General features: G+C 35.6%; 55 protein-coding genes and 1 other annotated feature (1 of these 56 running past the window's edge). Of the genes, 42 read left to right on the top strand and 13 right to left on the bottom strand.

Translation table 11 applies throughout. From position 1 onward, the window contains the following. Both ACVQ8P_RS06735 and ACVQ8P_RS06730 read right to left on the bottom strand, forming a co-directional pair. Nucleotides 1–256, bottom strand: partial view of an ABC transporter permease/substrate-binding protein gene (locus ACVQ8P_RS06735; protein WP_462298451.1) — the beginning only. It extends 1,268 nt beyond the left edge of the window; 256 of the gene's 1,524 nt are visible here — the first part of the coding sequence; it begins with the start codon at nucleotides 254–256; its stop codon lies off the left edge, out of view. Then, nucleotides 256–1,185, bottom strand: a complete 930-nt coding sequence (locus ACVQ8P_RS06730; RefSeq protein WP_462298450.1) for an ATP-binding cassette domain-containing protein — start codon at nucleotides 1,183–1,185, stop codon at nucleotides 256–258. Before ACVQ8P_RS06730 ends, ACVQ8P_RS06735 begins: the two co-directional genes overlap by 1 nt. A 149-nt stretch (nucleotides 1,186–1,334) precedes the next feature. On the opposite strand from ACVQ8P_RS06730, the gene ACVQ8P_RS06725 reads away from it, so the two are divergent. From ACVQ8P_RS06725 to ACVQ8P_RS06715, 3 genes are all read left to right on the top strand, one after another. Continuing rightward, nucleotides 1,335–1,778, top strand: coding sequence for an Rrf2 family transcriptional regulator (locus tag ACVQ8P_RS06725; protein WP_462298449.1), 444 nt, complete (start codon nucleotides 1,335–1,337; stop codon nucleotides 1,776–1,778). Between the two features lie 4 nt (nucleotides 1,779–1,782). After that, nucleotides 1,783–2,640 carry an SDR family oxidoreductase gene (locus ACVQ8P_RS06720; RefSeq protein ID WP_462298448.1) on the top strand — a complete coding sequence of 286 codons (858 nt, stop codon included), beginning with the start codon at nucleotides 1,783–1,785 and terminating at the stop codon, nucleotides 2,638–2,640. A 307-nt stretch (nucleotides 2,641–2,947) separates the two neighbouring features. After that, nucleotides 2,948–3,886 (top strand): AAA family ATPase, encoded by a 939-nt coding sequence (locus ACVQ8P_RS06715; RefSeq protein WP_462298447.1) that lies wholly within the window; start codon nucleotides 2,948–2,950, stop codon nucleotides 3,884–3,886. A gap of 46 nt (nucleotides 3,887–3,932) precedes the next feature. Here ACVQ8P_RS06715 and ACVQ8P_RS06710 read toward each other — a convergent pair whose 3' ends face one another. Then, nucleotides 3,933–4,409: a nucleoside 2-deoxyribosyltransferase gene (locus ACVQ8P_RS06710; protein ID WP_462298446.1), complete on the bottom strand. Its 477-nt coding sequence runs from the start codon at nucleotides 4,407–4,409 to the stop codon at nucleotides 3,933–3,935. 352 nt (nucleotides 4,410–4,761) lie between these two features. Between ACVQ8P_RS06710 and ACVQ8P_RS06705 the strand changes: the two genes are divergently transcribed. Next, complete coding sequence (locus ACVQ8P_RS06705; RefSeq protein WP_462298445.1) at nucleotides 4,762–5,700, top strand: hypothetical protein; 939 nt, start codon at nucleotides 4,762–4,764, stop codon at nucleotides 5,698–5,700. A gap of 101 nt (nucleotides 5,701–5,801) precedes the next feature. On the opposite strand, the gene srtB is transcribed toward ACVQ8P_RS06705, so the two are convergent. Next, nucleotides 5,802–6,635: a class B sortase gene (gene srtB, locus ACVQ8P_RS06700; protein ID WP_462298444.1), complete on the bottom strand. Its 834-nt coding sequence runs from the start codon at nucleotides 6,633–6,635 to the stop codon at nucleotides 5,802–5,804. 302 nt (nucleotides 6,636–6,937) lie between these two features. Between srtB and ACVQ8P_RS06695 the strand changes: the two genes are divergently transcribed. The 6 genes from ACVQ8P_RS06695 to ACVQ8P_RS06670 all read left to right on the top strand — a co-directional run bounded on the left by ACVQ8P_RS06695 (nucleotide 6,938) and on the right by ACVQ8P_RS06670 (nucleotide 13,594). Then, nucleotides 6,938–7,981: a BMP family lipoprotein gene (locus ACVQ8P_RS06695; protein WP_462298443.1), complete on the top strand. Its 1,044-nt coding sequence runs from the start codon at nucleotides 6,938–6,940 to the stop codon at nucleotides 7,979–7,981. A gap of 103 nt (nucleotides 7,982–8,084) precedes the next feature. After that, the gene (locus ACVQ8P_RS06690; RefSeq protein ID WP_462298442.1) at nucleotides 8,085–9,605 is read left to right on the top strand and encodes an ABC transporter ATP-binding protein; all 1,521 of its coding nucleotides are present in this window, start codon (nucleotides 8,085–8,087) and stop codon (nucleotides 9,603–9,605) included. A gap of 18 nt (nucleotides 9,606–9,623) precedes the next feature. Beyond that, on the top strand, nucleotides 9,624–10,703 hold the full coding sequence (locus ACVQ8P_RS06685) for an ABC transporter permease (protein WP_462298441.1): 1,080 nt from the start codon (nucleotides 9,624–9,626) through the stop codon (nucleotides 10,701–10,703). Continuing rightward, complete coding sequence (locus tag ACVQ8P_RS06680; RefSeq protein WP_462298440.1) at nucleotides 10,703–11,662, top strand: ABC transporter permease; 960 nt, start codon at nucleotides 10,703–10,705, stop codon at nucleotides 11,660–11,662. The genes ACVQ8P_RS06685 and ACVQ8P_RS06680 overlap by 1 nt, the downstream gene beginning before the upstream one ends. 134 nt (nucleotides 11,663–11,796) lie before the next feature. Then, nucleotides 11,797–12,825, top strand: coding sequence for a galactose-1-epimerase (locus tag ACVQ8P_RS06675; protein ID WP_462298439.1), 1,029 nt, complete (start codon nucleotides 11,797–11,799; stop codon nucleotides 12,823–12,825). A 133-nt stretch (nucleotides 12,826–12,958) separates the two neighbouring features. Beyond that, nucleotides 12,959–13,594, top strand: a complete 636-nt coding sequence (locus tag ACVQ8P_RS06670) for an SDR family oxidoreductase (RefSeq protein ID WP_462298438.1) — start codon at nucleotides 12,959–12,961, stop codon at nucleotides 13,592–13,594. A gap of 76 nt (nucleotides 13,595–13,670) precedes the next feature. Here ACVQ8P_RS06670 and ACVQ8P_RS06665 read toward each other — a convergent pair whose 3' ends face one another. Next, entirely contained in the window at nucleotides 13,671–16,274 is a 2,604-nt protein-coding gene (locus ACVQ8P_RS06665) for a hypothetical protein (protein WP_462298437.1), read from the bottom strand. A gap of 121 nt (nucleotides 16,275–16,395) precedes the next feature. Between ACVQ8P_RS06665 and ACVQ8P_RS06660 the strand changes: the two genes are divergently transcribed. After that, nucleotides 16,396–16,986 (top strand): hypothetical protein, encoded by a 591-nt coding sequence (locus tag ACVQ8P_RS06660; RefSeq protein ID WP_462298436.1) that lies wholly within the window; start codon nucleotides 16,396–16,398, stop codon nucleotides 16,984–16,986. Between the two features lie 65 nt (nucleotides 16,987–17,051). Further along, nucleotides 17,052–18,092, top strand: a complete 1,041-nt coding sequence (locus ACVQ8P_RS06655) for a DUF916 and DUF3324 domain-containing protein (protein ID WP_462298435.1) — start codon at nucleotides 17,052–17,054, stop codon at nucleotides 18,090–18,092. A gap of 68 nt (nucleotides 18,093–18,160) precedes the next feature. Here the strand turns inward: ACVQ8P_RS06655 and ACVQ8P_RS06650 are convergent, their stop codons facing one another. Then, nucleotides 18,161–20,773 (bottom strand): hypothetical protein, encoded by a 2,613-nt coding sequence (locus tag ACVQ8P_RS06650; RefSeq protein ID WP_462298434.1) that lies wholly within the window; start codon nucleotides 20,771–20,773, stop codon nucleotides 18,161–18,163. Nucleotides 20,774–20,962: 189 nt separating this feature from the next. On the opposite strand from ACVQ8P_RS06650, the gene efp reads away from it, so the two are divergent. From efp to ACVQ8P_RS06585, 13 genes are all read left to right on the top strand, one after another. Further along, entirely contained in the window at nucleotides 20,963–21,526 is a 564-nt protein-coding gene (gene efp / locus ACVQ8P_RS06645) for an elongation factor P (protein WP_462298433.1), read from the top strand. Nucleotides 21,527–21,609: 83 nt separating this feature from the next. Next, complete coding sequence (locus tag ACVQ8P_RS06640) at nucleotides 21,610–22,125, top strand: hypothetical protein (protein ID WP_462298432.1); 516 nt, start codon at nucleotides 21,610–21,612, stop codon at nucleotides 22,123–22,125. Between the two features lie 33 nt (nucleotides 22,126–22,158). Further along, nucleotides 22,159–22,899, top strand: a complete 741-nt coding sequence (locus ACVQ8P_RS06635) for a hypothetical protein (RefSeq protein WP_462298431.1) — start codon at nucleotides 22,159–22,161, stop codon at nucleotides 22,897–22,899. 125 nt (nucleotides 22,900–23,024) lie between these two features. Beyond that, on the top strand, nucleotides 23,025–23,468 hold the full coding sequence (locus tag ACVQ8P_RS06630) for a MerR family transcriptional regulator (protein WP_462298430.1): 444 nt from the start codon (nucleotides 23,025–23,027) through the stop codon (nucleotides 23,466–23,468). 60 nt (nucleotides 23,469–23,528) lie between these two features. Next, the gene (locus tag ACVQ8P_RS06625) at nucleotides 23,529–23,936 is read left to right on the top strand and encodes a cupin domain-containing protein (protein WP_462298429.1); all 408 of its coding nucleotides are present in this window, start codon (nucleotides 23,529–23,531) and stop codon (nucleotides 23,934–23,936) included. Between the two features lie 16 nt (nucleotides 23,937–23,952). After that, nucleotides 23,953–24,273 carry a carboxymuconolactone decarboxylase family protein gene (locus ACVQ8P_RS06620; RefSeq protein ID WP_462298428.1) on the top strand — a complete coding sequence of 107 codons (321 nt, stop codon included), beginning with the start codon at nucleotides 23,953–23,955 and terminating at the stop codon, nucleotides 24,271–24,273. A 174-nt stretch (nucleotides 24,274–24,447) separates the two neighbouring features. Next, nucleotides 24,448–25,653, top strand: coding sequence for a glycosyltransferase (locus tag ACVQ8P_RS06615; RefSeq protein WP_462298427.1), 1,206 nt, complete (start codon nucleotides 24,448–24,450; stop codon nucleotides 25,651–25,653). Next, nucleotides 25,650–25,940, top strand: coding sequence for a hypothetical protein (locus ACVQ8P_RS06610; RefSeq protein WP_462298426.1), 291 nt, complete (start codon nucleotides 25,650–25,652; stop codon nucleotides 25,938–25,940). The genes ACVQ8P_RS06615 and ACVQ8P_RS06610 overlap by 4 nt, the downstream gene beginning before the upstream one ends. Continuing rightward, complete coding sequence (locus tag ACVQ8P_RS06605; protein ID WP_462298425.1) at nucleotides 25,924–26,814, top strand: polysaccharide deacetylase family protein; 891 nt, start codon at nucleotides 25,924–25,926, stop codon at nucleotides 26,812–26,814. Before ACVQ8P_RS06610 ends, ACVQ8P_RS06605 begins: the two co-directional genes overlap by 17 nt. A 129-nt stretch (nucleotides 26,815–26,943) precedes the next feature. Continuing rightward, nucleotides 26,944–27,129, top strand: a complete 186-nt coding sequence (locus ACVQ8P_RS06600) for a hypothetical protein (protein ID WP_462298424.1) — start codon at nucleotides 26,944–26,946, stop codon at nucleotides 27,127–27,129. A gap of 9 nt (nucleotides 27,130–27,138) precedes the next feature. After that, nucleotides 27,139–28,479 carry a sensor histidine kinase gene (locus tag ACVQ8P_RS06595; protein ID WP_462298423.1) on the top strand — a complete coding sequence of 447 codons (1,341 nt, stop codon included), beginning with the start codon at nucleotides 27,139–27,141 and terminating at the stop codon, nucleotides 28,477–28,479. Then, on the top strand, nucleotides 28,479–29,243 hold the full coding sequence (locus tag ACVQ8P_RS06590; protein ID WP_462298422.1) for a LytR/AlgR family response regulator transcription factor: 765 nt from the start codon (nucleotides 28,479–28,481) through the stop codon (nucleotides 29,241–29,243). Before ACVQ8P_RS06595 ends, ACVQ8P_RS06590 begins: the two co-directional genes overlap by 1 nt. A 15-nt stretch (nucleotides 29,244–29,258) precedes the next feature. Beyond that, nucleotides 29,259–30,551, top strand: coding sequence for a collagen binding domain-containing protein (locus ACVQ8P_RS06585; protein WP_462298421.1), 1,293 nt, complete (start codon nucleotides 29,259–29,261; stop codon nucleotides 30,549–30,551). 133 nt (nucleotides 30,552–30,684) lie between these two features. On the opposite strand, the gene ACVQ8P_RS06580 is transcribed toward ACVQ8P_RS06585, so the two are convergent. Both ACVQ8P_RS06580 and ACVQ8P_RS06575 read right to left on the bottom strand, forming a co-directional pair. After that, complete coding sequence (locus tag ACVQ8P_RS06580; protein ID WP_462298550.1) at nucleotides 30,685–31,575, bottom strand: IS3 family transposase; 891 nt, start codon at nucleotides 31,573–31,575, stop codon at nucleotides 30,685–30,687. Then, entirely contained in the window at nucleotides 31,530–32,039 is a 510-nt protein-coding gene (locus ACVQ8P_RS06575; RefSeq protein WP_462298420.1) for a helix-turn-helix domain-containing protein, read from the bottom strand. Before ACVQ8P_RS06575 ends, ACVQ8P_RS06580 begins: the two co-directional genes overlap by 46 nt. Before the next feature lie 303 nt (nucleotides 32,040–32,342). On the opposite strand from ACVQ8P_RS06575, the gene ACVQ8P_RS06570 reads away from it, so the two are divergent. Together ACVQ8P_RS06570 and ACVQ8P_RS06565 are read left to right on the top strand one after the other, a co-directional pair. Continuing rightward, nucleotides 32,343–33,194, top strand: coding sequence for a DUF3737 family protein (locus tag ACVQ8P_RS06570; protein ID WP_462298419.1), 852 nt, complete (start codon nucleotides 32,343–32,345; stop codon nucleotides 33,192–33,194). Further along, nucleotides 33,194–34,357, top strand: a complete 1,164-nt coding sequence (locus ACVQ8P_RS06565; RefSeq protein WP_462298418.1) for a MalY/PatB family protein — start codon at nucleotides 33,194–33,196, stop codon at nucleotides 34,355–34,357. Before ACVQ8P_RS06570 ends, ACVQ8P_RS06565 begins: the two co-directional genes overlap by 1 nt. 49 nt (nucleotides 34,358–34,406) lie before the next feature. On the opposite strand, the gene ACVQ8P_RS06560 is transcribed toward ACVQ8P_RS06565, so the two are convergent. The 3 genes from ACVQ8P_RS06560 to ACVQ8P_RS06550 form a co-directional block, all read right to left on the bottom strand. Continuing rightward, nucleotides 34,407–34,604, bottom strand: a complete 198-nt coding sequence (locus ACVQ8P_RS06560) for a hypothetical protein (RefSeq protein ID WP_462298417.1) — start codon at nucleotides 34,602–34,604, stop codon at nucleotides 34,407–34,409. A 77-nt stretch (nucleotides 34,605–34,681) separates the two neighbouring features. Further along, nucleotides 34,682–35,101: a hypothetical protein gene (locus ACVQ8P_RS06555; protein ID WP_462298416.1), complete on the bottom strand. Its 420-nt coding sequence runs from the start codon at nucleotides 35,099–35,101 to the stop codon at nucleotides 34,682–34,684. Beyond that, nucleotides 35,082–36,575 carry a helix-turn-helix domain-containing protein gene (locus tag ACVQ8P_RS06550; RefSeq protein WP_462298415.1) on the bottom strand — a complete coding sequence of 498 codons (1,494 nt, stop codon included), beginning with the start codon at nucleotides 36,573–36,575 and terminating at the stop codon, nucleotides 35,082–35,084. The genes ACVQ8P_RS06555 and ACVQ8P_RS06550 overlap by 20 nt, the downstream gene beginning before the upstream one ends. A gap of 172 nt (nucleotides 36,576–36,747) precedes the next feature. Here ACVQ8P_RS06550 and ACVQ8P_RS06545 point away from each other — a divergent pair, with 172 nt between their 5' ends. From ACVQ8P_RS06545 to ACVQ8P_RS06480, 14 genes are all read left to right on the top strand, one after another. Continuing rightward, on the top strand, nucleotides 36,748–37,377 hold the full coding sequence (locus tag ACVQ8P_RS06545; RefSeq protein ID WP_462298414.1) for a WxL domain-containing protein: 630 nt from the start codon (nucleotides 36,748–36,750) through the stop codon (nucleotides 37,375–37,377). 20 nt (nucleotides 37,378–37,397) lie between these two features. Then, nucleotides 37,398–38,489, top strand: coding sequence for a DUF916 and DUF3324 domain-containing protein (locus tag ACVQ8P_RS06540; protein ID WP_462298413.1), 1,092 nt, complete (start codon nucleotides 37,398–37,400; stop codon nucleotides 38,487–38,489). A gap of 280 nt (nucleotides 38,490–38,769) precedes the next feature. After that, nucleotides 38,770–41,406: a hypothetical protein gene (locus tag ACVQ8P_RS06535; protein ID WP_462298412.1), complete on the top strand. Its 2,637-nt coding sequence runs from the start codon at nucleotides 38,770–38,772 to the stop codon at nucleotides 41,404–41,406. A gap of 68 nt (nucleotides 41,407–41,474) precedes the next feature. Next, a complete protein-coding gene (locus tag ACVQ8P_RS06530) occupies nucleotides 41,475–42,194 on the top strand; it encodes a WxL domain-containing protein (protein ID WP_462298411.1) in 720 nt (239 codons plus the stop codon). Between the two features lie 28 nt (nucleotides 42,195–42,222). After that, the gene (locus tag ACVQ8P_RS06525; protein WP_462298410.1) at nucleotides 42,223–42,999 is read left to right on the top strand and encodes a WxL domain-containing protein; all 777 of its coding nucleotides are present in this window, start codon (nucleotides 42,223–42,225) and stop codon (nucleotides 42,997–42,999) included. Between the two features lie 67 nt (nucleotides 43,000–43,066). Next, entirely contained in the window at nucleotides 43,067–43,843 is a 777-nt protein-coding gene (locus tag ACVQ8P_RS06520) for a WxL domain-containing protein (protein WP_462298409.1), read from the top strand. Between the two features lie 41 nt (nucleotides 43,844–43,884). Beyond that, nucleotides 43,885–44,484: a WxL domain-containing protein gene (locus ACVQ8P_RS06515; RefSeq protein ID WP_462298407.1), complete on the top strand. Its 600-nt coding sequence runs from the start codon at nucleotides 43,885–43,887 to the stop codon at nucleotides 44,482–44,484. Nucleotides 44,485–44,519: 35 nt separating this feature from the next. Then, nucleotides 44,520–45,299, top strand: a complete 780-nt coding sequence (locus ACVQ8P_RS06510; protein ID WP_462298405.1) for a WxL domain-containing protein — start codon at nucleotides 44,520–44,522, stop codon at nucleotides 45,297–45,299. 44 nt (nucleotides 45,300–45,343) lie between these two features. Further along, nucleotides 45,344–46,423, top strand: a complete 1,080-nt coding sequence (locus ACVQ8P_RS06505; RefSeq protein ID WP_462298403.1) for a DUF916 and DUF3324 domain-containing protein — start codon at nucleotides 45,344–45,346, stop codon at nucleotides 46,421–46,423. 32 nt (nucleotides 46,424–46,455) lie between these two features. Further along, nucleotides 46,456–46,827 (top strand): LPXTG cell wall anchor domain-containing protein, encoded by a 372-nt coding sequence (locus ACVQ8P_RS06500; RefSeq protein WP_462298401.1) that lies wholly within the window; start codon nucleotides 46,456–46,458, stop codon nucleotides 46,825–46,827. Nucleotides 46,828–47,007: 180 nt separating this feature from the next. Further along, a complete protein-coding gene (locus tag ACVQ8P_RS06495; RefSeq protein ID WP_462298399.1) occupies nucleotides 47,008–47,982 on the top strand; it encodes an aldo/keto reductase in 975 nt (324 codons plus the stop codon). A 71-nt stretch (nucleotides 47,983–48,053) separates the two neighbouring features. Then, the gene (locus tag ACVQ8P_RS06490) at nucleotides 48,054–48,944 is read left to right on the top strand and encodes a MurR/RpiR family transcriptional regulator (protein ID WP_462298397.1); all 891 of its coding nucleotides are present in this window, start codon (nucleotides 48,054–48,056) and stop codon (nucleotides 48,942–48,944) included. A 306-nt stretch (nucleotides 48,945–49,250) separates the two neighbouring features. Continuing rightward, entirely contained in the window at nucleotides 49,251–51,098 is a 1,848-nt protein-coding gene (locus ACVQ8P_RS06485; protein WP_462298395.1) for a beta-glucoside-specific PTS transporter subunit IIABC, read from the top strand. A gap of 11 nt (nucleotides 51,099–51,109) precedes the next feature. Beyond that, nucleotides 51,110–52,534 (top strand): 6-phospho-beta-glucosidase, encoded by a 1,425-nt coding sequence (locus ACVQ8P_RS06480; protein ID WP_462298394.1) that lies wholly within the window; start codon nucleotides 51,110–51,112, stop codon nucleotides 52,532–52,534. Between the two features lie 191 nt (nucleotides 52,535–52,725). On the opposite strand, the gene spxB is transcribed toward ACVQ8P_RS06480, so the two are convergent. Both spxB and ACVQ8P_RS06470 read right to left on the bottom strand, forming a co-directional pair. Continuing rightward, nucleotides 52,726–54,465 (bottom strand): pyruvate oxidase, encoded by a 1,740-nt coding sequence (gene spxB / locus ACVQ8P_RS06475; RefSeq protein WP_462298392.1) that lies wholly within the window; start codon nucleotides 54,463–54,465, stop codon nucleotides 52,726–52,728. A gap of 144 nt (nucleotides 54,466–54,609) precedes the next feature. Beyond that, complete coding sequence (locus tag ACVQ8P_RS06470; RefSeq protein WP_462298549.1) at nucleotides 54,610–55,557, bottom strand: NADP-dependent oxidoreductase; 948 nt, start codon at nucleotides 55,555–55,557, stop codon at nucleotides 54,610–54,612. Nucleotides 55,558–55,720: 163 nt separating this feature from the next. Next, nucleotides 55,721–55,919, top strand: a binding site (T-box leader). Nucleotides 55,920–55,976: 57 nt separating this feature from the next. Between ACVQ8P_RS06470 and tyrS the strand changes: the two genes are divergently transcribed. After that, a complete protein-coding gene (gene tyrS / locus ACVQ8P_RS06465; RefSeq protein ID WP_462298390.1) occupies nucleotides 55,977–57,233 on the top strand; it encodes a tyrosine--tRNA ligase in 1,257 nt (418 codons plus the stop codon). The last annotated feature ends 438 nt before the right edge of the window (nucleotides 57,234–57,671 follow it).

Below are 57,671 nucleotides of genomic sequence, written 5' to 3'. Positions count from 1 at the left end.
TAATTGTTGGCACCATCCCAATCCCAACCAACGGAATTAAAATTCCTAATAACGCTAAACTGGGAATTGTTTGTAAAACGCTGGTTACTTGTAAAATGATTTCAGCTATTTTAGGACGATTCATGAGTAAAATGCCTAATGGAACGGCAATAATTACCGCAATGACTAGGGCAATGATTGAAATTTCAATATGTTGTAATAAGGCTTTAACTATTTCTGCATGCTGTGTCGTTAAAACGTGCCATACGGATCTCATTAGTCATGCCCCCTTGCTAAATAGGCTAATAAATCGTCTGTTGTTATTTTTAGATTACCTTGTGTCGTTGTCACGATGACAGAAGGGTGTTGTTGTAATTTTTGAGCAATTTCAGCCAAAGTGGTTGTTTCTGTTAGTGGTTCAGTGGCTTTTTCTGAACTGGATTCGCCTAGACTTAGTGATAATAAGCTTGCGACGGTTGTTTCTTCTTGTTCATCACGGAAAAATTCAGCAACAAATTTATTATTCGGATGCGTTAAAATTTCATGTGGGGTGCCCACTTGTTGTAAGATGCCATCTTTCATGACCGCTAACTGAGTCCCTAATTTCAATGCTTCTCTCATATCGTGCGTGACAAAAATAAAAGTGACATCCAGTTGGGCATGTAATTGCGTAATAATTTGTTGTAACTGTTGACGGGACAAGGGATCTAAAGCACTGAAAGGTTCGTCCATTAAAACGAGCTTTGGTTTGGTTGCTAAAGCACGAACAATACCAACGCGTTGGGCTTCACCACCTGATAATTCGTGGGGCATGCGTTGTAAAAAGAGCGCTGGGTCAAGACCCACTTGTTGTAATAAGTCACTCACTCGTGCTAATTGATCAGCGCGGCTATAACCTAAGACTTCTAATTGTAAGGCCGCATTTTGTTCGACTGTCATGTTTGGAAACAAGGCGCCTGTCTGTAAAACATAGCCGATTGATCGGCGTAATTGTTCCAAATCCATTGTGCTTGCATCTTGGTTATCAATTAATATTTTACCGGTAGTTGGTGTAATCAGTTGGTTAATCATTTTCAATAAGGTTGTTTTGCCACTACCTGAAGGACCGACTAATACAAATAATTCGCCGTCATTAATCGTTAAACTTAAATCTTTGAGGGCTAATTCTGTATCATATTGTTTATTTACTTTGACAAATTCAATCATTTATAAGCTCCTATTTAATACTTTTGAAGTAACAACTATCTATGATAATAGTGTTTGTTCATTTATTTGTCAATTGATATACTTGACATTTTATTTATTTAATCTTATATTTGTAACTATATTAGTTACATGAGAAAGCAGGTGCATGATTGCGAATTTCTACCCGTTATAGTGATGCGATTCACATTTTGGCATTCATAGAGATTTATCAAGAGGCTAAATTAACTAGTGACCTTATTGCCAGTAGTGTTGAAACGTCCCCAGTTGTCGTGAGACGGCTAATGGGACAGTTAAGGGAGGCTAATTTGATTACGACAAAACAGGGCAGTGCCCAACCTCGTTTGACTAAATCTGCAGATGAGATAAGTTTGCTAGACGTTTATTTGGCTGTAGAATCTGACCAAACCTTATTTGAGGTTGATAAAAAAACAAATCCTGAATGTATTGTTGGTGGCAATATTCAAGCTATTTTAGAGGCACAATATCAACAAGCGACTCTCGCCGCTCAAGTTAGTCTTAATCATACAAGTTTACAAGAAATTATTGATCAAATTTTAGTTGCTCAAAAAAAGAAACTTATTATTGGAGGTTAGTGAAATGAACTATACAGTTACGGGGGCTACCGGTAATTTAGGGACTGCTATTACAGAACAATTGATGCAGCGCGTTGCTACTGACGAAATCCGGTTAGCTGTCCATACCTTAGCGAAGGCAGCCGTTTTTGAAAAACAAGGAATTGAAACGCTAGCAATAGATTACTTTGATCAGAATAGTTTGCTAACTGCGTTCGATAAAACTGACGTCTTAATCTATGTTGCTAGTAAGAGTCATGACAGTTTTAGCCGTGTTACTGAACTAGAAAATGTGATAAAAGCGGCTGAAAAGGCACATGTAGGCCACTTTATTTCGATGGGATTTATTGCCGATCAAGTTGATAATCCTTTTGATCTTAGTGCTTTTTATGGGTATTTACCTCGTCGATTGGCTAGTTCTAACTTAAATTTCACAATTTTGCGTAATGCATTATATGCTGATCCGTTAATTCCTTATTTACCTGAATTAATCGAACGAAAGAATGTGATTTATCCAATTAACGAGCAAGCATTATCATTTATCAGCTTAGAGGATAGCGCTGAGGCCTTCGCAACGGTTGCGACTAAGCCTGAATTACAGGTTAATAATAAAATTTACACTTTAACGCAATCACAAAATTATACGATGCCACAATTAGCTGCGCTATTATCTGAAGTTTCACATCATCATATTGGTTATCAACCAGTGACATTGACAACATTTGCTGATATGTATAATGATGGAGATGAAGGGCACATGTTATCGTCAATGTATGCCGGCGGTGCACTTGGGTTGCTTTCAGAAGTTTCCAACGATTTTGTGACAATTACTGGGCATGCTGCGACTGATTTAACTCATTTTTTAAATTCGAAATTTCATTAGAGGTATGATTTTATAGGAAAGGTGTTGTCTTTGTGACGATACCTTTTTTAATTTGTTTCACGTGAAACAAATGATTACGATGTATAATTTGCACTAAAGAGTAGGAAAGAGTAGGATTAATGATAGAAGAGTAGGAAAGAGTAGCGCTGAAAAAAGAGTAAGAAAAGGTAGGTGTCATTTTATGGATAATCCGTTTAATCCGTCGTTTGATTATAATAATACGAGTTTCATCAGTGATAATTCAGTTTTAAATAACGTGATGGAATCTGTCGAGAATAGTAACAGTCGGTGGAGAACCACATTCATAATGGGGATGCGGGGAGCCGGTAAAACTAGTTTACTTACTTTTTTATCTAAAAAATTAAATAACCAACCTAATGTGATTCAGTTAATGTTATCTTCAACCGAAGAGTTATTAGATAACGTGATTGCAGGAATTGAACGTGAATTACCTAGTAATTTAAAAATTAAAGGTGTTGGCGTTAATGTACCTGGAGTCAGTTTAAACAGTGACGCTAAAGAAAGAAAATCGACATTTCAGTACGATGTAGAGGACTTGCTGCGACTAACAGAACATTCAGGTAAGACAGTCGTTCTTTTACTGGATGAAGTTCAAAATATAACGCCACAATTAAGAACTTTGTTTTCGGCATATCGCTCGTATCGATCATTAGGGTTACCGATTATAATTATTGCAGCCGGATTACCTTCAACGGTTGATTCAGTCATTAACGACAAAGCACTAACGTTTTTATTACGTTCAAATCAGGTTGTGCTAAAGCCGTTAGATCTAGCGATTATTAGTTCATCGTATATTGAACTATTTAAAAATCGTGGACTCGGTGTCCAACAAGCGATTGACATGGCAGATGCTTCTGCAGGTTATCCTTATATGTATCAATTATTAGGTGATTATGTGTGGGAACATGCTGAAAATCCAGTTAATCAGAGTAATATTGCAGATGCCATCTTATGGGCTAAGGTAGCTTTGTATCGCAATGTTTATATGAAAGTGATGACAGATTTAGCGCCAAATGCTCGTGAATTAGTACTCGCAATCCATAATTATGGCGGTATCGATGTGACAACTAAAGATTTACGGGAATCGATGAATTGGACGTTAAATAAGGTGACTACTTATAAAGCTGTTTTAAACCATTGGGGAATTACCGAAAAAACAGGATATGGGTTAATTAGTTTTAAAATGCCGTATTTTAATGATTTTATTGATCAAAATTATGATTAAAGAAAAACACCTCAAAATTTTTTGAGGTGTTTTTTTGTCAATTAGACTAAAAAATTGATAAATTAACATATTTATTTTGTAAAATTTTAAAGTCGTATGTTGTTAAATTTTGAATATCGTCTAAACCGTCAAACATGGCTGTGTAACTTCCAGCAAGCATCAAGTTTAAAGGAATGCCTTTATTCTGGCGAACTAAAATGATGGGTTTATGGTGAGCATGAGCGTAGCCGCATTCCCAGACGGTACCAGAATCGGCTTCATCATTATTTTCTTCCAATTGGTAATCAAGAACGGCAACAACAATATCTGCTTGGTCAATTTGGCGAATATCATTTTGGAAAGTAGCGGTTTGCCATTCAAATGTGCCAAATTCTGCGTCAGGATATTGGACATTTCCTGGTAAATGAATAGATTCGGCATCAATTGTTGGATTTTTACTGAGAAGTTCAGCTACTAAATCTAATCGTTCTTTTTGTTCTGGACTGAAGAATGGTCCTGCAAGATAAACACGTTTTTTTGTCATAGTTAAACTCCTTTAATTTCTGGTTTATTGAAATTGTTATTGGCGAATGTATCAAAAGAATGGCAAAGATACGCATTCATTAATTTAAGTATACTAATTGTAAAATAATAAATCAACGAATAATTCGGATATTAATCTCTATATTTTATTGTTTTTTTAAAATTCATTTAAAATAGCTAAAAGTCGAATGATTAAATATTGGTTATGTTTATAATTCGTCTTTTAAGTTGTAGTAAATGATTATAGGATGTAATTCGATTACTTATATTTATTGAAAATAGATAGTATATCGTAATAAAATATGGGATAATAAATTTGTTAATTGGGAAAAAAGAAGCAGGGAAATTAACAAATGAAGAAAAGGGAGATTTACAATTATGAACAAGCAACAAGCAACAAGCAACAAGCAACAAGCAACAAGCAACAAGCAACAGCATTAAAGGCAACTGGTAAACGGGCATTGTTTACGTCAATGGTAGCCGTATCATTACTAGGCGGTGCTACATCAATCGTATCCGCTAATACGACGAATGCTAACGATAACCAAACAGCTACTGCCGTAAATGCAAGTAAAGATACTAAGAAAGTTGTATATTTGGATGCTAACATCCCTGTAACACTGGGCGATAAAGATACTACCGTCTTTACTAAGGGAGTAAAAGGCACGCCGGGTGAAACAATTTATCTTGCCTCACCTACTATCAAGGGTTATCATCTTGAAGATCCAGGGGCCATCGTTATAATGACAATGTCAAAAGACGGAAAATCATGGTCTTACGGCGGATGGCCCGTTTACGTGAAGGATGCAGCGGGTTCAGGTTCTGAATCAAATTCAAATTCGTCAAGCAGTTCAAATAACTCAAATTCATCAAGTAATACGAACTCAAGTAGTTCAAGTCATGGGACAGGAAACACTGGGTCAAATGGTAGTTCGAATGGCGGTTCAGCAAACAACGCAAACACGTCAACAAGTACTAACAAAGTAACGACATCTGGCACGCAAGCTGCTATTAATACTGCAAAAGCAAAAGCGACAAGCACAATTAATAAAGCTAAAGATGTAACTCCCACAGCAAAAGCGGCTGCTACGTCACAAGTTGACAAAGCAACCACAGCTGCTGGTACAAAAGCCGTTGCTGATGCTGTAACAAAACCAGAAAACACAAAAACTGGTGATGTTCAAACAGGGGAAACCGATGTAATCCGTAACCTTGTAATCGCAATGACTACTGCTATTTCAGCAACAGCATTAGGCACATTCATCATTAAAAAAGTCTCAAAACAAAAATAATCATCTAAAACTAAAATAAATAACAAAGGGAGCCCTCATTTAATTGAGAGCTCCCTTTTAAGTATTAAAATAATGATTACGAATTAACGGTAACGGCCATTTTAGCGATGTTCTTTTAATGAAACGCTCACAAAAGTTCGTGATTTATCCGCTGAAACGGGTTGCCCAGCATCGTCAACTGTTGCGACACCAGTACACGTCCACAGGGTTAGTAACTTTGTGATTGAAGAAGTTGGGACATCAGTGGCCTGTACATCACTTCTTGATTTCATGTAGTCAATGTAGTCAGTCATTTCGGCGCCATTTGAAAAAATCATAGTGTGTGCCTTCGATGTTCCGCTGTTCGATTGTGTTGCGAAGACAGTGCCATCGTAGCGTTTAGTTCTTGTGTATACATAGACTTTACGGTGGGCATTAAAGTAATTTTTGTCAGCATACTTAACCAAGTCCGTGAACCGTGAGCCATCAAACATATCATGTCCGTAGATGAATGAATTTTTTTCTGAGAAGTTAGGTTTTTGACGGTAATCAAAAAATAGTTGACCTGACGTTGATGCTTTATCTGTTTCGTCATGGTGTAAGTAGAAGGTATTATCAGCACCTTGTAAGACGACATAATTAATTCGCGTCTGTGGGATATAGATCCAAGCTTTAATATTTGGATTAACTCGTTTTAACTTTTCCCAATTGATGTCCATTGATCCTTCATCGGATGTTTCTAAATTGGTTGTGGTAGATTTCTTAGTTTTTTTCACGACTTGTTTCGTTAATTTCGTTTCTTGCTTAACTTCATGGTTTACTTGATAGACTTGGTAAGCGTAGTAGCCAACAAAATAAAGACAGATTCCAATTAGCACAATAAATAAACTACCAATAATCAGTAATTTTGTTTTTTTGTTCTTGGTTGCTGCATATTTATCTTTATGGCTCGCCATTTGCAGTCCCTACTCCCTATCCAATATAAGTGTCATTCTAGCACTAATCAGGGTAGATTTCCATGTATTGGACACTATGAAGAGATGGATAGCGTGCTAGTTTGATATAGACAGTCAAAAGCCGTTAATAGTTAATTAATCAACAACCAGTTAAGTCGGTTATTAGTTATTTATTTGTGTTTATATCTAAAAAATTAAATTTAATTATTAAAAAGACGAACAATAAATAATATAATTATGTTTACATTCGTCAAAAAAGTGATAAGATGAAATCAACAAAAAAAGTTTAAAGGGGTATTTAAATGAAAACTCGTAAAGTTATTTTTGGTTCACTTTTATCATTAGGGTTAGTTTTAACATTAGCAGGCTGTGGTTCACAAGCAAAATCTGCAGCTGGTAAAACAACTAAGCATTCTGTCGCATTGGTGACTGATGGTGGTGGTATTGACGATAAATCATTTAATCAATCAGCATGGGAAGGTTTGAAATCATGGGGGAAAGAAAATAAATTTGCTAAAGGTGTTGGCGGTTACGATTACGCACAATCAACATCAGCTTCAGATTTTACACCTAACATTAATAAATTAATCAAAGCTAAATATAAAACAATCTTTGGTATAGGTTACCAAGTTCAAAAGAATATTTCTGATTCTGCTAAACAAAACTCAGATGTCAACTTTGCAATTGTTGATTCTGTTATTCCAAATCAAAAAAATGTCGCATCAGTTATGTTTAAAGCTGAACAATCATCATTCTTGGCCGGTGTTGCAGCTGCTGAAACAACTAAAACAAATAAAGTTGGATTCGTTGGTGGTGTTAAGAGTGATATTATTGAAGGCTTCCAAGCTGGATTCGAACAAGGTGTTAAAGCAGTTAACAAAAACATCACTATTGATGTTAAATATGCAGGTTCATTCTCAAAAGCTGATTTAGGTAAATCATTAGCTGATGCAATGTACAATAACAAAGAAGATGTCATCTATCAAGCTGCCGGTGGAACTGGTAATGGTGTCTTCACTTCAGCTAAGAGTTTAGCTAAAGATGGTAAAAAAGTTTGGGTTATCGGTGTTGACCGTGATCAAAAATCAGATGGTAAATACAGTGGTGGTAATGTAACTTTAGCTTCATCTGTTAAAGAAGTTGGGACTGCCGTTCAAGATTTATCTGATAAAGCACTTAAAGGTAACTTCCCTGGTGGAAAAACAATTGAATATGACCTTAAAGATAAAGGTGTAACTTTAGTTAACGATAATATGCCAGCAAGTACTGTGAAAAAAGTTAATGCTTACAAAGCAAAAATTATCAACGGGGATATTTCAGTTAGTGCTAAAACAAAAGTAGATTAACTTAATAATTAAAATAGGTATCATTTAACAGAAATCTGGGGAGTTGCCGTCAAGGTGCTCTGCAGATTTCGTTTTGTAATCAGAAAGATGGGGTGAGATTAGTTTGACAGAGACAGTGGTAGAAATGAAACATATTACCAAACGTTTTGGACGCTTTGTTGCAAATGATGATATTTCATTATCCGTAAAAAAAGGCGAGATTGTTGCTCTTTTAGGTGAAAATGGTGCTGGTAAATCAACTTTAATGAGCCTATTATCAGGACTTAAAAAACCATCTTCAGGTGAAATTTTAATTAATAATAAGGTAGTAACTTTAGCCAGCCCACGACAGGCAACACAACACGGTATTGGTATGGTTCATCAACATTTTATGTTAATCGATGACTTTACCGTCCTTGAAAACATTATTTTAGGTGATGAAAAAACGAAACATGGCATGATTGATTATGCTAGTATCAGAAAAACAATTACGGAGCTAGCTGAGAAATACCACTTACAATTAGATTTAGATAAAAAAGTGGCTGATATTTCAGTTGGGATGCAACAACGTGTCGAAATTATGAAGACATTATATAGGGATGCAAAAATTCTTATATTTGATGAACCAACTGCGGCATTGACACCGCAAGAAATTGACAGTCTTTTAATCATTATTAAACGCCTCGCTTCAGAAGGAAAAGCTATTTTCTTAATTACACATAAATTAAGTGAAATTAAAGCAGTCGCGGATACTTGTGTCGTTGTTCGTGCAGGGAAAGTTATTGGAACAGTAACTGTTGCTGAAACGTCAACGGATATGATGGCAGAAATGATGGTTGGGCGCCAAGTGAACTTTACGGCTGAAAAAGTACCAACAAATCAAACAAAATTAGTGCTTGAACTTGATCATTTAACCGTCAAAGCTGATAAAGCAGTTGCCTCAGTTAATGATGTCAGCTTAAAGATTGCGACAGGTGAAATATTAGGAATTGCTGGGATTGATGGCAATGGACAATCTGAACTAATGGAAGCCATCACTGGCTTGCGCAAGGTTTCGAAGGGAACAATTAAGTTAAATGGTACTGATATTACGAAATTTAAGCCACGAAAGACAACACAAGCAGGGATTAGTAATATTCCTGAAGATCGTCAAAATGTCGGGCTTATTTTACCAATGTCAGTTTCGGATAACCTAATTCTTCAAGATTATTACCTACCAGGAAATCAGTCTAAAGGCTTATTAAACAAACATAAAATTAAGCAAGATGGACAAAAGTTGATGTCTGAATTTGATATTCGAGCAGAATCTATTGCAGAACCAGTAGGCTCATTATCGGGTGGAAATCAGCAGAAAGTTATTATTGCCCGGGAAATAAGTCGTAATCCCGATTTGTTAATCGCTGCTAATCCAACGCGTGGCTTGGATGTAGGGGCTATTGAATATGTCCATAAGCAGATTTTAAAGCAGCGAGAAAATGGCAAAGCTATTTTATTGGTTAGTTTTGAGCTAGATGAATTATTAAAATTATCTGATCGTATTGCAGTGATTCATCAAGGTAAGATTATGGGCACCGTTAAAACGGAAGGTGTTACAAAACAAGAATTAGGGTTCATGATGGCCGGACAAGCCATGCCAACTCATTAAAGGATAGAGGGATACAATATGCAAAATTCATCAAAATTATTTAAAATATTAGTTCCGTTGACCTCTGTCCTTGCTGGATTGGTCGTTGGCGCAATTATTATGATTATTTTTGGCTATGATCCAATTCTAAATTACACAAGTATGTTTACCGGGGCTCTAGGCGATGCAAATTCAATCGGTGAAACATTGCGTGAGCTAACGCCGTTAATCTTAACAGCACTTGGCTTTTCGATTGCAAGTACCGCTGGATTTTTCAATATTGGGGGTGCTGGACAAGCGTTGATGGGTTGGTTAGCATCAGTTAGTTTTGCGCTCAACTTCAGTAGTCTGCCACATTGGTTATTATTATTTGGTTCGATATTAGCGGGTGCTATTGCGGGTGGAATTTGGTCTGGGATTGCAGGTGTTTTAAAAGCGTATCTCGGTACAAGTGAAGTGATTACAACGATCATGCTGAATTATATTGCATTATATCTAAGTAGTTTTTTAGTTAAGAACTTCTTGGCACAGGATCAAAGTGATTTTTCAAAGACAATTCCAGTTGGTGCACGATTACGAACACCATTTTTGGAACATTTAACACAAAATTCAACCTTTAATTACGGGATTATTATTTCTTTAATAATGGTAATTGTTGTTTATTTCTTAATTCAACGGACTAAAGTTGGTTACGAATATCGTGCGGTTGGATTGAATGAAAAAGCAGCTAATTATGCTGGAATGAACGTTAAAAAAGTGATTATTAGTGCCATGGTTGTTTCTGGAATCCTTGCTGGACTTGGTGGTGCGGTTGAAGGGCTTGGAAATTATGAAAACATCTATATTATGACGACGTTACCTGATATTGGGTTCAATGGCATGGCCGTTTCACTATTAGCTAGTGGAAATCCAATTGGAATTATCTTTGCTGGCTTGTTATTTTCAATTTTAAAAATTGGTGGGTTGAGTATCTCAGTTATATCAACAACGCCACCCGAAATTGTTGATATTGTTATTGCGACAATTATCTTCTTTGTCGGGATTAATTACATTATTAAGTTAGGACTAGAAAAAGCGGCTAAGAAAAAGAATGATTCGAATCAGAAAGGGGAAAACTAATGTCAGTTATAACGATATTAATGACAATGGTTTCAACGGCCTTAATTTATTCGGCACCGTTAATTTTTACGGCGCTTGGTGGCACTTTCTCTGAACGAGGTGGAATCGTTAACGTTGGTTTAGAAGGAATTATGATTGTTGGTGCCTTTTCTGGCGCAGTTTTTAATTTAACTTATGGCTCAACCTTAGGTGCCGCGACGCCTTGGATAGGATTACTGGTTGCAGGTGTTTTCGGCCTTATTTTTTCAATTTTGCATGCTTTAGCAACGATTAATTTCCGTGCGGACCACATTGTTAGTGGCACAGTGCTAAATATGCTTGCGCCTGCACTATGTGTGTTTTTAACAAAGATTTTTTATGATGGTAAAGGGCAGACGCCTGTGCTTGAACAAAGTTTATCAACGTTCACGTTTCCTGGATTATCAAAAATTCCTTTCATTGGGAAAATCTTTTTTACGCGGACATCATTGTTAGCCTATATTGGTATTTTAATTGGGGTTATCAGCTGGTGGGTACTAACCAAGACTCGATTTGGCCTCAGACTCAGATCAGTTGGTGAAAATCCACAAGCGGCTGATACATTGGGGATTAATGTTTACTTAATGCGCTATTCAGGAGTCTTGATTTCAGGATTTTTAGGCGGTATTGGTGGTGGTATTATGTCACAATCAATTACACTGAATTTTAGTGTTTCGACAATTGCGGGACAAGGGTTCATGGCATTGGCCGCAATGATATTCGGTAAATGGCATCCATTAAAAGTGGTTGCTGCAGCGATTTTCTTTGGTATTTCTCAAAGTTTGGCAATTATTGGGGCTTATATTCCAGTTATTTCTAAAATTGATGATGTATGGTTCCAAATGGCACCCTATTTAATCACAATCGTTGTCCTAGCCCTCTTTATTGGTAAGTTTTATGCACCAGCAGCAGATGGTGAAACGTACGTTAAATCTAAATAAGTCATCAAAGTTAATGTCTCAGTTAGGAAGAGGCATTAATTTTTTGAAATAAAAGTAAACGCTTTCTTGAACATCTGGTTAAAATAGACTAATATTAATAGGAATAGATAAAAACAGTAAGCGGAGGAGATACAATGAAAACGACAACGAAAGATTTTGGTAATGACTATCAATTAATTACAATGACGAATGATAACGGGTTTGAATTATCACTGACAGATTTAGGTGCAAGAATTGTTAGTTTAAAAGTGCCAACAAGTACTGGTAAACGTGAAATTGTGCTGGGATTTGATTCAGCAAGCGAGTATTTAGAAAAAGATAGCTTCATTGGTGCATCAATTGGTCGCGTGGCTGGACGGATTAAAGATGGAAAGTTCAACATTGGTGATCAAAGTTACCAAGTTCAAATCAATGAAGGAACTAATACTTTACACGGTGGTACACCAGGATTTGATACAAAAAAATGGGCCTACAAAATAGTCGAAGGTCAAAATGAATCATCTGTTATTTTTCATTTAGAAAGCCCAGAAGGTGAACATGGATTCCCCGGAAATATGGCAATTGATGTCACATATACATTTGGTAACGACAACATCTGGCATCTAGAAACGACGGCTAAGACAGATAAGGATACGTTATATAACCCGACGAACCATGTTTACTTTAACGTCTCAGGAGATGTGACAGAGACAATTGATAATAACTTATTACAGGTGGACAGCGATTACTTTGCGCCATTAGAACCAGATTCAATTCCAACTGGTGAAAAAATGGCTGTTGCTGAAACAGCTTATGATTTCCGTCAACCTAAGTTGTTACATGACGTTTTCACAAGTGATTTTGCGCAAAAGAAACAGGTCGATGGGATTGATCATCCATTTTTCTTGAACAATCCTGCAGTTGGTAAGGAATCTGCCAAACTAGTAAGTTCAGATAAAGAAGTGTCTGTCTCAGTTTCAACTGATCAAACAAGTTTGGTTATTTTTACAGCTAATTTTGGTGAAGACACACCAATTATGCATGGTAAAAAGATTGCAAACCATGCCGCAATTACGTTTGAAACACAGGTGGCTCCTGGTTCAGAGAGATTCCCTGACTTTGGTGATATTGTATTGCGTGCTGGTGATACGTATAAAGCGGTCACAGAATTCAAATTAAATTAAATAGTTATTAAATGAACAGTCGTATTGAAAAAGACGGCTGTTTTTTTGTGGTTAATCTGTAAGTGTAAGTCGTACCATTTCATTCAAGAAAGAGGTAAACTTTACTTAAGAGTGAATAAAGGAGTGACTAATGATGACAGAATTAAAAAGAGTATTGGTTGTTGGATCGAATGGTCGAATTGGTAAAAAAGTGATAAGTAAATTAGCTGATAAGGGCTATCAAGTATTGGCTGGATCAAGGCATACAGATAATTTAGACCAAGAAAATATAACTTATGTTTACATCGATTTATTAGAAGGTGTGGCTAAGATGGTTAAAAATATGCAGGCCGTAGATGTTGTCTTATTCGTTGCTGGTTCTGGAGGCAAAGATTTAATGAAGATTGATTTAGATGGCGCAGTTAAAACAATGGAAGCAGCTGAATTAGCTCACGTAAAACGTTTTGTGATGTTGAGTAGTATTTACTCTTTAGATAGAGAAAAAATTGATCAATCTTCACTTAGAAATTATATGATAGCTAAATTTTATGCTGATAACTGGTTAATGAAGAATACACGTTTGGATTATACCATTCTTCAACCAGGTGCTTTAATAGAAAAAACAGGGACTGGAAAGGTCACACTCAATGATGGTCAAGCAGAGGAAAACTCACTTGATAATGTTGCTGATGTATTGGTTTCAGTTGTGTCGCATGACGATACAATTGGAAAAGTGATCACAATGCATGATGGTGATACAGCGATTGATGATGCGTTGGAAAATATTTAATTAGTAGCAGTTAAAAAAGAGTGTTCTAAAATGAGCTGAAAGTCTCATTTTAGAACACTCTTTTAAGTTTAAATAATTATTTTGAACGTTTTGTAGCATCTATGATGCCACTATCGGTAGTTGGTGCGATTTCCCAAAGAGAATTATAATGATAAGTTCCGGGTTTATCAAAATCTGATGTTGCAAAATCTAAAGTTAATTTTGCGTTATAATAAGATTTATTAATGACAGAACTCGAAGAACTATCAAGACCAGATGAGGGTAGCTCAAAGATTGGTTTTGAAGAACTAAAATCAATCTTATTTGATGTTGCTGGCTTCTCTTCAAAAGTCAGAGCATCACCATCTTTACTGGTTTGGACTTGTTTATACCATGATAATCGATCCTCTTTAAAGAGTGGATTAAGGGGGTCATTAGCCGCTGAGTCGTTCGTATTAACGGTTAAATCCCAGTTAACTTTAAATGGATTATCAATGGTTAAAGTACCTGATGCAGGTAATGATTTTTTGCCTGTAAGCTTGCTCTCACCTAATTTATAGGTGCCAAAATCAAAGTCTTTAGGGTAGGTAACTAAAAGATTACCTGTTACATTTAGTTGATATGAGATTGGTGTGTAATCGGGATCTTTTTCAGTTAAATTGGCATCTGAAATACTTTGATCTGATGAGTCTAATACTTTATTAATTGTATCGTCATCAGTTGCTGTGATTAAATACGAAATTTTATTTTTATGATAGAGATGATAGCCAATTAATTCATAATCTTCATCAATCTGATCACTGTCATTAGAATTCATGGAATAGGTTTTTTTATCAGAATAAGCCGTTCTATCATATTTATGAGCGGTATCTTGATATTGATCTTCTAGTGCAGTAATCGCATTTCCTGAATCAAAATCGATTGTATTAGTCTTGCTTGAAAATGTTTCATTTGCGTCAGTTAATGAACTAGCATCTGTATAATTTTTTGCATATTTTTGCCATTTACCATTATTTAAACGATACCATAAATAGTAAGTTTGATCATTTGGATTAATATTTAAAACAGTCTTATAATCTTTTTCTAGTGTTTGGAGCGTTGAAGCGTCAGCACCGAGGCTTGCATTATCCTGTTTAACAGTAGCTGAGGTCCGATTTACTGACCAATTCAATGTTTTAGTCGGTCCTGGAATAAAGGAATTATTTCCAGAGACTGTTGCAGATTGGATGGTTGGTTTAGTTGTATTCGTATCGCCATCTTTTAAGAATCCAGCGGGATCATCATCAGTACCAGCAACATCAAAATCACCGGAGTTAAAGCCGGCATCATTAGCAACTTCATCATTAATAGACATATTACCAACAATATTTTGTCCTGAAATGATGCTACCAACAAGAGGGCTACTGGTATTACTTGAGTAAGCATTAAGATCTATATCGGCATTAGGGGCTAATATTGATCCAGTAAAACCATTGCCTGTCGTAACTCCGAATGATAATTTTGTATTTTCTGTATTAAAATTATGCAGCAAGTGAGAAGAGGTATAATAAAGTGTTTTAATAGCACCTGAACCAGAATTTACAGTTGTGTCGGTAGCTGCAAGATTAACGCCTTTTGTAGCTATGCCAGAGGTGTTTTGGCCAGTAAAAGCAGTATCAGACTTATCAGTTGTGTAAGTTGCATCATCTTTTAAAGGTGCGTAGCCAGTAATGTGCATCCAAGCTGCATTTGTGAAATCAAATGAAGTGAAATTTTTATAGTTTAGAATGATGTATGGCATTTTGGTTGTACCAGAAGTAAAATTAAGTAAATTAATCGAAATGTCAGTAGCCGATTGGAAATGATCAATATCACCATTAATATCTACTACGATGACACCTTGTTTAGTTGATTTTTTATCCATATCAATATTGAGTTGAATAACATTACCATCGTTCCAATCACTTGGATTTTTGACAACATGGTCTGTATTTAGATCAATTGAGTTGATTGCATCATTGTATAGTGCATTTTTACCACTTACCTCACCAGTTTTTGAAACGGTTGTTGATGTGAAGTCAGCATAATAATCGCTAACTTTTCGGAGATTTGGCGCAGCATCTTTAAATGAAGTTACCTTATTTTTATTCATGCCAGGAAAGTCAGCAAGCGTATCGGCATTATCTTCAACTTCATGGAAACGAGCAACTGTGCTTGTTGTACTACTAGCAAATGCGTTTGAAAGTTCCTTGTCAGTAGGTGGATGTTCGATGAAAAATGTTAAATTTTTAGTCGCCGAGTAACGAAAACTCTTCACGTTGGCATACATTTGAAGAAGACCGTTACCAGATACGGTATCTGAAACCATTGAAGGATTCATTTTATCATAGGTATCCGTGTCAGAATCGCTTAGATTATCAGCAGAATAGTCTTGAATGGAATAGGAAGTATTATTATTAATTGATGATTTAAAGTCTTTTGCAAAATATTGGCCTTGTAAAGAGTGTATAGCATTAGTATCAAATGTGATAGACCCACCAGCAAATGCAGTCACACCGGTTGCGGCGCCTAATGGATATTGATCAGGTGGGGCATAGGCACCACTTGATTTTGAACTTGCTTGCACACTTGTGGTAATCGAAAAAAATAAAAGTAATCCCAAAAAAATACTTGTAGTAAACATGTAAACGCTATAAGTGTTGATATGTTTAGAATTAATCATGTCTTGTCTCCTCCGCCCAGGTCCCTATTGATTCTTATACAGATTATATGGTATTATTAGGTAAAGGTCAACGTCCCCTTTCTGAACATTGGCTCAAAAAAATAAACAAACTGGGAGGATTTTGAAAAAGAACTTATTTTTAATCGCAGCATTGGTACTTGGCTCAACAGCAGTTGTTAGCTCAAGTGTGTCAGCTGATGACGAAAAACCTGCATCTAACGCGGGTACTGCTACTTTAGACATCACACCAGGTACATTTAGTCAAACGGGTGCACCATCATTTAAATTTTCATCAGCATTAACTGAAAGTTTAATTAAAGGTAACGCTAATCTTACAGCTATTGGCGAGGATACGGATACGCAAAGTTTTAAAGTATCAGATTACTTAGGTACTGATGGTTGGAATGTTAACGTAAAATTAGGTAAATTTTCTGATCCTGATATTACTATTAATAACTTGAATATTGCCGCAGGTAAAGTAGAAGCTGATTCAATTGTCAAAGATGATGTCAAAGCAACTTCTGCTGATGTAGTGCCAGAAGGTGCTGCTGTATCTGTAGCAACAGCTGACAAAGGTGCTGGGGATACAACATTAACATATGTTGATAATGGTGCAACATTAAATCTTGGTGCAACGAAAACTGTTAAGGCAGATACAGCTCCTTTAACATGGACAGCTACTTCTGGAACAACTACAGAATCACTTAACTAAATTTAATATAATTCAGTAAAAAAGACCGCCTTAGGCAGTCTTTTTTTTTAAGGAGAAATGAGATAATGAAATTAAGAAAACTGTTTTTGAGTGTCTTAGCTATCCTAACGTTTACGATTGTTACCGTCTCGACGAATGTGTATGCTAAGTCTGAAGGTGCTGGATTTACAGTAACTAAAGTGACCCCAACGAATCAATATCGTGCAGCATCGCAATTTGATATTAAGGTAACGCCTAATTCAACACAAACGTTATCGTTAAATATTAAAAATTTGGAAAATGATACGAAAACAATTATTATCAGTCCAAATAATTCATACACAAATACAAATGGACTTATTGTGTATGATAAACCGACTGTAAAGAAACCAGCAATGGCTAAGTATCAATTTTCAGATCTTGTGTCAAAAAAACAAGAAGTTGTAGTCGGGCCTAAAAAAACGACCACGGCGACATTCACAGTTAAAACACCTGCGACTGCTTTTTCTGGGATTGTGCTAGGTGGGTTTAATGTACAAGAAAAAGTAATTAAAGAAAAAAGTGAAAAGAAGGGCTTAACGATTACAAATCGCTTTGCCTATGTTATTCAAGCAGTTATTAGAGAATCTAAAACGGCTGAGAACCCCGGCCCTAAACTAACAATTGGATTTTCTAAAGTAACGCTAAATGCTTTTAAGCATGTATCGCTACAAACAAATTTTCAAAATGATGTGCCGATTGTGATTGGTCCAACCACAATTAAAGCAACGATTACGGCAAAAGGTAGCTCTAAAGTTTTATATCGTAAAAATATTAAAAAAGTTGATTTTGCGCCATATGCTAATTTTAGTTACGCTTTGGATTTAACTAAATCTGACTTAAAAGCGGGTGACTATAATGTGCATTATGTGGCTACCGGAAATGGTAAATCATGGCAGACAACTAATCCATTTACGATTACTAAGGCAGATATCAAACGCATTAAGAAAGAAACAAAAACTCAAGTGAACTGGTTATTATGGTTAATTATTGGGATTATTGTGTTCTTGATTTTATTGGTCTTATTCTTGCTTTTCATTATTTTTAAAAGAAGAAAAAAAGATGAAGATGAAACGTTAGAAAAGTAACATAGCATTTAAAAAAGAAGGTCCGTTAAAAGGAATGTTGACATTCCTTTTAACGGACCTTCTTTTTATTATTCTTTTTCTGTTTTAATTTCATCAGGTGATGAAATTGACCAAGTTACAGTACTCTTAAAATCACCAGATTTTGCGATTTTTTTGGTTTGTAGTTCTAATAATAATTGTGATGAATAGTAATTTTTATTAATAATTGATGTCGTATCAGAACTGAAAATAGATGAATTTAAATCTAAAACGGGGTCTTTAGATTTAATTGTTGTTAGAGCTGATGGATTCCCATAAGTAAGGGGGTCGTCACCAATTGTGCTAGTTTGTAATTTTTCGGACCAACCAAGTTGTTCTGGTATGAAAAATGGATTACTTGGATTATTGGAATCATCAGCGTTAACAGTTAAATCCCAGTTGAGACCAAGCGGATTATCAACAGTTAGCACACCTGTTTTAGTTAGTGTAGAATGAATTTCGCCTAACTTAACTGTGCCAAAATCAAATGATTTCGGATAAGATGCTAAGAGATCGCCCGTGACATGTAAATTATATGAAATAGGTGTGTAGTCAGAATTTAATTTTGCAAGTTTTGAAGCAGAAATAGGATCACCAGTTGTACTACTTAATAGTTCATTAACTGTTTTACCACCATAGTCAGAGTAAGTGTCTGAATCAGTTGTTGATGTCACCAAATAAGAAATCTTATTTTTATGGAAAAGGTGGTAACCGATTAATTCATTATCACCAATTGCTTTCGAATAGGTTGTTCCATCAGTATAAGGTGTTTCATCATATTTATACTTAGCGTGCTTGTCATTATAGTATTTTTCAAGTGCATTGGTTTCTTTTGCAGTAATCTCTAATTTAGAACTTGTGAGTTCAGTGGTATCACCTTTTGAATATTTTTCCCAAGGACCATCATTGAAGCTATACCATAAAAAATAGTTATTCGTTTTATCTGCAGTCGATTTTGTATCCACGTTAATTGTGGTATTGAATGAATCCTTAGTTGTTTGAACAGTATCTTTTGGTATTTCGGCTGTAATATTATTTAACGAGTAATAAAAATCATAAGGCGTTACCTGTGGAATATAATGGGTCGTACCAGAACTAGTATCCGTAGACGTATATCCAGGTAGTGAAATTGATTTAATAGTGGGATGTGTCGAGTTACTTGAGTCCGGATTCTTTAAAAAATCTTGGACAGAATCATCGCCGAAATCATCAGACGCATTAAAAATACTTTGGTAAGCAAGGTCACTAGGAACAGTTAAATTACCAATGATATTTTGCCCAGTAATAATACTTCCATATAGGACACTTTGTTTTTGACCGTTAGCAGTTGCATCAATGTTAATGTCGGCACTAGGAGCTAATACAGAACCATACAAAGGACTCTTCCAACTTCCGACGAAAATTTGACCATTTTCAGTATTGAAGTTATTGACAATATGTGAAGAGGTATTATAGACGGATTTGACCTTTTTAGGATTTTTACCAGTCGTATCAATCGCAGTTGGATCATCTGTTAAAAGGCTTGTCGCTTTTGTGTCTGAACCGTTACTGTTTTGCCCAGTGAACAAGGTGCCCTTATTATTACCGTCTAACTTATAATTTAGAGAAGTACCGTCAGACGCGGGTGGATATGCGTTAAAAGTCATCCAACTACCTTCATTGAAATTAAAACTGATTCCGGCAGAGTTATTGGAATAATGTTTGTAATTTAAAATGAGAAAAGGCATTTTCATGGTCTTAACATCGAAATTTACTAAATTAACGAAGATGGCAGTAGCATCTTTAAAATAGGGGATATTACCATCAATATCAGCTAAAACAACACCTTGGTCTGTGGAAGTAGTATCCATATCAATTGTTAGTTGGATGACATGAGCAGCATCAGTATTGCTAGCATTAATAGCTTTATCTGTATTTAAATCGACACTTTTAATGGCATCGTTGTGTTTCGTAGTGCTGCCATTTGCCTTTGAATCTGCGTAATTAGTTGAGGTGAATCCCGCGTAATAATCACTGACATCTGTGATGTTTTGAGCAGCATCATCGAATGATTTAATATTATTGTTTGCCATATCAGGGAAATCAGCAAGGGTATCAGCAGTATCTTTTTTTGCATTAAATTGTTTAATATAACCATCGTAACCAGAATCTGTTGGTTTTATGCCCTGGTTGGTGGAAACCGCTCTAGCAATATCATTATCAGAGGGTGACTTTTCTAAGTAATAGGTTAAATTTTTTGTTTTTGAAAAAATAAAACTATTTTGATTGGCATACCATGCAATCATATCAAGACCTTCAAGATTTTCTGAAATCATTGAAGGATTGACTTGATCATAATCAGCATCGGTTAAGCCAGCTGAGTCATCATGAACGTAATTTTGGAGGTACTTATCAGTGCCACCTCCATTGCCACCTGATGAAGCAAATGTTTTGGCAAAGAATTGTCCCTGTAAATCATTAATTTGATTTGAGTTAAATGTAATTTTGCCACCAGCAAACCCAGTGACATTTGTAGCGGCACCCATTGGGTAACCTTTAGGAGGTGTATAAGATTGATCAGCTTGAGCGTTATGTACGGACAGCGTAAAAAAGAGTAAGCTAAAACAAAGGATTGTAATCGATTTGTAGATAGTAGATAATTTTGGATAAGTATTTTTTAACAAAAGACAACCTCCTTTGAAGTAATTAAAAATTAATCAGTATATTATATATACATTATAGTCTTGTGGGTAAAAAATGTGTAGGTCAATTGTTAGATGCGAGAGAATGTTTATTGATAGAAACCTAGATTAAGCCTTTTCAATTTGGTATACTCAGGAAGAAACGTTTTATAAAAAGGGAGATAATAAATTATGATTGAAGCAATCAATTTAAAAGCCGGAATGACTTTTGAACAAAATGGTAAATTAATTAGAGTTTTAGAAGCAAGTCACCACAAACCTGGTAAGGGTAACACGGTTATGCGTATGAAATTACGTGATATTCGTTCTGGTTCAACTGTTGAAACAACAATGCGTCCAGAAGTTAAGGTTGAACAAGCTAACATTGAAACAAAACCTGTTCAATTCTTATATAACCAAGATACTTTGGCTGTTTTCATGGATCTAGAAACATACGAACAATATGAAATTCCAAGAGAAATTATCGAACATGAAGCTAAATTCTTGTTGGAAAATATGGAAGTTAAAATCCAATTTTATGGGACAGAAGTGATTGGATTAACATTACCAACAGTTGTGACATTGCGTGTTGCGGAAACGCAACCCTCAATTAAAGGTGCTACAGCAACTGGTTCAGGTAAACCAGCAACAATGGAAACAGGACTTGTTGTCAGTGTTCCTGATTTTATTGCTGCAGATGATGTTTTAGAAATTAATACACAAGAAGGTACATACCTTAAACGTGCACCTAAATAAGAATTAAAAGACAGTCCTTTGGGGGCTGCCTTTTTTTAATCATTTAGGCTATACGCTAGTTAGGGATAATAGGGAGAAATAGGATGAATAACAATGAAAAACAAGTCATTTCAAAAAAACAAAAGTGGTTATTTGGGCTTTCGTTAGTTTGTTTACTAGTTGCTGTTGGAATATGGGGCTATTCAAGAACGTTGAAAACAATCAATGTTGATGCCGCCAAAACTGTTTTGAAACAGAAAAAAATGGTTAATAAGGAACTAGTAAAAAAATCAGAAAAATTAACCGGTGCTGCAACAGTTAAAGGATCAACCAAGTCTGTCGAAGCAGACACTAAAATTATAGCTAATAAAACGAAGGCGTTAACGTCGGCTGATCATAGCCAAATGACAAGTGCGATTAAGACTTTTGCAAAATTATATGCAAATAAGGTAACAACATCGAAAACAGTACTCGCTAATTATAAAACTGACAAAAAGTTATCAGAATCTGAAATTAAGGATTTGATAACGGTTTATAATTTGAATAGAGAAAATGAAAAATTGAATATCAAAAAAGGGGCAACTAAGTCAGACGTTAAGGAACAATTAAAGACTTATTAAACCGTTCTGAAAGTAAAATTAGGGGAATTTAAGATGAAAAAAAGGAACATAATTAATGGGTTGTCTGGTTTATTTATTTTATTAGCGGTTGTCTTTGGTGTGATTGCGTACTTAAAATTAAGTACCTATATAGCTGATAAAAATGAAGTTACGAAGATTAATTCAAAAGTAACTCAGTTAGATAAAAAACAGACAAGAAATAAAAAGAGTTATGATAAAGAAAAAATAAACTATGGTAAAGCTATTAGTTTAAATAAGAAAGCTAAAACGACTTATAATGAAAAATCGGGTCAAGAAGATAAAACAATTCAACAAATTACGGCGGATGCGGCTACATGGAATAAACTAAGACCACAACTTAAAACGGTCTTTGCTAAAGTTACGGATAAAGCAGGCGGTAAAGGGTCAGTAAAATCCGGACAGTTAACGTATCAAACGGCTAAAAAGGTGAAGGCAGCTAAGAAAGCAAAAACAGACTCCAAACAAATTTCTAAATATAAAAAAATGACGGTTGCAGAGGGTAATAAACAACTACTTAATTCTAAAAACGAAAAATCTGCTGTTTCACATAATGATATTCTGATTGAAGCGGCTATTACAGGAACCTATTACGCAAATTATGCTGATATAGATGCTAATATGTTGGCCATTTATAAATTAGATATCCAACAAAAAAGATATGTCACATCAATGACTGCTAAAGATCGTAAAAAATATAACGAAACAGCTGACACAAGTCCATTTGCAAAAGATAGACAAACCAATATTAAATAAGAAAACTGTAAATCAATTAATCAGCTACGAGATAGTTAGTGAATTAGTTAATTTATTTTTTGAAAATCCTTGACTTAGAGTTAACTTTAAGTGTTTTAATAGATAGTATTGAAGGAGGCGATTAGGTGGCAAGTCAAAAAGAATATAAAATTGGAGAATTCGCCAAATTGGTCGGACTATCAAGTTTTACGCTTAGGTATTATGAAAAAGAAGGATTAATTAAACCTCATCGAAACGTATCAGGACTACGTTATTATACGGAAGCTGATATTAAATGGGTTGGGTTTTTACTTCATCTTAAAGGAACTGGGATGCGAATTACGGAACTTATAAAGTATGTTCAGTTACGAGCAAAAGGGGACTCAACAATTGTGGAACGTCGTGAAATGCTTGAAAAAGTAAAAGAAAATGCATTGGCTGAGGTAGCAGAATTGCAACACAATGTAGAAATTGTGTCTCACAAGATTGATTGGTATGACGGAAAAGTTTCACGTGAAACAAATGAAGATGAAGAAACCGAAGATATTAGTTTTGAAAAATATTTACAACAATTTGCAATATACGATTGACTTAGAGCTTGCTCTAAGTGTTTTAATGAGAATAACAAAAAATAAAGTGAGGTAATCATAATGAATGAAGAACAAGTTAAGAACGGTCTTTTCCCAATTGGTGAAAAAAATGAAGCCTACAAGGATGTCTTTGTCGGTCAAAGTTATTTAGACATGTTAGTGGCAGATCCAGATATTAACGTGGGTGTTGGTAACGTTACTTTCGAACCTGGCACACGTAACAACTGGCACATCCATCACGACGGTTTCCAATTATTATTGGTGACTGCCGGCGAAGGTTGGTACCAAGAAGAAGGCCAAGCAGCTCGTCGTTTAAAAGCAGGTGACGTGGTTGTGACAAAAGATGGCGTTAAACATTGGCATGGTGCAACAAAAGATAGCTGGTTCTCACATGTTGCAATCACAGCTGGAACACCAGAATGGTTAGAAGCAGTTGATGACGAAGCATACGGTAAATTAGAAGACTAATAGGAGGTCGATAATTATGGCAGAGAAACAAACAGCAGGACGCGATAACTTGGGTGAATTTGCACCTAAGTTTGCAGAATTGAATGATGATGTTTTATTCGGTGAAGTTTGGTCACGCGAAAGTGAATTACCAGCACACCAACGCAGCCTAATTACCATTTCAGCTTTGATTTCAGGTGGGAATCTTGAACAATTACCAGCACATATGGCAATCGGTAAAGCAAATGGGATTACAAAAGAAGAAATTGCTGAAGTCATTACACATTTAGCCTTTTACGTGGGTTGGCCTAAAGCTTGGTCAGCATTTAACATTGCTAAAGACGTTTTTGACAATTAATTAGAAAAGAAAATTAATCTCTAAAGTGATGTTTGACAAAATTGTCGGACATCACTTTTTTTGCGTTCAAGAAAATAAAGGGGACGTTTGATGGACTATGGCTAGTTTGTAAGTGATTTAACGTACAATTAGGTTGTAAAAGTTCTAGTAATGAAGGAAGTTTAAGGTGGAAAGATGCTGATATATTTTAATTCATTTGTGACCTACTATCCGTTGATAATGTCAGTCGTTTGGATTACAGGCAGCTTATTGAACCGGTATCTCGCAAAACAGACGATTGAAAAAGTAACAGAAAAACCGATGATTTCAATTTTTGTACCAGCATATAATGAATCAGATACAATTGCTGAAACAGTCGCTGGGTTGGTGGAACTAACCTATGAAAATTATGAAATTATTTTAATTAATGATAAGAGTCAGGATGATACGGTATCTAAAATGTACCAATTGAAGCGTCAGTATACGCAAGAAAAAATTAGGATTTTAAATTTAAAAGTTAATGGTGGCAAAGCTAGGGCGCTGAATACTGCATTAAAAAAAACAAATAGTAACTACATATTGGTTATTGACTCAGATTCATATATTCAGTCAGATGCACTTGAATATTTAGTAAAGACCATTTTATCTGATAAAAAAATAGGAGCAGTAACTGGTCGACCAATCGTTCGTAATCGAACGACTTTATTGGGTCGTGTTCAAACGTTAGAATATACCAGTATAATTGCGAACATTAAAGAGGCACAATCATTTTTTATGAATCAAATTATGACCCTTTCTGGAGTCATCTCATTTTACCGAACTGAAGCTGTAGAATCATCTGGTGGTTGGGACGAAGCAGCCATGACTGAGGACATTGATGCAACTTGGAAGTTATACCAACAGGGATGGAAAATTAAATATGAACCTAAAGCTATTTGTTGGATCTTGGTTCCTGAAACTATTAGAGGATTAATCAAGCAACGAACAAGGTGGTCTGTAGGTGGACTTGAAGTTTTAGTGAAAAATCGCAAAATATTGTGGAACGGGGATATTGGTGAACGATTACTATTAACGGAGATGATTATTAGCCACCTGTGGTCATGGTGTTTTCTGATTGCTAGTGCTGAATATTTTTTTATGACATTCAGAACGGGTGCAATTAAAATGAATGGGTTGATTTTGTGTATCTATATGGTTATTGGTTTAATTCAATTTCTGATAGGTATTATTAGTAATCGAAAATCAGCAGGCCTTATAATGAGTGATAATTTATTGATTCCAATATATCTTATTTTTTATTGGTTATTGAATTTATATACAGCAATTGCAGCAGAGCTAACGTACTTGTTTTCAAAACAGACTGATGGGCGTTGGGAAAGCCCTGATAGGGGGATTAAATGACAGTGAACCAATTAATTATTCGTAAAAAACGGGTTGGGGTCATGAGAATTGTTGAACCATTATTATTAATAGTTGCATGGAGTAGTGTGGGTTTTTCACTGGGTTTATTTATATTTTTTATAACAGGAATATATTCGGATGGGTTGGTAACACTTTATTTATTAATGAACTTCACATTGAGACAATTTGTGATTTATAATGTCATTATTTTAGGGACATTTATCATTCTATTAATCGTCGGTAGTCAGAGGATGCCACGAGGAGGGCATAATGGGACACAACCGTAAAATTATGATTGGCATTATTCTTATTGTAATGATTGGTGCTATTTTTATGCGAGTTGATCATGCTGGGATGACGATGTCAAAAGAAGAAGCACATGAACAGTTAGAAACGGATAAAAAAATTACGTTAAATCAATCAAAAAAAGGTATCGTTGTTCTTTGCTACCATCGAATTTTGAAAGATGATAAATTGGTGAGTTTGGGACAAAAAATGAGTACCAATTCACAACTACATCAGTTTAACGTCAATATTTCAAAGTTTAAACAACAAATGTCATATCTTAAGCAACATCATATTCCGGTTATTTCTACTGAAGAGATGGTGTGGCGGATTCAACATAAACAGGTGATTAAAAAATATATTGTCATTACGTTTGATGATGTTGATAGAACAGTGATTGAAAATGCTTTACCGGTATTAAAAAAAACCCAATTGCCGTTCACATCATTTGTGATTTCTGGGAAAACAGGTGATTACATGGATGGCTCACAGATGGCAAATGTTTCTGAATTGAAACAGGTTGCGAAGATGTCAAGAGCAACTATTGGCTACCATACGGATAATATGCATCGTCAAATAAATGGTATCCCAATTTTAGCAAGTAATAAAAATTATGAAGCATTTAAAATAGATTTCAAACAAAATAAAAGTCATTTGAAGGAAGAAATACCAAGTTCAAGTACACGATATTTTGCATCGCCATATGGTGTACTGACTAGAAAAATGGCTAATTATTTAATGACACAAGGTATTTCAGCAATATTTTCTTTAAAGCCAGGAGTTGTGACACAACATACTGATTTAAAAGATATACCGCGAGTTATTGTATCAGATGACAATTGGCAAAGTGTTACAGAATGGTTGTCAAATAATTAAAATTATTAACGCTTGGGGTCAATAATGTAACGTTTGGTGTTTTTTGTAGATAAACTATCTTATGAATAGTAAGCTTAGTAACGAACATACAGGATGATATAAATGATAAAGTTTAGGGGGGAACAACTAATGAAATTAAAGAAAATTTTAGCTGTATCAGCACTCTTCATATTGATGATGCAAGCAGGCAGTGCCGTGAGCGCATCAACACATTATAAAGGGTTCCAACGACCTAATAATATAAGTAGCCGTGCGATGGGGTATGCAACTAGTGGAAGTTTATGGTCTTCTATTAAACATGCATTTGGTTGGTAGAAACCGCGGATGTTAAATGTAACGCCACTACAAATGTTACTTTTTGATTTTGAAGCTATTATCTTATTAAGTCTTTTTCAGTATTTATTGAGCCAAGATGTACAGAAAACACCAAAAGTAAAAGTTAAAATGATAATCGATATACTGATATTTCCAATAATTTGCGGAGTTATTGGAAATATCGGTTATTTTATTTATATCATAGGAACACTTACTTTTTATAGTTGTATGAATTCAAAACCATTGCCGATGTATCATGCGCTTAACACATCATTAATAGCGTTTGTAGTTTACATGATTATTGCTAACTTCGAAACATTCCTTTTTAAAATTTTGTACGAATTTAGATTTAAGACAAACATTAAAGAATTAACAGATACGGATCCAGGAATACATTTTTTCTTAGTCATAGGATTAGGGGTAGCTGCTTGGGGGGGATTGCGCTTAATTAAGCAAAGACTATCAAAGAAAAGAAATTTAGATAGTATTTATCTAGAAAAATTATCATTTTATGATTTCATTGGTATTATTTCATTAATTTCATTGATTATTTTTAGTGCCAGATATTTAAAAATTCAATTTGAATTTATTGGCGTTATTATTTTGGTACTAGTGATCGTGATTGGTGCAATTTTGCTCATGACCTATTTTGTATTCGACAGTTATACAAAACGGATGACACTTGAAAATAAGTTACAAGTACAACAGATTCATCAAACATATATTGATCAAATTGAACAGCGTAATAAAGAACTTCGACGTTTCAAACATGATTATCAAAATATTTTACTTACATTAGAGCATTATATTCAAAATGACGACCGAGAAGAGCTACGTCGATACTTTCATGAAGTTGTAAAAGAATCGGGAAATCAAATCAAAATGGATAGTACCGGATTTGAAACAATTGCGCGGGTTCAGAATGAACAAATTAAGTTAATGATGTATAACAAAATTATTGCTGCGCAGAACCAAGCTATTAAAGTCCATTTGGAAGTTGACACCGAATTTGAATTTACAATGGCTGGTGTAGATGCCATTCGAGTACTAGGTATTCTGTTTGATAATGCCATTGAAGCTTTGATTGATTTACCAGAAGAACACCGCTTTTTGAATATCGCGTTAGTTCGCTACCAAGATTTTGATGAGGTGATTATGCAAAATGAATTCGATCAAATACTCACAGAGAGAATAAATTTCTTTGATTCAAGTAGTAAAGGTGAAGGCCGTGGTCAGGGATTGAAAATTATTCGGGAGACGATGGCAAAATATGAAGGTAGTCAATTTGTGGTTCGAATTAATGGCAATCAATTTGAAGCAAATGTGATTTTGAAGAGAGGCGTAGATTAATGTTATCCATTTTTATTTATGAAGATGATGAACGACAATTATTAGCTGAAAAAGAAGTTTTAAACAACCAAATGATTATGAATGATTTTGATGTTGTTTGGGGTGTCGTGTCTAAAAGTTCAGCTGATATTCTGGCTAAATTGGAGCAAATCCCTGATATTACGGGACTTTATATTTTGGATGTTGAGGTTGATAATGACATGAGCGGGATTGAACTCGCAACTGAAATTCGTAAACGTGATACATTTGCAAAAATTGTCTTTGTGACATCACATGCTGAGATGGCAATGATGACGTTTGAACGTAAAGTTGAACCTTTGGATTATATTGATAAAGGGCTGGGTATTGAAAAAGTTAAAGAAAAATTAATTGATGATTTTCGTATTGCGAATGAACGTTACCTAGCTAGTAAAGAGGAAAAAGGACGTTTATTTTCTTACAAAGTGGGGGCGCATGTTTACCAAACGGCCATTAGTGAAGTGATTTTTTTAGAAACAGCAACGAATTCACATAAAATCATTTTACATAAACAGAATGAAAGTATTGAGTTGAATGTCAAAATGAATGATATGGAAGAGGACTACCCCATATTATTTAGAAGCCATAAAAGTTATTTAGTTAACTTTGACTGGATAAAAGAAATTGATCTTAAGAAAAAAACGATTATTTTTAAAAATGATGCAGTTGCGTATGTTTCTTATCGCAAATTATCAGAATTAAAACGGCTGTTGAGAGATAAAAAAGGGATTATTAAACATAAATAAAAGGAGATTAGCCAAATGGGAAAAAGAATGAAGCGTATCGGAGTTATTTTAATGGCCATTTTTATAGTGACAGTTGTAGCTGGGAAGCAAGCTCAAGCGGCTGATAAAGGAGATAGCTACGTTACAAAAGCAGAATTACAGGATGAAAACGGTCAGGTAAAAACTGATTTTAAGCAATATGATAATATGCAAGCTCATTATAACTTCACGATTCCAGCTAATAGTGGTTTGAAGTCTGGCAATCAGATGACGATTAATTTACCGAAACAACTTATTCTAAATCAAACGGTCTCATTCAAAATTGAGAATCCTGATGGGGAAGTCATTGGGAATGCAACAGCTGATAAAACAACAGGGAAACTGATTGTGACAGTTACAAAGTATGTTGAAACCCACAATCAAGCAGCAATCACAGGCGAACTATCTGTTTGGGTTAGCTGGAATCATGAATTGGTTTCCAGTGGCTCTAGTGTATCAGTTGATTGGGGCGTAACAGGAGAAACAACGATTAACGTTGATGAGGGTGAGGGGTTGCCTGATCAAGTTGAAACTTTATATAAATGGGGGTCGGTTGATGCTAAAGATCCAACCTTGATTCATTGGACGGTTCGATTAAATTATGCACAAAAAGAGATTAAAAAGGCAATTTATAAGGATACAATTGGCGCAAATCAAATTTTGATTTCAGGTTCAATTGATGCTGCGCATGGATATTATACGAATAATACTTTTAATAAAACGTCAGCAATAACTAAGGACCAAATTGTTGAAAATGGGCAAACCGGGTTCATACTGACTCTTGGAGATTTAGCTGATACAGTTGTGATGAATTACGATACACGAGCAACTGATGAGGGTGTTTCAACCACATATGCTAACTCAGGAGAATTAACTGGGGAAGACTTTACGACTTCTACGGTTGCAGTTTATACACCTAAAAATGGTGGGAATGGAACGGGTAACGGAACAGAAGATGTGACACCAAGTAAACCAGTAGTTCCCAAACCAGATGTACCAGGTACGGATAAATCGGTAGTAAATAAACCAGATACATCAGGGGCAGATAAACCAATACTCGGGCATACATCTGAAAAAATACCACAAAAATATGTAACCAAGAAAAAACAACAAACTAAAGTTATTATGAAAAAAGGCAATAAAGTGAAACAACCAGTAAGTAAAAAAGAAGTTAAGCGACGAACATTACCAAAAACAGGTGAGAAAATTAATTTCCAATCAATGTGGGCAGGATTAGGATTAATTCTATTGAGCGGTGTATTAGCATTCGTGCGTAAGCAATGTCAGTAAAATAAAAACGGAGTCTATATAAAGAGATGGATGTCATTTATAGGATTAGTTCTCGTCATTGTAAAATTAGGACAAAAAAATAACCATCTCTTAATGAAGTGCCCCAATAAAGTTAGACAAAAATATTAATATGTTAGTTCAAAGTGTGACACCTGTAAGATTCTCTATATTCTACAGGTGTCATTCCTTTTTTATTTAAAGAAATTCTTTCATTATTATACCAGTTAATATAATCTGCCATTTTTTCTTTTAAATCTGTAATGGAAACGATAGTTTCTCTATTCAAACATTCTCTTTTTAGTAAACTAAAAAAACTTTCAATTGGTGCGTTATCTAAACAATTTCCTTTACGTGACATACTTTGAATGATTCCCATACCACATAGCTTTTTTTGGAAATTTTTGTTCTGGTACATAAACCCTTGGTCCGAATGTAGTATCGAATTGTCATTATAATTTTTTAATCCATTTAGCGTATCGTTGATTAATTTCAAATCTGGATGAACACTAACTTGATAGGACACAATTTCTTTACTACCCTGATCGATAATCGCGGAGATGTATCCCCAGCCCTGTTCAGTTTTAATTTGTGTAACATCGGTATGAAATATCTCTAATGGTTTTGTGGCTTTAAACGTTTGCTTGAGTAAATTACGAGCTACGTGACCGACGGTCCCTTTATATGAATTATATCTGGAATTATGCTTGTTGTACAAAGTTACCTTTAATCCTAATTGCGTCATTAGTGATCTGATAGTTTCTTTACAGTAATTAAACCCATTTTTAAGAGATAAGAACCAAATTCTTCTATAACCGTAGGTTAGCTTACTCTTGTTAAATATTTCACGAATAAAGTGCTTAATATCAGTATATTTATCAAGCTTAGATAGGTGCTTTAAATGATAGTAATAAGTTGACCGTCTTAAATCGCACATGGACAATAAGCTATCTAATGGATAATCATGCCGTAGTTCGTAAACTACTTGGAACTTTTGTTTTCCACTTTTCGAACTACGGCATTGAATTTTTTTAAGATATCACGTTCCATTTTTACTAACTGAAGTTCGTTTTCAAGTTCTTCTATTTTTTTATTTTTATTATTGTCTTTAATTTTATACTTCTTTTTTTTATTTATCATGATGGTCTGTCTCTTTTCTAATGCTTTTAAGCCAACTATACCGTGTTTTTGATAAATACTGAACCATCTTTGGAAAGTTGAAGGAGATATTAAAAAATGAGAAGCAATTTTATTAGGTCCTAATCCTGTATTTAATGCATATTTAATGACTTCTAATTTAAATTTAATAGGTTGATGCTGTCGTGATACATGGTGCAACCCAATATACCCATGTTCTTCAACCAAGCAAACCCAATATTTAATATTTTGTGCCGAAACATTAAATTCATCCGATAGAGTTTTGTAACTATAAGATGAACTTAAGTATAAGCTCACCATTTTAGATTTAAAATCTATTTCATATTTTGTCATAAAAAACACCCCAATAAAGTTAGATTTTTAAGTCCAACTTTATTGGGGCACTTCATTATCTTTGGCAAGATAACGGTTATTTCTTAACTTAAGTCTAGTCACCGTCTTAAACGGTTCTACAAGAGAAGTCCTGTTGAAGCAGGGCTTCTTTTTATATACTTAGTATAACATAGGCAGAAATATAATAACAATTGCGAGACTTTTTAGCCTTAACAAGGACACAATAGATTGCGATAATTGCTTGACTTAGAGTTAACTTTAAGTTGTATGATTAGACTATGGAATAGAAAGAAGGACTTAATAATGAAATTTATCGATCAACAAGTATTAACCGGAGAACGTGCGCTTTTTAATGCCAAGGAAATGACGATTACAGATTCAGTTTTTGAAAATGGGGAATCACCATTAAAAGAAAGCCGAGATATAACATTAAAAAATGATATTTTTAAATGGAAATACCCAGTTTGGTACAGCGAAAACGTGCAAATTGACGATTCTATTTTAACAGAATCAGCTCGTTCAGGTATTTGGTACACAAATCATATTAAAATTAACAACACAGTTATTCAAGCACCTAAAACATTTAGACGTGGTCAAGATATTGAATTAAATCATGTTCAATTGCCTAACGCAGAAGAAACTTTTTGGAATTGTAGCCAAATCGAACTCAATGATGTAGTGGCTAACGGCAATTATTTTGCGATGAATAGTTCAGATATAACCATCAAAAATTTCACCTTAACAGGTAATTACGCATTTGATGGTGCAAAAAATATTGAAATTCACAATGCTAAAATTGTCACAAAAGATGCTTTCTGGAATTGTGAGAATGTCACAGTTTACGATTCAGAAATTACAGGTGAATATTTAGGCTGGAATTCAAAAAATGTCACGTTTATTAATTGTACAATCGCCAGTGAACAAGGTTTCTGTTACATGGAAGATGTGACGGTTAAAGGCGATAGCAAGATTATTCATACGGATCTTGCTTTTGAATACTCAACAGTTGATATTGACGTAACATCTCACTTAGAGAGCGTTAAAAATCCAATTTCAGGTAAAATTATTTCTGCTGGCATTGACGAACTGATTATTGATGATGACAGTATTGATGAAGCTAAAACAACCTATCAAGTTAAATCGGAGCAAGTCTAATGAGTCAATTTGATAAAATGACGAACCGTTTTGATACGGATTCAATGAAGTGGGATGTCCAAGAAGGTGAGTTACCGATGTGGGTAGCGGATATGGATTTTGAAGTGGCGCCTGAAATTCAACAAGCCATCACGGATCGACTGGCTAAACCAGCCTTAGGTTATACGGATGTGCCAGAACGCTATTATGAAGCTGTTGCTAACTGGTGGGAAACGAAGCATCAATTTAAAATGGAAACGGATTGGATCCTATTTTCAACCGGAGTTGTGCCAGCAATTTCGTCAATTGTCCGCAAAATGACACAGGTTAATGATAATGTGGTGGTACTATCACCGGTTTATAATATTTTTTATAATTCAATTATCAATAACCAGCGTCATGTGTTGGTGAGTGAATTCATTTTTGAAAATGAAAATTACCGCATTGACTATCAAGATTTGGAAGAAAAATTAGCTCGTCCAGAGACAACACTTTTCATTTTTTGCAATCCCCATAATCCGATTGGGAAAGTCTGGGATCGTGAAACGTTGTTAAAAGTGGGTAACCTTTGTTTGAAGTATGATGTCTTGTTACTTTCAGATGAGATTCATTGTGATTTAACTCATCCGGGGTATGCTTATACGCCATTTGCGTCAGTTTCTGCTGAAATTGCGCAAAATGTGATTATGTGCGCAGCGCCAACGAAGACTTTCAATATTGCGGGGATGCAGACGGCAAGTATTATTGTGCCAAATCCTAAAATTAGAGCGTTAGTGAATCGCGGTATCAACACCGATGAAGTCGCAGAACCCAATGTGTTCGCGATTGAAGTTGCGATTGCGGCTTTTACCAAAGGGGATGCGTGGTTACGTGAGCTACTTGATTATTTAATGCTTAACAAGGCTTATCTTGAATCATTTATGCGCAAAAATGTGCCTCAAGTAAAAGTCATTCATGCTGAAGCAACCTATCTGGCTTGGCTTGATTGTACTGAAGTCACCGAAGATACGACTGAATTATGTGATTTTATCCGAAAAGAAACCGGCTTGTACTTATCGGCGGGTGACATATTTGGTAAAAATGGACGTCAATTCATTCGTCTGAACTATGCTTGCCCTAAAGCAAGACTTGAAGACGGCTTAGCTCGGTTTGAACGTGGCATTACCAGTTACTTACAAAAATAAAAAGTCTGCCCTAACTTACTTCATTAAAAAGTAGGTTAGGGCAGATTTTTTATTTTTTTTTAAAATCGAACCCAATTAAAACCGCAACGACAACAGTGACCACAGCGGCTGCAAGGCAGTCAATCATTAAAAAATGACCATTCACAAAAAATTCAATTGCAACGCGAAGTAAGGTTGCAACGGCTAACGCCAACACGAACGTTTTAATATAATGGTTATTTATATAATCATTTATCTTTTTAAACATGGTATCAACTCCCTTATCTATGAGACTAATAGTGGCACAAATAAGACGAATTAGCGAGCTTTTAAAAATCAGTTAGATTATGTGTTAGCACCTTTTACACCGTGAATCAGTCTCCCTGAAATATGGTAGGCCATATTTCCTGATGCGGTATGTGAAAATAATTGATCTGGCGGTGTCACAGGGTGTTGTTCTTTGTCAGATAGAAAGGTGATTGGAGAAGCGGCAAGGTTTTTTTCTTTATCGGCCTTTAATTTCTTTTTTTCTGTGATTGTTTTTGATTTGGTAACTGGTTTAGGAGCTGTTTTATCCTGGCTTTCTTTGTGTCCTTTTGGGTTAATGGGTGTTGCATCTTGACTTGGGTTAATGGGATCAACCGGATGGACAAGAGTTGAGTCGGCCAATACGGGACCACCTATGAGTAATGAAGAAATCAGGGTTATTCCGCCATAATATAAAGATGTTTTATGATAATGATCATTAGTGTTCTTTTTCGTCATTTGGATCCCCGCTTCCTGAATTACTACGAACAGCAACTAGAACATTGGCGAAGGTTTCCCAGTCAGTTGCTAAAGGTGGTGCACCCCAGATTAAATAATGTGAATCGACATCTGCTAATAAGAAGTCAGAAAGATAAATATCCGTGTCTTTAGATAAACGAAAATTCACATTGATATTGAAGAAGGGTAAAGCTTTTAAACTCTTATAGATTAATTCGTTGTAGTTACGACCCGCAGAAAAATCAATGGTAACAGTGACTGGTTTGACGACTGAGGCTGTCTCAAGGAATCTAATCAAAAGGAAGATATAGTTGGACTTGAGATTCGTTGATTCATTTGATTTTGTTAAATCAATTAAATGTGCGATAGTATCTGTATCTTTTTTGATGAAATCATCGACAAATAGATAGAACCAGTTATAATTTTCGTTTAGGATGGTATCATTTACTACTGTATTCCAGCTGAAATACAGTGGTACTTTGTAAAAATGTTGGAAATTAATGGCAGATAATCCTGAAAAGATCTGACTTTTAATTTTTTCAGACAACTCAGTATTAAAAAAGCTGTTAAGCTCGGTTAAAAATGAATTATTTAATGTTGTAATTTTCTGTTTAAGAGCGGGCTCACAAATCTCAGCAGAAATAAGCTCTTCCGAATAAAGGAAGTTGATAATGAATTCTGCTTCAGCATGTTGGTCACACGCCGATAAATGTGCGGTGAGATCGTGGTCTTTTAAAACAGCTTCAATTTCTTTTGCTAAATCTGGATTAGCTAGTGGTTGTAAGAAGACATCTGAAGTTTTAATCGAATGATTAAAAGATAGACGTTGCAACAAGATAGCAAACATAAATTTTAACTTGAGAATTTGGGTATGTGTTGGAATCGTTTTGATTAAGGGCATAATCTGGTTGAATAATTTATTTGATTCAGCATCAATGGCGTCACTGAATGGAAATTCGTAATTTTTATAGACTTCCAAGTATATTTGGTAGTAAAACATTCTGATTTTTTCTTCTGGTCCAGCCATTTTAAAATCAGAATCAATACTTAACCCTAAATCAGTTAATGCATCATCCAACGCATACTTAATCCGATACGTTTTTGAGGTACTCAAAAAGATAGACTCTGCGAACGCATCTATGTCAAAATGATTAGCATCAGTCATTAAAATATTGTTTAATAGTTTAAAGTTAGCCGAATTAGTTGCGTAGACATAAATAAGATGGTTAATAGAATCTCGACCTGATTTTTGTAAACTAATTGCTTTATTTTCAAATATGATTGTATAATACGATTCTAAGTCGTATTCAGCGATGTCTTTTTCTAATTCTGTAGCCGCAGTTGTTGTAATGAATGTTGACCATTCAAGTGCCGTTTTGATTTCTTTAATCGTGGCTGTCTGCGCATAGCTACTTTCGAGAAACGAAAATAATTGTAATTTTCGAATATCGTCTTTGTTAAAGATAAAATTCATAAAATAACCTCCAAGGTAATACATACCGTTTTAATTATGATAGGGAAACGTTTAACAGTCATTTCTATTAATTTAAAAAATTTAAAAAAATAGATAAATTGCTTGTGAAAAAAAGGGTCGCAATGTGCTATAGTAAAATATATATGCCATGAACAATTGGAAGGGGACAAACATGCGATTGATAAAACTATTGATTTCCATTACAGCACTATTAGGGCTACTGATCATGGGGACAAGTAAGCCTGCATCTGCAAAAGAAATATCTCAACATTCAAAAGCGTCAATGGTTTATCAGAGTGGGGACACAACGATTGATTATGCGTCTTCTTTGGATTTCGGAACTAATCAGATTAACACAAAAGACAATGTCTACTATGCTAAGGCACAAGAAATGAAAAATAGGGCTTCACGTCCTAACTATATTCAAGTGTCCAATCTAACTGGGAAACTCGGTGGTTGGACTTTAAATGTTAAACAAAGCCAACAGTTTAAGTCGAATAAGACGAACAAAGAATTGACTGGTGCGGTCTTGCATTATGGTCATGCGGAATTGGCATCAGTGTCTAGTGATAAAAAGCCTAGCTACTACCAAAAAGATTTTGATTTATCCGTGGGTGCTGATAAGACGGTTGTCAGTGCAACTGGTGATCAAGGATACGGGACCTGGATCTATCGTTTTGGCAATATGGAAACGAAAGATAAAAGTGTGAGCCTCGCAATTCCTAAAGCAACAACTAAGATGGCTGAAGTTTATCAAACAGAAGTGACTTGGTCATTGAATAATGCACCGACGAATAAGTAAAAGCTGAATAGGTGGGTATAATGAATAGACAAAAGAGAAATATCATTTTCAGTTTCTACTATATAATAGGCGCATTATTTTTTCTAATAAGTAGTAACCAAACGGTGCAGGCGGATCAGATTAATTTTAAAGTTACGACTGAGACGAATGCGTATCAATTAGATAAAGACGTCACCTATTTTGATTTGAAGTTAAATGAGAATCAAAAAACCACACTATATGTTGATGTCACGAACGTCTCAAATAAACCAATTACGGTGGAACCAACAGTGAGAGTAGCGACGACTAATTATAATGGCGTGGTCGAGTATCAGGCAGCAACTAAAACAAATTTAACGCAATCAGCGATACCGTTAACCAACTTAGTCAAGTCACGAGTAGCGCGTTACCAAATTCCCGCGAAAACGACTGAAAAGATACCTTTTAATCTTACCATGCCTGCAACAACATTTGAAGGTGTCGTTGCAGGGAGTGTGCAAGTTAGTGAAAAAGAAACTAAGAAGGCTATGAATGGACAAGAGGGTGATACGCTTGTTAATAATCGTTTTGTCTTCAATGAAGCCATTGTCTTGCATGGTCAACCGAATACGTCAAAAAGAACTTTGAAGATGGCTGGTGTTGAAGCAGGACAGATTAATGCCCGCAATGTGATTTCATTAAAACTAGATAATCAAATTCCTGAGTTTCTTAATCAAGCGGAGATTGAGGCAACTATCACAAGTCACGGCAGCAAGAAGGTGTTGTATCAGTCAAAAACAGCGGGGATGCAGATTGCGCCTAGTTCATTGTTTGCTTATCCGATTCCGTTAGACGGAAAAGCCTTGGAACCTGGAACGTATACGCTACACGCGACTGTTAAATCTAAAAATCAAAAATGGCATCTTGTCGAAGATTTCAGAATAGATGGCCAAAAAGCCAAAAAGTTAAATAAAAAAGATGTCACTATTAAACATGATTATACTTGGCTGTATCTATTAATTGCTGTCTTGTTAATTGTTTTATTACTGATTGCCTTGATTACGAAGTTGGTTAGAGATAACCATAAGAAACAGGCTGAAGTAACCAAGTATCAACAAATGCTAAAAATGGCGCGTGAGAAGAATAAAAAATAAATGGTTAAGTTAATTGAATGAACAAGCTGATGGTTACGGAATATTTACTTCTGTAGCCATCAATTTTTTGTAAAAAGCGTCCATTTCAATTATTTTAAAAAAAATAAAATAAAAGATTTAACATTGAAATAAATTATGTAGTAGAATGACTGTAGCGTAAAAATAGAAGTTAAGTACGAGTTTCATTCTATGAGTAGGGTAGCAAATAAAATATTGGTGGGGCTAATATTTTATTCGGGCAAGAAAACAGAGTATTGATTAAATTTAGGGGGAACCGAATATGGAACGACACAATAGTGGTAAACAAGGATGGCTTTCATTAACGTTAATGACAAGTGCTATTTTTGCTGGGTTATTGGCTGGTGGAGCTATGACTAACAGAAATAATAGTAGCCATGTTTATGCCCAAACAACGATTGAAAAAGCAGCAACGATAAAAAAGACAGTAATAAACAAAACCATAGATAAACCGACAACAAACGAAAAAACTAAAACCTCAGACAAACAAACGACATCTAAAACAACAAATAAACAAAAAAATGAAGAAAAAACAAAGTCTAAAGCAACAAAGGCTGATGAGAATTATATGGCACCTACAGATGCTGATCCAATGCATACAACGTGGGTGGATAAAGATTATGTAGCCACCTCAGCAACAGAATTTGTTACACAATCAGGTGCCACAGATAATCTAGATGAACCTGCTATCTATTTTGGAAATGTATTTTTAAAGTTTCAGCCTAATGAATTGAGTAACAGGCGACCATATGAAAGTAAGCAGCAAACTAATTTATCTAGTTGGTTGTTTCCAAGCCAGACAAACCAAGGTACTAACGCTAACGTAAATAATGCCCCAAGGATTGATGACGGAATTATTATTAATGGTGCCGTTCCAGATGATCGTGGGTATTATGATGGGAAAGCCGTGGCCTCAATATTTTCTGCTATGCGGGAAGGAACAAATGTTGGAGAGTATCATCTCTATAAGAATACGACTAATACTGGTTTTAAAGCAACAATGTATGATAAAGAATACAATCTAAGTTATACTTTTGAAGAAATGTACGACAATAGCGGCGGTATTTATCGATATTTCAGGATTACTAATAATGCGGCTGAGACTAGAGATATTGGAGCTGTTGAAGGGGCACAACCTTTTGTTGACAAGCAAAATACCCCAGTAGTTAGTTCGGCCCCTAATCAGGGGTTCAAGATGACAGGTAGAAACCATGCGCTAAGTTTATCGCTGATTGATCCTAGTACACATGCTCCCTTTAAGAAGGGTTGGACGAATTATTCAGGCGGAAACTACGTTCAAACCGCTGCATCTAACTATCATAGTATTATGGGGAAGGGTGATATTGGTACCTATTTTAAAAATGGCGCACTTGGAACTGGAATGGAAGACTCAGCAGCTGAGACGAATATTACTATTTATGATATTGCACACCCATTGAGTATAGTTAAGGATGCTCAGACTGCATATTTACTAAAAGCTAATCCAGTTTCCTTGAAACAAGGGGAGACACTTACAAATGGGTCTTATCTAACGTATGGGGCTACATCGGCATCGGCAGCACCACCTGTTGCGACAGCTACACCGGCAACAATCAATGCTTATGCGGACCAAACAGATGCGCTTGAGATTACAGGGGAGGTTTCAGATCCTGATAGCACTAAAGGACACATCCAAGTGACGTATCCAGATAAAACTTCAGCAACAACGGCTTATGATACTGGGAAAATAGATACTTCTGTAGATTATACAGTAAACCTTGATGCTACTAAGTTAAAATCAGGTGCCAATGAAGTAACAATTACGGCTATCGATACCGATAATAATATACAAAAGGTACCTGTTAAAGTTACCGTTAACCTATTTAAATTAGGTGCAACAGGATTACCCCAGGTTATTAAATTAGGCGGAACTGTTTCAACTGATGAAGATACGTTAATTAAAGACTTAACAATTATGAATTTACCAGATCCAAAAGATCCTAAGAAGACAGTTGATAATAAACATACGTTAACAATCGATACGACGAATCCATCGAAAAAACCGATTGATAATAAAACGGTCGGTTTCTATATTCAAGATATGCTCTTAACAGATACGGATGTGACACCTAAAGAAACGGCTAAAGTTCCCGTACCAGTTAATGTCTTGGATGATGCCTCAAACCATGATAAGCTCGCAGCCATTGAAGCTAATGATTTTACGGTTATTAAGACTGACAAATTAGCGACTTTATCAACAGATGCTATTAATGCGTTGATTCTTAAAAAATCAGCTGCTAAGGCTTGGTACTTGGCGGATGGTAAGTCACTGACTGTTAAAGTTTCATATACAAACTTAACAAAAGATTCAACGAGATTCAGTACAGGTGTGAAAGCGATTGTGACGGCTAGTTATGAAGATGCTGGTAAAACAGTTACGCTAAACAAACATGTCAAAATAACTGTCACTGGGGGTCCAGCGGCCTTAACACATGTGCCAACATCAATTCATTTTGGTAACAAGGATGGTGTGGTTTTACCTTATGCGGCTGAGACGTTAAAGCTTAGAGGGAAGGATGATACTCCTGATGATTATAACGTGACATTTGATAATCCAGGTAAAGAAGATTATTCACTTTACGTTTCATCGAGTGACCTAACAAGTACTGTTGATAAAAGTAAGACCTTATCAGGAGTTGTTTATTTTATTAATGCAATTGGTGGAAGGGATCCAATTGATGGTAAGCAAAGTACACTTGTATTTAATGATACAACAGATTTGGCTAAACCAGATCCAATTAATTTAGGTGGGACAAAGAACACCGTTAGAGTTGAGTTAGCTGGTAAGGACAAAAACTTAATGAATGCTGAAGGCTCATATACAGGTCAGATTAACTGGTCAATGGTTACTGCACCATAAAAATAGGTAATAAACTTTAAAAACTTTTATTATGTACCATATTTCCATCGGGGGAAGGGGGGAAATCAATGGCAAAAAAATTGATTCTAAGTGTTTTATTAGGAGCTAGTTCATTGCTAGGGGTTGCGCAGGTCGTTCATGCAGATGCCACAACAGTGAATTATACTTCTCACGGTTACATTGAATATTACAAAAATACAGATGTAATACCGCCAGTAGATCCAACGCATCCAACAGATCCGCTAGATCCAATAGATCCAACGGAACCAGGAACTGCTGGCCCATTATCAATTGATTACGCGTCAAATATCAATTTTGATAAGCAAAAAATTTCAGGGAAAGATGAAGTTTACTATGCAGAACTTAATCATATGACGGACAAGAATGGGAAAGAAATTGAAACACCAGACTACATTCAAGTGACAGATGATCGAGGAACAGATAGTGGATGGAAACTAACCGCTTCAGAAGCAACACCTATGATGAGTGGCAAGAATGAATTAAAGGGAACTGTTATTACTTTAACGCATGGAACTGCTACGGGTGAGAACAATGTATCAATGAAACCAACTGCGGCTAAAACGGTGGCAATCGCAGCTGGTGGGGATGAATCAACCGTCTTAACGGCGACAGAAAACCATGGTATGGGTACCTGGGAAGATTCGTTCGGTACAAGTAATGAAGATGCAAAAACAAGTATCTCAATTGCTGTACCAGCTGCCACTAAAAAGGTTGCAGGGTTTTACAAAACAGATTTAACGTGGACATTAACAGATAGTGCTTTATAAAAAAAGATAAAACAAGGGGAAATTGATTATGAAATTAGCAAACGTCGTACTTTTAGGTACATTAGGTCTTATGGGAGTAACTGCATCAACATCAGCTGTATCAGCTGATACAACAACGGTAGATTACAAATCACATGGTATCATTTCTTATACAAAAAATAGTGGTTCAACTGACCCTGGTATTGTTGATCCTGGACAACCCGGAACAGTTGATCCAACAGATCCTTCAGTCGACCCTGGAACAGGTGGTCCATTATCAATTGATTACGTTTCTAACTTTAACTTTGGTAGCCAAAAGATTTCTGGTAACAAAGCAACTTATGATGCACATCTTGTTGAAGTAACAGCAGCTGCTGATTCAGATGCTCATAAGGTTAACGATGTCTACAAAGTGCCTAACTACTTACAAGTTTCTGATAACCGTGGATCTGTTTCAGGTTGGAAGTTAACAGTTGCTCAAACAAAAGCATTTACAAGTGAAGATGGCTCATCAGCTATTAAGGGTGCTCAAATGACATTAACAAACCAAAACACACGTAATGCTGATGATGACGCTTCAAAAAAAGGTCCAACTGATTTAAACAAAACAGTTGTCATTGGTGATGGGACTAAAGATGAAGCTGTTATGACAGCAGCTGACGGTGAAGGTGCCGGAACATGGACTGATGCTTTTGGTAATGTTCAAAAACAATCAGACCAAGATGTACATGATTCAGTTAAATTAGAAGTTCCAGGTGGCCAAAAACTTGTTGACCAAAAATACTCATCAGATATTACTTGGACTTTAACGGATGCGGGAATCTAAATAGTCACTTGATTTAACTTGTTTAAAAAAAATAAAAAAACTTAGATTACAAAAGGGGAAATAAATTATGAAAATGTCAAAAATTTTACTTAGCTCAGCAGCAGTATTAGGTATGGTAGCAGCATCAAGTTCAGTATCAGCAGCAACAAAAGCAGATGGCGTAGATGGATCAAAGGGTGGCGTATATCATTCAACTGGTAGTGTAAGCTTTAAGGATGACGATAGCCAAACAGATCCCGTTGATCCAACAGACCCAACAGACCCAGTTACACCCGTTGATCCAACAGATCCAACAAAACCCGTTCACCCCGGAACAGCTGGTCCTTTATCAATTGATTTCGCATCAAGTCTTGCATTTGGTGAACAAATCATCTCTGGTGATAACCAAGTTTACAAAGCTAAAGTACAAAGTGTTACAGATAAAGATGGAACAAGAGATGTTCCTAACTACGTCCAAGTGACAGATAAACGTGGGACAAATGCTGGATGGACTTTAACAGTTAACGAAGGTGCACAATTTGCTTCTAACGGTGAAAAATTAACAGGTGCTGAATTAGCAATTGCTGCTGGCAAACAAACAGTTGCTGGTAAAAATGCTGTAGATCCTACTGTAGACCCAACTGCAACACAAACTGCTCAAGTTATTGGAACAGATGCTTCAACAGTAATGGGAGCTAAAGCTGACCAAGGAATGGGTACATGGACTGATGCTTTTGGTAAAGACGCAGCAGACGCTGCAGATGCCGTAACATTAACAGTTCCTGGTACATCTAAAAAGAATGCTGGCGACACATATACAACTGACTTAGTATGGACATTAACAAATGACGTTTTCGCCGGTTAATTACTGGTTAAACAAAAGGGATAACACAAAGGGGAAACATAATGAAATTATCAAGAATTTTAGTGAGCTCAATGGCTCTTATGAGTCTTTCAGCACTAGCAACTCCAGCATTTGCTGCTGATGTTAATAGTAAAGACAGTAAAGCAGATGCAACATTTACAGAAAATACAACGGATCCTGAGGGTGATTTAACACTAACGCATGTTAGTGATATCAGCTTTGGTTCAAAAGAAATTAGTGGTAGTGATATTACTTATCCTGTTGATACTGTAACAGCCAATGCAAAAGTTACAGATAATCGTGGAAGCAATGCTGGTTGGACTGTTAAGGTTGCGAACACAGAATTTGCAACTGACGCTAAAGATGCATTGACTGCTGCAACATTTGAATTAACAAATAGTTCATCAACGAATGATAACGGCGATAAATATATAGCAACACCTGCAAAATCAGTTAAATTAGATGGTTCTGGAAATGCAGTTGATTATTCTGCAGCTAAAGCTAATACTGGTATGGGTGTTACAGAAAGTAATTTTGCTGATGGTGCTTTAACAGTTCCTGGTACAACTAAAAAAGTTAAAGATACATTATACACATCAACATTAACTTGGACATTAACAGATGACGCTTTAGGTGCATAATTTCTAACGGGTAACAGAAAGGTGGGGGCCTATTTATGAAAATGACAACTAAATTAATTAGTTCAATAGCATTAACGACCTTCCTCATACCGTTAGGAATTAGTAGTGCTAATGTTCTTGCTGCCGGTGGCGATATTGCTATTGACGGACAAACAGGCACAACAGATACTAGTTTGAAATTACTTGAACAAACAAGTCCGGTTGATCCAACCGACCCAACAAAACCAGTTAAGCCAACTGACCCAACTAATCCATTCGTTCCTGGAACCGGAGACCTGAGAATTGATTATATTTCACCCATTCATTTTGGGGAAATTCAGGTTTCGGGTTCTGATAAGAAGTATGGTGCAACGTTCGATAATGTGACTCAGTACCAAGATGATCGTGATGCCGATGATAAGTTAGTTCTTGATGAAGGTAATACTAAGGACGTTGGTCAGTATGTTCAAGTGACTAATAAACTTGCAGGTCACTGGTCACTGAGTGTTTCTAATACGCCATTTGTATCAAAAACATCAAAAACTGAATTAACGGGTGCAACGTTAAACCTTAGCACAACAACCGCTAAGACAACGGCTGATGCTAATGATGCAGTGACTCAAGATGTGACACTTTCAGGTGATCAAAAGAGTCGAGCTGTCTTTTCATCAAGTAATGTTGGTGTGACAACTGACATGTTTGGAGATGCTGCTAACGCTGATTCTGATGGAAAAAATAGCGGTGTTCAATTGGTGGTACCGGGTAGCACAGCTAAAGTAATTGGAGACCAATACTCTTCAGATTTAACATGGACTTTAACTAATGCTGGCGTGTAAATTTAATTAATTTTGTATGAAGAAGAAAAGGGAGATATTTAGTGATGAAGAAGAGAGTAACAGCGGGCATTTTTGCCGCATTCGCAACCGTTTTATTTTTTGCAGGTAGTCAGGTAGCCAAGGTGCAAGCTGCGGCAATGAGCTTCTCAGTTGAAGCTCAAATACCATCAAATCAGATTGATAAGAATCAAACTTATTTTGACTTGAAGATGAAGCCTAACCAGAAACAAACTTTAGTTGTTGATATGAAAAATGCAACGAACAAAGCTGTGACGGTTGAGGTCCATCCGAATGCTGCGATGACAAATGATAATGGGGTTGTTGAATATAAAGCTGTTAATCCGACACTAGATAAATCTATGACACAGCCATTTTCAAAATTAGCAACAACAGATACGCTAGTGACGATTCCTGCTAAATCAGCTATTAAACAAAAAATCGATGTGACAATGCCTGCTAAACCATATACTGGTTTAATCGCTGGTGGTATTTACTTCACAGAAAAAATTGATAAAGCGAAAGAAAAAGCAGATAAGTCAGGGGTTCAAATTAAGAATCGTTATGCTTATGTTGTGGGCGTTTCGCTTCGTGAAAACACAACTTCAGTTAAACCAAATATGGAATTGTTATCAATTAAACCTGGACAAGCAAATTACCGTAATACGTTGAAGGTTAAGTTACAAGATAATAAAATGACTGCAATTAAAAATCTTAAAGTACACGGTAAAGTGTATGCAAGAAATGGTAAAAAAGTTTTGTTTGAATCTAAAACGTCAAACATGACGATGGCACCAAATACTAACTTTAATTACGGAATTAGCTGGGATAATCAGGAATTCAAAGCGGGTAAATACCGTCTTGAAATGACTGCTGACTCTGGTAAAAACCATTGGGAATGGAAACAAAACTTCACAATCAATGGTGCTGATGCTAAGAAACTTAATAAGAAAGCTGTAGATTTGGAAAAGGATTACACAATGTGGTATATTCTTGCCGGTTTCTTAATCTTACTATTACTCTTTTTGATTCTCTTCCTGATCTTACGTCGTAAGAATAAGAAAGATAAAGAAGAAGCAGTTGAAGAAGCAAAACGTCAATTACTTGAAGAATTAGACAAAAAGTAAGCTCAAAACACTGACGGGGAAGTAGGTGTAGAATGATTAACACGATGTTTAAAAGGGTATTATTGTTTAGTACTTTAGCATTTGGGCTAATGGTGATAACCGGATTCGGCTCAGTTTCAGCTGCAAGTTATTCAACTGAGGTTGGCATTGAACTGACGGGTAAGCAACCAGAACCAGATGTAAAAAAACCTGATACGTCAAAAGAAGTACCAGCAAAGACGCCGACAGAATTGAGTCATTCAACAACCAGCAAGCCACATATGGTTGCGATGACAACTTCTAAAAACGGGTCATTGCCACAGACAGGGGATACACAACAGATGGGTATGTCAGTAATTGGCTTCATCATGTTGCTTTCTGTGGCAGGGTTCATGAAATATAGACAGGGTAAAGCAGTTCGTTAATAAATTAATATAAGTTCCCCCAGGACTAATAGTAGTAAATAATGAATGTGAAACCTTTTATTTCTGAACACAAGAAGAGGACAGTCAATTGACTGTCCTTTTTTTGTGGAAAAAAGGTAATTGTATAGCAACTGTGAAAGCGCTATAATTAAGCTGTAGTTAGATTTGGAGGGATAGTTAATGTATCAAGCAAATGAAAAACGTTATGATAAAATGATTTATAATCGTTTAGGCAATAGTGGTCTAAAAGTTTCTGCAATCGCTTTAGGATTATGGAAAAACTTTGGTGATGAGACACCACTAGTAACGCAAAAAGAAATTATTGAAACAGCATTTGATCATGGAATTACTTATTTCGATTTAGCTAATAATTACGGTGATGGTGCTGCCGAGAAGAACTTTGGCCGCATTTTACGTGAAGATTTAGGGACACATCGTGATGAGATGGTTATTTCAACGAAGGCTGGTTATTATATGTGGCCAGGTCCTTATGGTGAGTGGGGATCAAAGAAAAATCTGTTTGCTAGTATGGATCAATCTTTGTCACGCATGCAGTTGGATTATGTCGATATTTTTTATCATCATCGTCCAGATCCAAATACACCTTTGGAAGAAACAGCAGAAGCTTTAGATTTGTTGGTACGTCAAGGTAAGGCGCTATATATCGGTATTTCTAATTACCGTGCACCAGAAGCTGAGAAGATGATTCAGTTGTTGAAAGCTAAACATACGCCAATTGTCGTTCATCAACCTCGTTATAACTTGTTGGACCGTTGGATTGAAGATGGGTTGAAAGATGTCTTAAAACAGGAAAAAATTGGGACAGTGGCATTCAGTCCGTTGGCCCAAGGCTTATTGACGGATCGTTACCTTAATGGTATTCCTGATGATTCTCGTGTAAAACGTTTCGACTCATTACCCGCAGAACGTGTTGAAAAAACGCTTGTTCAAGTCAAAGCCTTGAACGAAGTGGCGGCTAGTCGTGGTCAATCATTGGCTGAAATGGCTTTATCGTGGGATTTGAAAGATGATTCCGTTTCATCAGTTATTATTGGCGCAAGTCGTGTGAGCCAATTAATGGATAATCTAAAAGCGCTCGATCATTTAGATTTCAGTGAAGCAGAGTTAGCAAAAATTGATACTATTTTGAAATAGATAAGTTAAGTTCCCGGCTGTGATGGTTGGGGGCTTTTTTAGTTGTGATATAAAATTGGAGGGTAAATAGAATGTACCTTTTTCAAAAAATTGAGGAAGCAGTTTTTAAACAAAATGATGCTAGAAGGACAATTGGAGAATTTATTTTGGCGAATAGAGAAAAAATAGCCATCTATTCCATGGAAGAAGTAGCAAGTATGACGCATACCTCTAAACCAACACTTGTCCGATTTGCAAAATATTTTGATTATTCAGGATGGAAAGAATTTACATATGCATTTACACATGAGGTCGCACAATTTGATAAGGACGGTTTTGAGTCAGATTTTAATTTGCCTTTTGATAAATCTGCTGACACCTTGCAAATTATTGAAAATCTTGCGAGTCTAGGTATACAAACCATCAAAGAAACAACGTCTTTGATTTCATTAACTGATATAGACAGGGCTGCTGAAATGATTAATCAGGCTAACACAACCGTCATTTTAGGTAGAAGTCCTAACTCCTATTTGGGAGAATCTTTTAAAAGAAATTTGAATACTATTTATAAAAGAGCGTTTGTGACAAATGCGGATGAATCAGGACTAATAGCCAATTCATTAACGAATAAAGATTGTGTTGTTATCATATCGTATTCTGGAAATAACCCAGAGGCATATCCAATGAAAAATGTTAGTACTTTATTGAAAAATAATGTTCCTATTATTAGTATTACAGGGGGTGGAGAGAGTTATTTGAGAAATTATGCAACAGTTTCATTGAATATAGCTAGTAGAGAAAAATTGTATTCTAAGATAGCTAATTTTTCTACAGAAGAATCGATTCGATTTATATTAAATGTATTATATGCAAAAGTATTTTCTTTAAACTATGATAAAAATTTGCAAATGAAGATTAATGATTCTCGTCACTTAGAGGGATTGAGGAAGACAACGTTTAAGGATATAGCAGAGGATTTTTAAGTAAGGAATGTAAATGAACGTTAATATAAAAAAGTAGAAAGGCTCAAAATAAAGTCATTTACAATGGTTGCGCGTTGTAAGTGATTATTTTGAGCCTTTTGTAATATTAAATGATTCATAAAGAGCTAGAACGTGAAATTAATTCCATGGAAATGGGTCAATTATAAAATAAAGTGAAATACATTTCGACATAGTGTAATAGCGTTGAAAGCGCTGTTTTATGGTGGTAAATTTAAATCAAGGGAAATATTATGTATGAACCGTTACGACACATAAAATTTTTAAAAATTTATTAGAGGTGATTTTATGAGTAAAAAATATGAAAAATTAGCTAAAAGTATTATAGAACAATTGGGTGGTAAAGAGAATATTACAGACGCCTATCATTGTCAGACGAGGTTGCGATTTAAAGTCTCTGATGAGTCCAAGATTAATATAGAAAAGTTAGAAGATTTGGACGGTGTCGCTAAATATATCAATAATGCTGGTGTTCATCAAGTTGTTATAGGGACATATGTTAAAGATGTTTTTGAAGAAGTTGAAAAACATCTTGACGGTCAGAAAAATAATAATAACGACTCAGAAAAGAAGCGTATTCCAGCCACGATTATGGATTTTATTGCTGGGGCATTTCAACCCATTATTCCTGCACTTTCAGGTGCAGGAATGGTCAAGGCGGTTTTGGCGCTTTTAGTTGTTTTTAACGTTGTCTCGCCTGAGTCTCAAACGTATTATATGCTTAACTTATTCGCAGATGGTGTCTTTTTCTTTTTACCAATGATTTTAGCCTTCACCGTTGCCCAAAAATTAAGAAGCAATCCAATTTTAGCTGTTTCTGTTGCTGCAATGATGATGCATCCCAATTGGGGAACTTTAGTAAGTGCAGGTCATCCTGTTAACTTTTTTGATATCATTCCGTTCACATTAACAACTTATACTGGATCAGTTATTCCAATTTTAATTATTATTATTGTGCAATCATATGTTGAAAAGTATCTAGAAAAAATCATTCCTAAATCTGTTGAGTTAGTATTTGTTCCAATGTTAACTTTTCTTATTATGGGAACATTAGCATTTTCTATTTTAGGACCCATAGGTAGTATTTTAGGTGGATATCTAGCAACGTTCTTTACTTTCCTAAGTGTCAACGCAAGCTGGGTTCCGGCCGTTTTAATCGGTGGACTATTACCTATTATGGTGATGTTTGGCTTACATAATGGTATTGCACCACTTGGAGTCATGCAGATGGCTCAACTTGGACATGATAGTATCTTTGGACCGGGTGCATTGGTTTCTAATATTGCCCAAGCGACAGCAGCTGCAGTCGTTGCTTTTCGAACTAAAAATAAAAAAGTAAAACAATTAGCTGTTTCAGGATCAATTACAGCATTTATGGGTATTACAGAACCCGTACTTTATGGTGTTAATTTGCCTAAAAAATATCCATTGGTTGCTGCTATGATTGGTGGTGCTTCAGGTGGATTATATGCTGGATTAACGAATACGCATCGTTTTGCAACGGGTTCTTCTGGAATACCAGCAATCTTACTTTATATAGGTGATGATACGATGAAATTTTTCTGGAATATGATTATTGCTTTAATAATATCAGCGTGTGTAACAGCTGTACTGACGTATATATTAAGTTTTAAATTTGAAAAAGAAGAAGAAATTCCAGAAATTAAAACCGTTATTTTAGAAAATACGCACATGGCAACGCCCATTTCCGGAACTATTATGCCTTTAAGTCAAGTAGCAGATGAAGCATTTGCATCAGAAGCGTTAGGTAAAGGTTTTGCAATCGATCCTTCAGGTGGAGAGGTTTATGCGCCATTTGATGGTAAAGTTGTAGCGGTTTTCCCAACTAAACATGCCATTGGTCTTGTATCTAATACTGGTGTTGAGGTTTTAATTCATATTGGGTTGAATACTGTTGAATTAAATGGGAAATATTTTGAAACACTAATTGAGACGGATGATGAAGTCTCTAAAGGACAGCTATTAGTGACTTTTGATAAAGAAAAGATAAACGAAGCGGGATATTTAACTCAAGTGCCTGTAATTATAACGAATACTGCACAATATAAGTCGATAGAAGTTATTAAATCTGGAGATGTTACCAAAGGCGAAGACGTATTGACGATTAAAGTTTAGGAGGCGTAAAAATGCAATTAAATAAGAATTTTTTATGGGGTGGTGCTACGGCATCTAATCAATCTGAAGGTGGCGTATTAGAAGGTGGACGTAAACTTTCGAATGTAGATTTACTTCCAACTGGACCAGATCGGGGTAAAGTCGCTACGGGTGATTTAGAAATGTTGGAATGGAAAGAGGGCTATTACTATCCAGCAAAAGTAGGAATCGATATGTATCATAGATATATGGAAGATATTAAATTATTTGCAGAAATGGGTTTTAAAGTTTATCGTATGTCGCTTTCTTGGTCACGTATTTTTCCTAATGGAGATGAAGAAAATCCAAATGAAGCGGGATTAATATTTTACGAGAATATTTTTAAAGAACTGAGAAAATATCATATTGAACCATTAGTTACAATTGCCCATTTTGATGTACCTGTTCATTTAATAAAAGAATATGGCGGATGGAAAAATAGAAAACTAATTAAATTTTACACGCATTATGCACAAACTGTTTTCAAACGGTACAAAGGGTTAGTTCATTATTGGTTAACCATTAATGAAATTAATATTTTACTTCATCAACCTTTTGTTGGAGGTGGAATCGTATTTAAACCAGGAGATAATAAACAAGAAATTAAATATCAAGCTGCACATCATCAACTGGTAGCAAGTGCTTTGGCAACTAAATTAGCACATGAAATTGATGATCAAAATAAAGTTGGGTGTATGTTAGCGGGTGGAAGCCATTATCCCTATACTAGTCGCCCTGAAGATTATCAAGAAGCGATTAACCGGGATAGGGAAGGATACTTCTTTATTGATATTCAAGCACGAGGTAAATATCCAAATTATGCATTGAAAAAATTTGAACGTGAAGGACTAAATATTTTAATGGATGAAGGTGATAAAGCAATATTGGCAGAGTCACCTGTTGATTTTGTAACATTTTCTTACTATTGTTCGAGAACGGTTAGCGCACATCCAGAAGATTATTCACAAGCAACGGGTAATATTTTTCCTTCTATTAAAAATAAATATCTACCTTCTACGGAATGGGGCTGGCAAATTGATCCGCTTGGACTACGCAATTCGTTAAATCAATTGTACGATCGCTACCAAAAACCATTATTTATTGTTGAAAATGGGTTAGGGGCTGTTGATATTCCAGATGAAAAAGGAAATATTGAAGATGATTATAGAATTGACTATTTAAAAAAACATATTCAATCCTTTAAAGATGCCGTTGAAATAGATGGCGTTGAGTTACTAGGCTATACGACTTGGGGATGTATTGATTTAGTTGCGGCAAGTACAGGCCAAATGAGTAAACGTTATGGATTTATCTATGTAGATCAAGATGATGAAGGACAAGGGACGTTAAATCGTACGAAAAAGAAATCATTTGAGTGGTATAAAAAGGTAATTCTTTCAAATGGTGAAGAATTATAAAAAGTAAATAAATCGTGTTTCTTATTGATATTTTGATAAGAAACACTTTTTTTATGGAAAATGGATGAGTAATTAAAATAAATTATTGAAAATAAAAAAATAAAGCGACTAATTGCGTAACTTATTAAAGACGACAAAAAAAGGCTTCAAAAATCAGCGTTAGCCAATTTTTGAAGCCTCATATTTGTTAATTAATCTTGGTTTTCAAGGAATTCACGGAATGGAATTAAACCTTCAGTTTGGTATTTTTTAGTGAAAGCTTTAACAGCTTCTGGATCTTGTGTTTTAGAATCAATAACTAATTGTTCAACAGGAAGTGGACGATCAGATGTCACTTTAACATCGATGACAACGGGCACTTTTGACCCTTTAGCTGCAGCAAAAGCAGCTTTTAATTCTGCTAATGTACGAACCGTGTAACCTTTGGCACCCATATCAGTTGCAATGGCACCCCAATCAGCATCAATTAAATCAACACCTGAATGTGGTTGTTGTTTATCATCTTGTTCAGCACGGATAAAGCCAAGTTCTTTGTTGCTCAAGACAACGTTAATGATAGGCATATTGTACTTAACTTGCGTTAAGACATCTTGCATAACCATTGCCCAACCACCATCACCAGAAATTGAGAAAACTTGACGGTCTGGGAATGCAGAATGAGCACCAATTGCGGCTGGTAAAGCATAACCCATGGTTGCATACCATGCAGATGTCGTGAATTTATTTTTCTCACCAAGACGTAAGAAACGCATTGATTCGATAGTTACATTACCAACATCGATTTGGAAAATAGCGTCGTCTTCTTTAATTTTGTTGATTTCATTGAAGACAGGTTCGAAACGAAGTTCTTTGCTATCATCTTCATTGAAGCTATCAATCCATTTAAACCAGTTTTCTTTGTTAGCAATGGCTGCTTTGTACCATTTAGTTGGTGCAATAGGTGTTTTAACAGCATTATTTAAGGCAATTAAAGTTTCCTTAGCATCAGCCAAAATAGGAACGTCAACAGCATGGCGTTTACCTAATTTTTCAGAATCGATATCGACTTGAATGAATTTAGCATCTGGAGAGAAGAAATATTCACCAAATGGGAAATCAGTACCGATGAAGAGAACGGCATCAGCCCCACGGAGAAGTTCAACACCAGGTTTGCTGGCAACACGGCCGGCAGAACCCATGTAAGCTTTGTAATCATCAGGAATAATCGTTTTAGTAAGTGCAGATGTTGCGATTGGTAATGATAATTTTTCAGATAGTGCAATTAATTCTTTACCAGCACCACGAATTCCTTTACCAGCATAAATAATAGGCGTTTTAGCTGTTGTCAAAATATCTAATGCATCTTGAATTTGTTTATCGCGAGGCATTGGGTAAAGTGGTGTTTGATGAGTTGCAGCTGTTGAAACAAAAGTATCATCAATTTCTTGCCACCCAAGATCAGTTGGAATAGTAACAACGGCCACACCATTGTGTTTGTATGCTTGACGAATAGCTTCATCAACAACAACAGGTAAATTCTCAGGTGTTGTAGCTGTACGGTTATAAACAGCAACATCTTCAAACATTGGATTTTCATTCATTTCTTGGAAGTAATTTGTATTCATGACTTGTGTGCCAACTTGTCCAACTAAAGCAAGAACAGGAGCGCCATCATGTTTAGCATCATAGAGACCATTCAATAAATGAACAGCACCAGGACCAGCAGAACCAAAAGCGACACCTAATTTACCAGTTACTTTAGCTTCGCCGACTGCAGCAAGTGCCCCAACTTCTTCGTGGCGAACTTGTACATAATTAATCGTATCTTTACGGTTATGTAACGCGTTCATTGTTGAATCAAATGAGCCACCAGGTAACCCATAGACGGTTTTAACGCCCCAATCTTCTAAAACTTTAAGCATTGCATCTGAAGCATTAATTTTTTCTGTCATAATAGCAAAACCCCTTTTTGCAAAATTTTATTCTTCATAAGTATTATAATGCTATCGCTTACTTAATACCAGAAAAAGTGGTTACTTTTAGTAACAAAAAAACAATTCAGACAAGAAAAGTCTGAATTGCTATAAGTGGGGGCATTATTTGAAGCGAACGACAATCTTGCCGAGCGCATGATGTGATTCACTGCGGTCATGGGCTTCTGCTACACCTTCAGCAGAGAACTCATGAACTGAGTCTAAAATCACCTTTAAAGTGCCATTTTCAAGCATATCAGCCATTTTAGTTAATTCTTCACCATTAGGTTCTAACCAAATGGAGTTGAAAGTCACTTTTCTAGCTTCAGCAAGTCCTGATGTTTTTTCAGAATCAATACCAGTAATGGCAACGAGACGACCTGTACCGTGTTTTAAGATACCAACTGATTTTTCTTGAGCTTTACCACCAATTGTATCAATAACTAGGTCAATATCTTTTAAAACTTCCGTAAAATCTGTTTGGTTGTAATCAATCACTTGGTCAGCACCCAGTCCCTTAACAAAATCAAGGTTTTTTGAACTGGTTGTCGTAATGACGTAAGCGCCAACGGATTTAGCAAGTTGGATAGCAAAAGAACCAACGCCACCTGAACCGGCATGAATGAAGACTTTTTCACCTTTTTGTAAGTGGCCATGATCAAAAAGGGCTTGCCATGCAGTCAATCCAGCTAAAGGAACGGCCGCAGCTTCTTCAAAGCTAATATTTTCAGGCTTTGGTGCAAGTAAATTAGCATCAACAGCTGTATATTCAGCGTATGTACCAAAACGAGTTGTAGCAGGACGGGCGAAAACGTCATCGCCAACTTTCCAGTCGGTTACGTTGGCGCCGACTTCAGTAATGACACCGGCAACGTCCCAACCCAAGATGATAGGGAAAGACCATTTGAGCATAGGTTGTAAATAACCTTCACGTGTCTTCCAATCAATAGGGTTAATCCCAGCTGCTTTTTCTTTTATAATGACTTGATCTGCAGTCATTTCAGGCATAGGTACTTCGCGTTGCTTAAGTTGATCTTGTCCACCGAATTCATCAATCACAACGGCTGACATGGTTTCTTTTTGTATCATTGGATTCATCTTCTTCCTAGGGTACTTTTAATTTGTAAGTAAATTGTATCGAACAACAAAGTAGAAAGCAATAAAACTGCCCATTAGATGGCTAAAATGTTCATGGTAAAAATTGACATTTAGGCTTAAGATACGTATATTATAGCTATAAGTGATGAAGTAGTTCAGTAATTTATCGACCAATTGCAAAGAAATCTGATGGCCGCTGTGAATCAGAGAATGCCGATAAGTGAAGTACGCTATGGAGCTAACAACGGGTCATCTCGTTAACGATGATTGAGCGATTATCTACTATATATAGATAATAACTTGGGTGGTAACGCGGAAATTAATTCGTCCCTGATATCTTTTTTAGATATTGGGGATTTTTTTATACATATATTATATAGGAGGAAACAGAAATGAATATTATTGACGAACTAGAATGGCGCGATGCTATTAATCAAACAACAGATGAAGCTGGGTTACGTGAGTTAACGGCTGAAAAATCAATCGGCTTATATTGTGGGGTTGATCCAACAGGCGATAGTATGCACATTGGACACTTAATTCCATTTATGATGTTAAAAAGGTTCCAACTAGCAGGACATCATCCTTATATTATTATCGGTGGTGGGACAGGTTCAATTGGTGATCCAAGTGGTAAGAATTCAGAGCGTGTTCTCCAATCAATGGAACAAGTTCATCATAATGAACAAGCCCTTACGGCCCAAATGACAAAATTATTTGGACAAGATTCAAATATTTCAATCGTAAATAACTATGATTGGTTATCAAAAATAAGTTTGCTTGATTTCTTACGTGATTACGGTAAGTTATTTAACGTGAACAGCATGCTCGCAAAAGATGTCGTTGCAAGTCGCCTAGAAGTAGGGATTTCATTCACAGAATTCACTTACCAAATTTTACAATCAGTCGATTTCCTCCATTTACATAAGCATCACGATGTTCAATTACAAATTGGTGGTGCTGATCAATGGGGTAATATCACGGCTGGAATTGATCTTATTCATAAAGAACTCGGTTCAGACACCAAAGCATATGGACTAACAATTCCGTTAATGCTGAAAGCTGATGGAACTAAGTTTGGTAAAACAGCCGGTGGTGCAGTTTGGTTAAATCCAGAAAAGACAACGCCATATGAATTTTACCAATTTTGGTTGAATCAAGATGATCGGGATGTTGTGAAGTATTTGAAATTTTTCACATTCTTAACGTCAGATGAAATTGCTGAATACCAAAAATCAGTAGAAACAGCTCCAGAAAAACGTGAGGCACAACGTCGTTTAGCACGAGAAGTAACTGAATTTGTTCATAGTCCAGAAGCAGTCATTGAAGCAGAGCACATTTCTGCAGCACTATTTTCAGGAGAAGTGAAAGCATTAACAACAAGTGAAATTGAACAAGGATTTAAAAATATGCCTTCAGTTGAGTTAGAAGCAGAACCAGAAAATATTGTTGAATTATTAGTTAATACAAAAATTGAATCATCAAAACGTCAAGCACGTGAAGATATTACAAATGGTGCAATCCGAATTAATGGTGAAAAAATTCAAGATTTAGAAGCTATGATTGATCCAGCTACAGAATTTGATGGTAAATTTGTTATTATTCGTCGTGGTAAAAAGAAATATTGGTTAGGTCGCGTTAATGCATAATGAAATAAGTTAGATAAACTTTAATAATTATTTGTTGAAAATAATTTCAAAATTAGGCTTAATTAGTCTTTTTTTGAGATTATTTTTTTAATTAATTAATAAAAATGGCTGATTTTCATGAATGGTTTCGGTTACATTCATAAATTTCGATTTATTGTAAATAAAAGCTTGACGAAGGACATTATTCTTGGTAAAGTAATAAACGTTGCTTCAGCAGTAAACAACTAATTCAAAATGAACATTTAATTAAGAATAAAAAAGTTCTTGACAAACAATGTGAAAATTGATATGATATAAAAGTTGTCAAAAGTAACCAAGTAGATCTTTGAAAACTGAACAAATTTTCGACAAATCAAATGTGTAGGGTCTCTTAACTAAGAGTTAAGAGCAAACATTTGCGAAGTCAATTCGCTAGTTTTAAAAAGCAACAAAACAATA

It is taken from the genome of Dellaglioa sp. BT-FLS60, from assembly GCF_054941065.1.
The sequence above is the reverse complement of the archived record's forward strand: the minus strand, read 5'-3'. Positions and strand labels throughout refer to the sequence as shown.

Bases quoted from the DNA above. Each gene is read 5' to 3' on its own strand.
- ACVQ8P_RS06625 (WP_462298429.1), top strand. From the start codon at position 23,529: ATGAATGAAGAACAAGTTAAGAACGGTCTTTTCCCAATTGGTGAAAAA.
- ACVQ8P_RS06595 (WP_462298423.1), top strand. From the start codon at position 27,139: ATGTTAAATGTAACGCCACTACAAATGTTACTTTTTGATTTTGAAGCT.
- ACVQ8P_RS06520 (WP_462298409.1), top strand. From the start codon at position 43,067: ATGAAAATGTCAAAAATTTTACTTAGCTCAGCAGCAGTATTAGGTATG.
- srtB (WP_462298444.1), bottom strand. From the start codon at position 6,635: ATGGCGAGCCATAAAGATAAATATGCAGCAACCAAGAACAAAAAAACA.
- ACVQ8P_RS06695 (WP_462298443.1), top strand. From the start codon at position 6,938: ATGAAAACTCGTAAAGTTATTTTTGGTTCACTTTTATCATTAGGGTTA.
- ACVQ8P_RS06485 (WP_462298395.1), top strand. From the start codon at position 49,251: ATGAGTAAAAAATATGAAAAATTAGCTAAAAGTATTATAGAACAATTG.
- ACVQ8P_RS06615 (WP_462298427.1), top strand. From the start codon at position 24,448: ATGCTGATATATTTTAATTCATTTGTGACCTACTATCCGTTGATAATG.
- tyrS (WP_462298390.1), top strand. From the start codon at position 55,977: ATGAATATTATTGACGAACTAGAATGGCGCGATGCTATTAATCAAACA.
- ACVQ8P_RS06560 (WP_462298417.1), bottom strand. From the start codon at position 34,604: ATGTTTAAAAAGATAAATGATTATATAAATAACCATTATATTAAAACG.
- ACVQ8P_RS06680 (WP_462298440.1), top strand. From the start codon at position 10,703: ATGTCAGTTATAACGATATTAATGACAATGGTTTCAACGGCCTTAATT.
- ACVQ8P_RS06525 (WP_462298410.1), top strand. From the start codon at position 42,223: ATGAAATTAGCAAACGTCGTACTTTTAGGTACATTAGGTCTTATGGGA.
- ACVQ8P_RS06510 (WP_462298405.1), top strand. From the start codon at position 44,520: ATGAAAATGACAACTAAATTAATTAGTTCAATAGCATTAACGACCTTC.
- ACVQ8P_RS06675 (WP_462298439.1), top strand. From the start codon at position 11,797: ATGAAAACGACAACGAAAGATTTTGGTAATGACTATCAATTAATTACA.
- ACVQ8P_RS06670 (WP_462298438.1), top strand. From the start codon at position 12,959: ATGACAGAATTAAAAAGAGTATTGGTTGTTGGATCGAATGGTCGAATT.
- ACVQ8P_RS06710 (WP_462298446.1), bottom strand. From the start codon at position 4,409: ATGACAAAAAAACGTGTTTATCTTGCAGGACCATTCTTCAGTCCAGAA.
- ACVQ8P_RS06655 (WP_462298435.1), top strand. From the start codon at position 17,052: ATGAAATTAAGAAAACTGTTTTTGAGTGTCTTAGCTATCCTAACGTTT.
- ACVQ8P_RS06535 (WP_462298412.1), top strand. From the start codon at position 38,770: ATGGAACGACACAATAGTGGTAAACAAGGATGGCTTTCATTAACGTTA.
- ACVQ8P_RS06540 (WP_462298413.1), top strand. From the start codon at position 37,398: ATGAATAGACAAAAGAGAAATATCATTTTCAGTTTCTACTATATAATA.
- ACVQ8P_RS06555 (WP_462298416.1), bottom strand. From the start codon at position 35,101: ATGACGAAAAAGAACACTAATGATCATTATCATAAAACATCTTTATAT.
- ACVQ8P_RS06495 (WP_462298399.1), top strand. From the start codon at position 47,008: ATGTATCAAGCAAATGAAAAACGTTATGATAAAATGATTTATAATCGT.
- ACVQ8P_RS06575 (WP_462298420.1), bottom strand. From the start codon at position 32,039: ATGACAAAATATGAAATAGATTTTAAATCTAAAATGGTGAGCTTATAC.
- ACVQ8P_RS06570 (WP_462298419.1), top strand. From the start codon at position 32,343: ATGAAATTTATCGATCAACAAGTATTAACCGGAGAACGTGCGCTTTTT.
- ACVQ8P_RS06530 (WP_462298411.1), top strand. From the start codon at position 41,475: ATGGCAAAAAAATTGATTCTAAGTGTTTTATTAGGAGCTAGTTCATTG.
- ACVQ8P_RS06720 (WP_462298448.1), top strand. From the start codon at position 1,783: ATGAACTATACAGTTACGGGGGCTACCGGTAATTTAGGGACTGCTATT.
- ACVQ8P_RS06585 (WP_462298421.1), top strand. From the start codon at position 29,259: ATGGGAAAAAGAATGAAGCGTATCGGAGTTATTTTAATGGCCATTTTT.
- ACVQ8P_RS06620 (WP_462298428.1), top strand. From the start codon at position 23,953: ATGGCAGAGAAACAAACAGCAGGACGCGATAACTTGGGTGAATTTGCA.
- ACVQ8P_RS06600 (WP_462298424.1), top strand. From the start codon at position 26,944: ATGAAATTAAAGAAAATTTTAGCTGTATCAGCACTCTTCATATTGATG.
- spxB (WP_462298392.1), bottom strand. From the start codon at position 54,465: ATGACAGAAAAAATTAATGCTTCAGATGCAATGCTTAAAGTTTTAGAA.
- ACVQ8P_RS06665 (WP_462298437.1), bottom strand. From the start codon at position 16,274: ATGATTAATTCTAAACATATCAACACTTATAGCGTTTACATGTTTACT.
- ACVQ8P_RS06470 (WP_462298549.1), bottom strand. From the start codon at position 55,557: ATGTCAGCCGTTGTGATTGATGAATTCGGTGGACAAGATCAACTTAAG.
- ACVQ8P_RS06640 (WP_462298432.1), top strand. From the start codon at position 21,610: ATGAATAACAATGAAAAACAAGTCATTTCAAAAAAACAAAAGTGGTTA.
- ACVQ8P_RS06705 (WP_462298445.1), top strand. From the start codon at position 4,762: ATGAAGAAAAGGGAGATTTACAATTATGAACAAGCAACAAGCAACAAG.
- ACVQ8P_RS06590 (WP_462298422.1), top strand. From the start codon at position 28,479: ATGTTATCCATTTTTATTTATGAAGATGATGAACGACAATTATTAGCT.
- ACVQ8P_RS06480 (WP_462298394.1), top strand. From the start codon at position 51,110: ATGCAATTAAATAAGAATTTTTTATGGGGTGGTGCTACGGCATCTAAT.
- ACVQ8P_RS06550 (WP_462298415.1), bottom strand. From the start codon at position 36,575: ATGAATTTTATCTTTAACAAAGACGATATTCGAAAATTACAATTATTT.
- ACVQ8P_RS06635 (WP_462298431.1), top strand. From the start codon at position 22,159: ATGAAAAAAAGGAACATAATTAATGGGTTGTCTGGTTTATTTATTTTA.
- efp (WP_462298433.1), top strand. From the start codon at position 20,963: ATGATTGAAGCAATCAATTTAAAAGCCGGAATGACTTTTGAACAAAAT.
- ACVQ8P_RS06685 (WP_462298441.1), top strand. From the start codon at position 9,624: ATGCAAAATTCATCAAAATTATTTAAAATATTAGTTCCGTTGACCTCT.
- ACVQ8P_RS06545 (WP_462298414.1), top strand. From the start codon at position 36,748: ATGCGATTGATAAAACTATTGATTTCCATTACAGCACTATTAGGGCTA.
- ACVQ8P_RS06715 (WP_462298447.1), top strand. From the start codon at position 2,948: ATGGGGATGCGGGGAGCCGGTAAAACTAGTTTACTTACTTTTTTATCT.
- ACVQ8P_RS06505 (WP_462298403.1), top strand. From the start codon at position 45,344: ATGAAGAAGAGAGTAACAGCGGGCATTTTTGCCGCATTCGCAACCGTT.
- ACVQ8P_RS06490 (WP_462298397.1), top strand. From the start codon at position 48,054: ATGTACCTTTTTCAAAAAATTGAGGAAGCAGTTTTTAAACAAAATGAT.
- ACVQ8P_RS06730 (WP_462298450.1), bottom strand. From the start codon at position 1,185: ATGATTGAATTTGTCAAAGTAAATAAACAATATGATACAGAATTAGCC.
- ACVQ8P_RS06500 (WP_462298401.1), top strand. From the start codon at position 46,456: ATGATTAACACGATGTTTAAAAGGGTATTATTGTTTAGTACTTTAGCA.
- ACVQ8P_RS06610 (WP_462298426.1), top strand. From the start codon at position 25,650: ATGACAGTGAACCAATTAATTATTCGTAAAAAACGGGTTGGGGTCATG.
- ACVQ8P_RS06515 (WP_462298407.1), top strand. From the start codon at position 43,885: ATGAAATTATCAAGAATTTTAGTGAGCTCAATGGCTCTTATGAGTCTT.
- ACVQ8P_RS06605 (WP_462298425.1), top strand. From the start codon at position 25,924: ATGGGACACAACCGTAAAATTATGATTGGCATTATTCTTATTGTAATG.
- ACVQ8P_RS06565 (WP_462298418.1), top strand. From the start codon at position 33,194: ATGAGTCAATTTGATAAAATGACGAACCGTTTTGATACGGATTCAATG.